Source organism: Citrobacter sp. LUTT5, assembly GCF_009905315.1.
Lineage (GTDB): Bacteria > Pseudomonadota > Gammaproteobacteria > Enterobacterales > Enterobacteriaceae > Citrobacter > Citrobacter freundii.
This window is the reverse complement of the sequence record NZ_CP047606.1, coordinates 3,786,714-3,844,384: the sequence shown is the minus strand read 5'-3', so window position 1 is coordinate 3,844,384 and position 57,671 is coordinate 3,786,714. Positions and strand designations below refer to the sequence as shown.

The 57,671-nt window shown below is 49.3% G+C and carries 49 protein-coding genes and 1 pseudogene (2 of these 50 cut by a window edge); 20 read left to right on the top strand and 30 right to left on the bottom strand.

Features of this window, described 5'->3' with window-relative positions; all coding sequences use genetic code 11:
- Together GUC46_RS18485 and GUC46_RS18480 are read right to left on the bottom strand one after the other, a co-directional pair.
- A protein-coding gene (locus GUC46_RS18485) for a hypothetical protein (RefSeq protein ID WP_032296090.1) crosses the window boundary here: on the bottom strand, positions 1-63 show its 5' end (the start). It extends 387 nt beyond the left edge of the window; the window shows 63 of its 450 coding nt (coding positions 1-63); it begins with the start codon at positions 61-63; the stop codon falls past the left edge of the window.
- Positions 64-168: 105 nt separating this feature from the next.
- Positions 169-1,508, bottom strand: a pseudogene (locus GUC46_RS18480) (tyrosine-type recombinase/integrase).
- A gap of 379 nt (positions 1,509-1,887) precedes the next feature.
- On the opposite strand from GUC46_RS18480, the gene GUC46_RS18475 reads away from it, so the two are divergent.
- Positions 1,888-3,054: an integrase arm-type DNA-binding domain-containing protein gene (locus tag GUC46_RS18475; RefSeq protein ID WP_160180599.1), complete on the top strand. Its 1,167-nt coding sequence runs from the start codon at positions 1,888-1,890 to the stop codon at positions 3,052-3,054.
- A 15-nt stretch (positions 3,055-3,069) separates the two neighbouring features.
- On the opposite strand, the gene drt4 is transcribed toward GUC46_RS18475, so the two are convergent.
- The 4 genes from drt4 to GUC46_RS18455 form a co-directional block, all read right to left on the bottom strand.
- The gene (gene drt4, locus GUC46_RS18470; RefSeq protein ID WP_236654157.1) at positions 3,070-4,692 is read right to left on the bottom strand and encodes an antiviral reverse transcriptase Drt4; all 1,623 of its coding nucleotides are present in this window, start codon (positions 4,690-4,692) and stop codon (positions 3,070-3,072) included.
- A 514-nt stretch (positions 4,693-5,206) separates the two neighbouring features.
- Positions 5,207-5,719, bottom strand: coding sequence for a phage polarity suppression protein (locus GUC46_RS18465; protein ID WP_160180597.1), 513 nt, complete (start codon positions 5,717-5,719; stop codon positions 5,207-5,209).
- Between the two features lie 15 nt (positions 5,720-5,734).
- Complete coding sequence (locus GUC46_RS18460; protein ID WP_160180595.1) at positions 5,735-5,980, bottom strand: ogr/Delta-like zinc finger family protein; 246 nt, start codon at positions 5,978-5,980, stop codon at positions 5,735-5,737.
- The gene (locus tag GUC46_RS18455) at positions 5,977-6,780 is read right to left on the bottom strand and encodes a capsid protein (protein WP_160180593.1); all 804 of its coding nucleotides are present in this window, start codon (positions 6,778-6,780) and stop codon (positions 5,977-5,979) included. The genes GUC46_RS18460 and GUC46_RS18455 overlap by 4 nt, the downstream gene beginning before the upstream one ends.
- A gap of 539 nt (positions 6,781-7,319) precedes the next feature.
- On the opposite strand from GUC46_RS18455, the gene GUC46_RS18450 reads away from it, so the two are divergent.
- The 7 genes from GUC46_RS18450 (at position 7,320) to GUC46_RS18420 (ending at position 14,118) form a co-directional block, all read left to right on the top strand.
- Positions 7,320-7,586: an AlpA family transcriptional regulator gene (locus GUC46_RS18450; RefSeq protein ID WP_160180590.1), complete on the top strand. Its 267-nt coding sequence runs from the start codon at positions 7,320-7,322 to the stop codon at positions 7,584-7,586.
- Complete coding sequence (locus GUC46_RS18445; protein ID WP_160180587.1) at positions 7,583-8,134, top strand: host cell division inhibitor Icd-like protein; 552 nt, start codon at positions 7,583-7,585, stop codon at positions 8,132-8,134. Before GUC46_RS18450 ends, GUC46_RS18445 begins: the two co-directional genes overlap by 4 nt.
- Positions 8,131-8,358: a hypothetical protein gene (locus GUC46_RS18440; protein ID WP_160180585.1), complete on the top strand. Its 228-nt coding sequence runs from the start codon at positions 8,131-8,133 to the stop codon at positions 8,356-8,358. Before GUC46_RS18445 ends, GUC46_RS18440 begins: the two co-directional genes overlap by 4 nt.
- A complete protein-coding gene (locus tag GUC46_RS18435; protein ID WP_160180583.1) occupies positions 8,355-8,675 on the top strand; it encodes a DUF5375 domain-containing protein in 321 nt (106 codons plus the stop codon). Before GUC46_RS18440 ends, GUC46_RS18435 begins: the two co-directional genes overlap by 4 nt.
- Positions 8,676-8,689: 14 nt before the next feature.
- Positions 8,690-11,023, top strand: coding sequence for a primase-helicase zinc-binding domain-containing protein (locus GUC46_RS18430; protein ID WP_160180581.1), 2,334 nt, complete (start codon positions 8,690-8,692; stop codon positions 11,021-11,023).
- A 287-nt stretch (positions 11,024-11,310) separates the two neighbouring features.
- The gene (locus GUC46_RS18425) at positions 11,311-12,045 is read left to right on the top strand and encodes a hypothetical protein (RefSeq protein ID WP_160180579.1); all 735 of its coding nucleotides are present in this window, start codon (positions 11,311-11,313) and stop codon (positions 12,043-12,045) included.
- A gap of 594 nt (positions 12,046-12,639) precedes the next feature.
- Positions 12,640-14,118 (top strand): hypothetical protein, encoded by a 1,479-nt coding sequence (locus GUC46_RS18420; protein WP_057101185.1) that lies wholly within the window; start codon positions 12,640-12,642, stop codon positions 14,116-14,118.
- Between the two features lie 164 nt (positions 14,119-14,282).
- Here the strand turns inward: GUC46_RS18420 and GUC46_RS18415 are convergent, their stop codons facing one another.
- The 4 genes from GUC46_RS18415 to GUC46_RS18400 form a co-directional block, all read right to left on the bottom strand.
- A complete protein-coding gene (locus tag GUC46_RS18415; protein ID WP_057101186.1) occupies positions 14,283-15,464 on the bottom strand; it encodes a MalY/PatB family protein in 1,182 nt (393 codons plus the stop codon).
- 12 nt (positions 15,465-15,476) lie between these two features.
- Complete coding sequence (gene nhaC, locus GUC46_RS18410) at positions 15,477-16,928, bottom strand: Na+/H+ antiporter NhaC (RefSeq protein ID WP_057101187.1); 1,452 nt, start codon at positions 16,926-16,928, stop codon at positions 15,477-15,479.
- A gap of 152 nt (positions 16,929-17,080) precedes the next feature.
- Positions 17,081-18,085, bottom strand: coding sequence for a LacI family DNA-binding transcriptional regulator (locus tag GUC46_RS18405; RefSeq protein ID WP_130714953.1), 1,005 nt, complete (start codon positions 18,083-18,085; stop codon positions 17,081-17,083).
- Between the two features lie 167 nt (positions 18,086-18,252).
- Positions 18,253-18,702: a GNAT family N-acetyltransferase gene (locus GUC46_RS18400; protein WP_003838738.1), complete on the bottom strand. Its 450-nt coding sequence runs from the start codon at positions 18,700-18,702 to the stop codon at positions 18,253-18,255.
- A 123-nt stretch (positions 18,703-18,825) separates the two neighbouring features.
- On the opposite strand from GUC46_RS18400, the gene GUC46_RS18395 reads away from it, so the two are divergent.
- Positions 18,826-20,295 (top strand): PLP-dependent aminotransferase family protein, encoded by a 1,470-nt coding sequence (locus GUC46_RS18395; RefSeq protein ID WP_160180578.1) that lies wholly within the window; start codon positions 18,826-18,828, stop codon positions 20,293-20,295.
- A 192-nt stretch (positions 20,296-20,487) separates the two neighbouring features.
- Entirely contained in the window at positions 20,488-21,201 is a 714-nt protein-coding gene (locus GUC46_RS18390; RefSeq protein WP_044699247.1) for a GNAT family N-acetyltransferase, read from the top strand.
- A gap of 52 nt (positions 21,202-21,253) precedes the next feature.
- On the opposite strand, the gene cbdX is transcribed toward GUC46_RS18390, so the two are convergent.
- From cbdX to puuD, 13 genes are all read right to left on the bottom strand, one after another.
- Positions 21,254-21,343: a cytochrome bd-II oxidase subunit CbdX gene (cbdX, locus tag GUC46_RS18385; RefSeq protein ID WP_003838732.1), complete on the bottom strand. Its 90-nt coding sequence runs from the start codon at positions 21,341-21,343 to the stop codon at positions 21,254-21,256.
- Positions 21,344-21,356: 13 nt separating this feature from the next.
- A complete protein-coding gene (appB, locus tag GUC46_RS18380) occupies positions 21,357-22,493 on the bottom strand; it encodes a cytochrome d ubiquinol oxidase subunit II (RefSeq protein WP_061549904.1) in 1,137 nt (378 codons plus the stop codon).
- A gap of 11 nt (positions 22,494-22,504) precedes the next feature.
- A complete protein-coding gene (gene appC, locus GUC46_RS18375) occupies positions 22,505-24,049 on the bottom strand; it encodes a cytochrome bd-II oxidase subunit 1 (protein WP_061549903.1) in 1,545 nt (514 codons plus the stop codon).
- 88 nt (positions 24,050-24,137) lie between these two features.
- Positions 24,138-24,995, bottom strand: a complete 858-nt coding sequence (locus GUC46_RS18370; RefSeq protein WP_160180577.1) for a hydrogenase expression/formation protein — start codon at positions 24,993-24,995, stop codon at positions 24,138-24,140.
- A complete protein-coding gene (hyaE, locus tag GUC46_RS18365; RefSeq protein ID WP_003847722.1) occupies positions 24,992-25,396 on the bottom strand; it encodes a hydrogenase-1 operon protein HyaE in 405 nt (134 codons plus the stop codon). Before hyaE ends, GUC46_RS18370 begins: the two co-directional genes overlap by 4 nt.
- A 5-nt stretch (positions 25,397-25,401) precedes the next feature.
- On the bottom strand, positions 25,402-25,983 hold the full coding sequence (hyaD, locus tag GUC46_RS18360; protein ID WP_160180576.1) for a hydrogenase 1 maturation protease: 582 nt from the start codon (positions 25,981-25,983) through the stop codon (positions 25,402-25,404).
- The gene (gene hyaC, locus GUC46_RS18355; protein ID WP_032948616.1) at positions 25,980-26,714 is read right to left on the bottom strand and encodes a Ni/Fe-hydrogenase b-type cytochrome subunit; all 735 of its coding nucleotides are present in this window, start codon (positions 26,712-26,714) and stop codon (positions 25,980-25,982) included. Before hyaC ends, hyaD begins: the two co-directional genes overlap by 4 nt.
- 18 nt (positions 26,715-26,732) lie before the next feature.
- Positions 26,733-28,526: a Ni/Fe-hydrogenase large subunit gene (hyaB, locus tag GUC46_RS18350; RefSeq protein ID WP_008321012.1), complete on the bottom strand. Its 1,794-nt coding sequence runs from the start codon at positions 28,524-28,526 to the stop codon at positions 26,733-26,735.
- Positions 28,523-29,650, bottom strand: coding sequence for a hydrogenase 1 small subunit (hyaA, locus tag GUC46_RS18345; RefSeq protein ID WP_016149649.1), 1,128 nt, complete (start codon positions 29,648-29,650; stop codon positions 28,523-28,525). Before hyaA ends, hyaB begins: the two co-directional genes overlap by 4 nt.
- A gap of 210 nt (positions 29,651-29,860) precedes the next feature.
- Entirely contained in the window at positions 29,861-31,141 is a 1,281-nt protein-coding gene (locus tag GUC46_RS18340) for an FAD-binding oxidoreductase (RefSeq protein ID WP_160180575.1), read from the bottom strand.
- A 2-nt stretch (positions 31,142-31,143) separates the two neighbouring features.
- Complete coding sequence (puuC, locus tag GUC46_RS18335) at positions 31,144-32,631, bottom strand: aldehyde dehydrogenase PuuC (protein WP_003838712.1); 1,488 nt, start codon at positions 32,629-32,631, stop codon at positions 31,144-31,146.
- 138 nt (positions 32,632-32,769) lie between these two features.
- The gene (gene puuR, locus GUC46_RS18330; RefSeq protein WP_003830877.1) at positions 32,770-33,327 is read right to left on the bottom strand and encodes an HTH-type transcriptional regulator PuuR; all 558 of its coding nucleotides are present in this window, start codon (positions 33,325-33,327) and stop codon (positions 32,770-32,772) included.
- A gap of 25 nt (positions 33,328-33,352) precedes the next feature.
- On the bottom strand, positions 33,353-34,117 hold the full coding sequence (puuD, locus tag GUC46_RS18325) for a gamma-glutamyl-gamma-aminobutyrate hydrolase (protein ID WP_043015313.1): 765 nt from the start codon (positions 34,115-34,117) through the stop codon (positions 33,353-33,355).
- Positions 34,118-34,329: 212 nt separating this feature from the next.
- Here puuD and GUC46_RS18320 point away from each other — a divergent pair, with 212 nt between their 5' ends.
- Together GUC46_RS18320 and GUC46_RS18315 are read left to right on the top strand one after the other, a co-directional pair.
- Positions 34,330-35,748, top strand: a complete 1,419-nt coding sequence (locus GUC46_RS18320) for a glutamine synthetase family protein (RefSeq protein WP_003847712.1) — start codon at positions 34,330-34,332, stop codon at positions 35,746-35,748.
- A gap of 343 nt (positions 35,749-36,091) precedes the next feature.
- Complete coding sequence (locus GUC46_RS18315; RefSeq protein WP_003838705.1) at positions 36,092-37,480, top strand: APC family permease; 1,389 nt, start codon at positions 36,092-36,094, stop codon at positions 37,478-37,480.
- 159 nt (positions 37,481-37,639) lie between these two features.
- On the opposite strand, the gene GUC46_RS18310 is transcribed toward GUC46_RS18315, so the two are convergent.
- From GUC46_RS18310 to GUC46_RS18295, 4 genes are all read right to left on the bottom strand, one after another.
- Complete coding sequence (locus tag GUC46_RS18310; protein WP_058842559.1) at positions 37,640-41,968, bottom strand: AAA family ATPase; 4,329 nt, start codon at positions 41,966-41,968, stop codon at positions 37,640-37,642.
- A gap of 6 nt (positions 41,969-41,974) precedes the next feature.
- On the bottom strand, positions 41,975-43,531 hold the full coding sequence (locus GUC46_RS18305) for a hypothetical protein (RefSeq protein WP_057101192.1): 1,557 nt from the start codon (positions 43,529-43,531) through the stop codon (positions 41,975-41,977).
- Between the two features lie 539 nt (positions 43,532-44,070).
- A complete protein-coding gene (locus GUC46_RS18300; protein WP_130714947.1) occupies positions 44,071-46,293 on the bottom strand; it encodes an EAL domain-containing protein in 2,223 nt (740 codons plus the stop codon).
- A 503-nt stretch (positions 46,294-46,796) separates the two neighbouring features.
- The gene (locus GUC46_RS18295) at positions 46,797-47,372 is read right to left on the bottom strand and encodes an agmatine deiminase family protein (RefSeq protein WP_130714946.1); all 576 of its coding nucleotides are present in this window, start codon (positions 47,370-47,372) and stop codon (positions 46,797-46,799) included.
- Between the two features lie 403 nt (positions 47,373-47,775).
- On the opposite strand from GUC46_RS18295, the gene GUC46_RS18290 reads away from it, so the two are divergent.
- Positions 47,776-48,339 (top strand): DJ-1/PfpI family protein, encoded by a 564-nt coding sequence (locus tag GUC46_RS18290; protein ID WP_130714945.1) that lies wholly within the window; start codon positions 47,776-47,778, stop codon positions 48,337-48,339.
- Between the two features lie 56 nt (positions 48,340-48,395).
- Here GUC46_RS18290 and GUC46_RS18285 read toward each other — a convergent pair whose 3' ends face one another.
- Together GUC46_RS18285 and GUC46_RS18280 are read right to left on the bottom strand one after the other, a co-directional pair.
- Positions 48,396-49,142: a cyclopropane-fatty-acyl-phospholipid synthase family protein gene (locus GUC46_RS18285; protein ID WP_044699278.1), complete on the bottom strand. Its 747-nt coding sequence runs from the start codon at positions 49,140-49,142 to the stop codon at positions 48,396-48,398.
- A gap of 10 nt (positions 49,143-49,152) precedes the next feature.
- Positions 49,153-49,410, bottom strand: coding sequence for a YjhX family toxin (locus GUC46_RS18280; RefSeq protein WP_003021255.1), 258 nt, complete (start codon positions 49,408-49,410; stop codon positions 49,153-49,155).
- A gap of 1,317 nt (positions 49,411-50,727) precedes the next feature.
- On the opposite strand from GUC46_RS18280, the gene pepT reads away from it, so the two are divergent.
- The 4 genes from pepT (at position 50,728) to GUC46_RS18260 (ending at position 54,627) form a co-directional block, all read left to right on the top strand.
- The gene (pepT, locus tag GUC46_RS18275) at positions 50,728-51,984 is read left to right on the top strand and encodes a peptidase T (protein ID WP_160180574.1); all 1,257 of its coding nucleotides are present in this window, start codon (positions 50,728-50,730) and stop codon (positions 51,982-51,984) included.
- A complete protein-coding gene (gene dcuC / locus GUC46_RS18270) occupies positions 51,981-53,342 on the top strand; it encodes a C4-dicarboxylate transporter DcuC (RefSeq protein WP_003830889.1) in 1,362 nt (453 codons plus the stop codon). The genes pepT and dcuC overlap by 4 nt, the downstream gene beginning before the upstream one ends.
- 322 nt (positions 53,343-53,664) lie before the next feature.
- Complete coding sequence (locus GUC46_RS18265) at positions 53,665-54,294, top strand: DUF2913 family protein (protein WP_032937024.1); 630 nt, start codon at positions 53,665-53,667, stop codon at positions 54,292-54,294.
- 96 nt (positions 54,295-54,390) lie between these two features.
- Positions 54,391-54,627: a hypothetical protein gene (locus GUC46_RS18260; protein ID WP_003847694.1), complete on the top strand. Its 237-nt coding sequence runs from the start codon at positions 54,391-54,393 to the stop codon at positions 54,625-54,627.
- A 101-nt stretch (positions 54,628-54,728) separates the two neighbouring features.
- Here the strand turns inward: GUC46_RS18260 and GUC46_RS18255 are convergent, their stop codons facing one another.
- Complete coding sequence (locus GUC46_RS18255) at positions 54,729-55,358, bottom strand: LysE family translocator (protein WP_130714944.1); 630 nt, start codon at positions 55,356-55,358, stop codon at positions 54,729-54,731.
- 109 nt (positions 55,359-55,467) lie between these two features.
- Between GUC46_RS18255 and GUC46_RS18250 the strand changes: the two genes are divergently transcribed.
- The 3 genes from GUC46_RS18250 to foxA all read left to right on the top strand — a co-directional run.
- Positions 55,468-56,373, top strand: coding sequence for a LysR substrate-binding domain-containing protein (locus GUC46_RS18250; RefSeq protein WP_130714943.1), 906 nt, complete (start codon positions 55,468-55,470; stop codon positions 56,371-56,373).
- 124 nt (positions 56,374-56,497) lie between these two features.
- A complete protein-coding gene (locus GUC46_RS18245) occupies positions 56,498-57,481 on the top strand; it encodes a helix-turn-helix transcriptional regulator (protein WP_044714399.1) in 984 nt (327 codons plus the stop codon).
- Between the two features lie 121 nt (positions 57,482-57,602).
- On the top strand, positions 57,603-57,671 hold the start of the coding sequence (foxA, locus tag GUC46_RS18240) for a ferrioxamine B receptor FoxA (protein ID WP_152692351.1). The gene runs 2,040 nt beyond the window's last position; only the first 69 of its 2,109 coding nucleotides appear in the window; the start codon lies at positions 57,603-57,605; the stop codon falls past the right edge of the window.

The following is a 57,671-nucleotide window of genomic DNA, read 5'->3' as shown; positions in this document are numbered from 1 at the left end:
CACGACCCGTACTATTCGAGCCTTTGAGCTGGTTTGCGCAGAACTCATCAAAGAATTAGACATAATGCTTTATCTCCTGATTTAAAAGTGGACGATGGAATTTAAACCTTAAAATACACTTATGTCAACGATGGATGTTGTTCTGTAATCTATTGATATTAAATGAAATCAACGCATATCAACGGTTATTTTTTTACAATATTTGCTTGCTGTAAGATCCACCTCTCAATTTTTTCATGCCATTTGCGCAACAGATCTAACGGACGACGGCGGTAGTGTTTTTCCGCCAGTGCACTTGGTTTGTGTCCCATAATTTGAGCAACAATACCTGTTGGCACTTCAACCCATTCAGCAAGAGTGCCAAAACTACGGCGTAAGCCGTGAAGGCTGATATGTGGTAACTCAGCTCGAGCTAACGCTCTGTTGTGTGCTGAACGCGGTTCAATAATTTTGCCACTTTTACTGTTACTTCTGAAAACCCAACCCTCCTTATTTACGTCAGAATTTGGGAATTGCGCTAGCGCACTTAACAGCTCAGAAACATAAGGAGTGAGAGGGATGATACGTTCGCCTTCGATCTTGTCTTTAATCCTCATGCTTGACCATTTGAAATCTACGTCAGACCACCGAAGTGACGCAATTTCTTCACGCCGTGCACCGGTGAGCAAAAGTACCTGGAGATAGGCCGATGCAATGGGATTATTGAGGCTACGTACGGCACTGAACCAGATTTTTAACTGTTCTTTTTGTAAGCAATCTCCCGCTTTACTCGCTGATACTGGAACCACTTTTCTCACGTTATGATCTTGTGCAATATCGCCATGGATTATTCCCTGATATTTTTTCTGGTAATTAGCCCATTTGATAAATGCACGCAACAGACGGTAGGCATGAGCAGTGACGGTAGGCCGATTTTGTCTCTCTGTACTTAGCCATGCGGCAATGTTCTCTGGTGTTAGTTCCGATAACGGTAGGTCGAGTAAGCTAGCCAATGGTCCAGCCGAGGTTGGGCCCCGGCCTCTTTTTTTACTTTCGCCTCCACGGCTGGACAAGTTAATGTGATCGGCAATGTATCGAGTAGAATATGGGCGTTTAGTTTTTGCGCTGATTCCGGCTCTCAATTCTTCAAGGTAATCTTCCCAAGCGCTTGTGAAGGTTACCTTCGTTTTACGAGATTCAGCCTGCTGTGATTCCGCTTCAGCAATTTTTTCTGCCTTAGCTATACGCGGATCTATCCCTGTATCGATTAATGTTTGCAGCCGCCTGGCTTCGGCCCTGGCATCATCAATTCTCCAATCGTTAATGTTGCCAATGGTCATGCGAAGGGTTTTTCCCGCATATACGCTTTGGAACACAAAAGCTTTTGTTCCGCGAGTTGCCCTACATGCCAGGGAAGTTACGTCCGCATCCCAAAGAAATGCCTGGGTTTTTCCTTCAGATAAAGCAAATTTTCGAATGCGCTCGAAGGTGAGTTTTTGTCTTGGAAGTGCCATTTTGGGGCTCCAGATGAGAAATGTTACATCACCATAATGTAACGGCTAGTGTAAGTAAAATGGGGGAATAAACATCAACGCGTGTCAATTTTTATCAACAGGTGTTTTTCATAACACAATGTTTTATAATGAATTGCTTGTTTTAATAGTAGGTTTTTAAAGGGGTGAAAATATAATAACATCGCATTCGTAATGCGAAGGTCGTAGGTTCGACTCCTATTATCGGCACCATCTCAACTTCCTCAAACGTCCGTATTCATCCATAAGCTCCCTGATTTATAACGATTTTACTGCTTTTTAGTCCCTCGACGTCCATAACCATCCAGTAGAATCCGATACAGAATATGTATAGGATTGTGTATATGTTCCTGTTCGGTCTTGGATTCCTATACACATGCCTTTAAACGATATGCAGATTCGCCGCGCTAAGCCTGAAGCTAAAGCCTATACACTTGGAGATGGGCAAGGGCTGTCATTGCTTATAGAACCTAATGGAAGCAAGAGCTGGCGGTTCCGTTATCGTTTTGCCGGTAAACCCAAAATGATCTCGCTTGGTGTGTATCCGACGATCACACTTGCAGATGCCCGTTCCCGTCGTGATGATGCCCGAAAACTGGTCGCCGAAGGAAAGAATCCGAGTGAGGTTCGAAAAGAGCAGAAGATTGCTTTGCAAACCGAGTCTGAAAGCGCGTTCGAAAAGATAGCCACAGAGTGGCACCAGATGAAGTCTGCCAAATGGTCGGCAGGTTATGCGTCAGACATCATGGAAGCGTTTCAGAACGACATATTCCCTTATGTAGGGGCTAGGCCAGTTGGTGAAATTAAACCGCTGGAACTGCTTAATGTGCTGCGTAAAATTGAAAAACGCGGTGCATTGGAGAAAATGCGCAAAGTTCGGCAGCGATGTTCAGAAGTTTTTCGCTATGCCATAGCCACCGGGAGAGCTGAGTTTAATCCGGCAGCGGATCTCTCTAGCGCCCTCGAAGTTCATCAATCCAATCATTTCCCGTTCTTAAAGGCTGATGAGATACCTGATTTTCTACGCGCTTTAAACGGTTACACCGGAAGTCGGCTTGTTCTGATTGCCACGAAATTACTGATGATTACGGGTGTAAGAACCATCGAATTACGTGCGGCCTTATGGTCAGAATTTGATCTAGATAACGCTATTTGGGAAATTCCCGCTGAAAGGATGAAAATGCGTAGGGCACACCTTGTGCCACTATCTACTCAAGCGTTAGATTTACTCAATGAACTCAAGATAATGACAGGGAACTATCGTTATGTTTTTCCGGGACGGAATGATCCAAACAAGCCTATGAGTGAGGCAAGTATCAACCAGGTAATCAAGCGTATCGGTTATAGTGGGAAGTTAACGGGGCATGGATTTAGACATACTTTATCTACGATATTACATGAAAGTGGATTTGAAAGTGCTTTAATTGAGATGCAGCTGGCTCATGTTGATAAAAATAGCATACGAGGAACTTACAATCATGCTCTATACATTGAGAAAAGGAGAGAAATGCTTCAATGGTATGCACGAAACTTAGGCCTCTGAAACGAGGCCTGAAAACTACGCCATATAATCGTTAAAGCTTACAATCTCATCCTCGTCTTCGAGAAATGGGTTGTTGATGACATGACAATATGACTCAGCTTTGGTATTATAATTTTCATCTGGCATAAAGTTAACGCCATAATTTTTCATGATGTCAAAGCATTTGTCATTATAAGGACTTGGGGCCTTATCATTAAGGAATCGCTGATAAAAAAGGAGCCAATATCTGTCTATGTCATATTCATAATCTAATTTAATAATATCTGCTACAAAACCATTGATTTTTTCTTCATATATCCCTGTGCTATCAAGCAAGCATAAGCTCAAGCAGTCACCGAAACTAATAATCATTTTTATAACATCATCATCTATATCAATGTTATTTTTGATGCAAAAATAAAGAGTCCAAGCCATACCGTCAGAGTATTTATTCTCTGCACACATTCTCAAAATCTCATTGAATTTATTCTTATACTCATCACCATCACCATCATCTAAATAAATATGTTCGATAAGAACGCCTAGATATGGAATAAGCATTGGATAATGCCATGATAAGTTAAGGAGGTAGTCATACACCTGAGTGATTGTATACTCATCTAGATTGTTTATTACCAGTGAAATAGCGTATTTTAGTATGCTTCCACCACCTACTTGAGTGTTCAACTGCACAGCATAATCTAGAAAATTAATTACTTCAGAAGAGCTTAGAGTATTCAGATCCTGATCTGTAAAACGTTTCTTTGTTGGTGAGTTTACATTAAGCAAAGAAACCCAGTTATCATTCAAAGTCCCTGGGAGATTAGTTATTTTAGTCTTGTGTAAATTTAGTGATAATTTATACTTAGAAAGCTCCATACCAAGTAAATGTAAAAAAGACTTCGCATCATCATGTGTTTTACAATAACATGTATAGTCATCTATATAACGTCTAAATAAAAATCCATCATCCCTCAGTTTTTTATCTACAGCGCTTAAAATAATCTCGCAAACAATACTTGAGGTTGCTGGGCCAATAGGAACACCATGTGTCTCATTCCTCTTAGCCTGACGCTGAAAATAGTCAAGCTTGTCGCTCCAGTGTTTATCTTGGCTTTTTACTTTAGTATTTAAGGCTATTTTTGCATTATTAATACCTACGACCGCCCACGGAATAGAGTGTGAGTAGATGTTGGTAAAGCAACCTGATATATCTGCGTTAACTTTAAATCGCCGTCCAAAACCATCATTCAGTTCTCTTACGGTTTTAGTTTCTGCATCCTCATAATTCATGATTATAACACGGCCATCAGTATGCATGTCTGGTTTGATCATGCTGCTTTCATTTTGTTTTATAAACCGTATTTCCTCCCAGTTATCATGTATATGCTTGGCTAATTTTGCGTACGCTTTTGGATGGATGATTGAGAGCGTTCTCGGGAAATTGTTATATCTGGTAGCGTAATACTCTATACAATCATAACCTTGTAAGCTTCTACGCCCTGATGTGTCAGATGAAACTAATTCTGCTATTTCCGGTGTGAATGTTCTGGAAGAAAAGCACGGTGGGATTTCACTTATCGAACCTTTTTGGTTGGGGAAGTAGTTATGTCTCAATAAGGCTTCATATAAATGCCGCTTTTCATCAAAAATTGCCATAAGTCCTCAGGTTAGCTAAATGATGATAAATTTCAAGAGCCATTAAATCACCATTTTCAACTAAACCCAATAAGTAAAACTCATACACACCTCACATATGCCTACTTTTACCCATTTGCTAATTTATGAATCTGATGCCACACGGTTTCACTGAAAGGTTCATATTTATTGTTTGATATTGAGTATATCTGCTCCGATGCTAAGTGGTTTTATCGAAACCCGGGAAAACTCTACGTTGAGTTGTGACCTATCCTGCAGATGGGAGTTAGTTTCAAAAAATGCTGAAAATATATCATTACACTTTGGCGCGCAATGCTCTCCCCGCCACGCCTGCCCGCTTCAGGGGGCGGTTTTAATGCAGGTGCATCAAGGGGCTCAGGCCGCGCCAGCACTGGTGCGGCGGGGTGTGAAAAAATTAGGGGAATAAATGCAAAACCATGCAGCGTATACATGCATGGTTATTTTTATTAAATAAATGGGTATTTTCGGGGCGTTTCAGGCGGATTTTTGTGGCTCAGTGTCTGGCCTGATTATCTGTCCGGGATGGCCTGTCAGGCCGGAACCCGATGGCCGTCAGAATATCCCGGTCGTCCTCCGCATAATGCACCTCAACCCCGCTGGCCAGATGAACGGATAAGGCTTCGCGGATGCTGGCGGCAGCGCGGTCGAGGGCGCATTCCCTGATTCTCTCCGGCAGTTCACTGAGGTGCATCACCTCGGGTGCCAGGGCAACGGCCAGCGCCGTGCCGTTCTCCTGCATAAAGGCGTGGAGCTGGCGACGGATGCTGATTCGCTGCACGGCCTCATGGTCGCGGATGTAACACCCGGCAGACTGGCTGACCTCCCGTTTTTTCAGGTCGGCGGCATCGCGCAGCGCCTGTATTTCTTCCGGCTCCAGGGGGCGAACGGTGAGCTCCCGCTCCCGGAGTGCCATCTCTGCCTGTACCAGCCCGGCTTTGGCGTTCAGCCAGGCAGTTTTACTTTTCTGGCAGACCTCAAAGGCCTGCTCCAGTGGTGTACGGTTCATACCTGTTCTCCTGAATCAGTGGCGCAGTGACGAGCGGGCGCAGTCCAGCACACGACGGGGTGGCACTGTGGCCACCGGAGCAGGCTCGGGCGGTGCGGTCTCTGCCGGAGGGCGTATCACCTCGTCAATGGATTCAATGGTGCGGAACGTGGCCGAGCAGAACACGTTGACACACTGGAGATAGCTCTGTTTCACGTTATCCGACAGGTAACGACTGGTGCGCACATGGGCGGCCTTTTTGCAGTACGGGCAGCGCATCATGGCTTCACCCCCTGTACTGTTCTTTTCTGTGCCAGCTCTTTGGCTACGGCCATACGGCGAGCCGGGCTTTTGTAGAGTGTCATATCGACGCCGGTGAGCGCCGGGCGGTGGAGACCAAGCTGAGAGATAACCGGCTCCTGTGCCATATCGAAGGTGTAATAGCGGCTCTGCGTCAGCACATGCTCGCCCAGCGCCTCAAAAAGAACCCTGTGCGGATGCTCTTCTCCTTTCATCTCCAGCTCACGCATACGCAGGGCGAAAGCACGTACCAGCGCGGGGCTGATATCGTTCATTGCTGCCGCCCATTCATTCTGTGCACAGACGGAGAAAGCACTGAGGTGCGCACTGACATAAGCCTGCCCGGATGAACAGGCGGACAGCATCGCGAAGGATTTATCGTCCTCCAGTTCGGCAATCAGGCCGGTAAACTCGTCAGCCAGTTCACGGCTGGCTGTGCGCTGGCTGTGCTCGGCTTTCATTTCCGGGGTCATCACTCCACGCAGCGAACGGAAACGGGCGCGCCAGCTCTGCTCTGCCTCGGCACTTTCCTCCTGGGCGGTCTGGCGCTCTTTCTCACTGCGGGTAATGGCCGCGTCGATATCGTTCAGCTTCAGCATATTCTCCGTGTGGGCGGATTTTGCCTGGCTGAATGCTGTCAGGGCGTTATTCATTGTGGCGGCGGCTTTCTGGCTGGCCGTCTCGTTCATGCTGTTCAGTGCGCCATCGATAACCGCGCGGGTGGTCGCATCCTGGGTACTGCCAAGGGTTTTCATTACTGCGGTAAGCATGTCAGCTTTCATCGTCGGGCTCTCTCTGTGTTTTCAACCTGACGCCATTCTGCCGCTCACCAGACAACAATTCGATGCATTGCGGTTGTGGCACCGGTGGCACAAACAGACCTTAAAAATCAGGCTGGCCAGAGAAAGGTCTCAGGAACCCCCTGTTTCTGTTTGTTTTTTTATATATAACTGTTCACTACTGTTCACCATAAAGAAAAAGATAAGTAATACAGTAAGTTAAAGGGTGAACAGTTGAGGGTCTGACTGTTCACCGTCTGTTCACCACTGTTCACCGGCAAATTTTATTATTATCAGCACAATTAGACTTTTTGATTATTAATATCACTTTATTAATAAATAAAAAGAATAGGTTTGATTGCATTGAATTGCAGGGAATTGCAAACATTTGCCACTGTTTGCCATTTGCATTATCGGTGAAAAGTCAATGTTTGTTTTCGCGAAAATCTAACATGACCTGAGGAAAAATATATACATAATAAGGAGCTACCTGAAGCCGGACGGACACGCCCGGCGCTGTATGGACTTTATGAGGTAGCCTGATGCACACCGCTTTTTCTTCCCCGTCTTCTGCCCCTGCCGAACCGCTCATGCCGGTTTCTGATATCACTCAGGAGCGTTTTTTACGCCTGCCCGAAGTGCTTCACCTGTGCGGCTTGTCCCGCTCAACTGTTTACGACCTCATCAGCCAGAACGCTTTTCCCCGGCAGATTTCCCTCGGTGGGAAAAATGTGGCCTGGGCACACTCCGAAATCACCGCCTGGATGGCCGACCGTATCGCCGCCCGTAACCGGGGATGTGACGCATGAGGATCCCCGTTCTGCAAAAAGTCCCTTTTTCTGGCTTGCGTCTGTTGTGTGTTTCCTGGTACAGTTTTCCCGCTGTCGCAAAATCGACAGCCGGGCGTAGGAACCCGTGTTTAACTATGGCGACACCAGACGCGCCTTGCGTCTTTTTTTGTGTCTGTGCCTTGATGCACCCATTCAATACACAGTGGCCTTTTCGCCATTGTGGGTATCTCGTAATGGTGGCTCAGGCGGGGCAGCTTTCGGGCTGGCCGGTTCTCATAGTTACCGGTATTCCTACCCCCGTCTGGGCTACCACCCATGAGTGTAGGAACTCCGGTGGTAGCTGTAACCAGCTAACTATGGAGGCAGCCGTTATGGCTACAACCCTCACCCTGCCACACCCGCAATTCGTCTTTGTTTTCGCTGCCGTTCGCCGCGCTGACCGTAAACGCCGTATCTGTATGCTCAGCACCGTCACCGGGGATGAGCGTGCCGCCCGTCTTTCCCTCGTTCGCGACTACATCCTCACGTTTGCCGGTCGTCTGCCGGTGACGGAGGTGTGCGCATGAAACACACCACACTCACCCTGAAAGATCTCGAATGCCTGGAGCACCTGCGTAACGTCGGCCAGCTCGTCACGGAGATGGCGCAGGAGCAGGAATGCACCATGCTGAAACATGCCCCGGAACAGCGCTTACAGCTCACCTCCGTGATTTACCTCATGACCGCCCAGCTCGACGGCGTGGTCGAGCGCTGCAATCAGCGCTGGCTCACCGGGGAGGCAAGCGCATGAAAAAGACCTTAACCCCCGTCCTTCGTGCCGCTCTCTATCGCCGCGCCCTGGCCTGTGCCTGGCTGACGGTGTGCGAGCGCCAGCAGCGTTATCCGCACCTCACTCTTGAAGCGCTGGAGAGCGCCATTGCCGCCGAGCTGGAGGGGTTCTACCTGCGCCAGCATGGCGAGGAGAAAGGCCGCCTGATTGCCTGCGCCCTGCTGGAAGATTTGATGGAAGCCGGCGCCCTGAAAGCTGTCCCGGCGCTGTCCTTCCTCGGGCTGGCCGTGATGGATGAACTTTGCGCCCGGTATATCACGCCGCCGGTACTGCACTGAGGGAGAGAACAGGAATGAAAATGAACGTAACGGAAACCGTGAAACAGGCCTGCGGCCACTGGCCGCACATTCTCCCGGCGTTGGGGGTGACGGTCATTAAAAACCGCCATCAGGCCTGCCCGGTATGCGGCGGGGCTGACCGCTTCCGCTTTGACGATAAAGAAGGGCGCGGGACGTGGTTCTGCAACCAGTGTGGCGCGGGTGACGGGCTGAAACTGGTTGAGAAGGTCTTAGGTCTGAGCGCCGGAGAGGCCGCGAAACAGGTCAACGCCGTGACCGGCAGCCTGTCGCCGGTTGCCCCGGCGGTCATTGCCGCAGCGGAGGCCGAAACCGATGCCAGCCGCAAAGCGGCGGCGGAGCTGGCCGCGAAACTGACGGAGAAAACCCGCCCGGCCACCGGGAACGCCTACCTGACCCGCAAGGGCTTCTCCGACCGGGAATGTCTGACGCTGACAACCAGCCACAAGACCGGTGGCGTGAGCTACCGCGCCGGGGATATGGTGGTGCCGCTGCATGATGAAAGCGGGGCGCTCGTAAACCTCCAGTTGATTAACGCTGAGGGGCTTAAACGCACCCTGAAAGGCGGCCAGGTGAAAGGGGCATGGCATACCCTCGAAGGGCAGAAACAGGCCGGAAAACGGCTGTGGATTGCCGAGGGCTATGCCACGGCGCTGACCGTGCATCACCTGACCGGGGAAACCGTCTGGGTGGCGCTGTCCTCCGTGAACCTCCTTTCTCTGGCGAGCCTCGCCCGGCAGAAATACCCGGCCTGCCAGATTGTGCTGGCCGCTGACCGCGACCTCAGTGGCGACGGCCAGACCAAAGCCACTGCCGCCGCGACAGCCTGCGAGGGACTTATCGCGTTGCCGCCGGTCTTCGGTGACTGGAATGACGCCCATACGCAGCAGGGGGAAGCGGTAACCCGTCAGGCGCTGAGGGATGCCCTGAAACCGCCGGTCGCCAGCCCGTTCGACACCATGAGCGAAGCCGAATATACGGCCATGAGCACCAGTGAAAAGGCGATGCGGGTGCATGAGCATTACGGCGAAGCGCTGGCGGTTGACCCGAACGGCCAACTGCTGTCCCGCTATGAGGCCGGTGCCTGGAAGGTTATCTCCCCGGCTGACTTCTCCCGCGACGTGGCCGCGCTCTTTCAGCGCCTGCGCGCCCCGTTCTCGTCCGGGAAAATTGCCTCCGTGGTGGAAACCCTGAAACTGATTATTCCCCGGCAGGATGCCCCGGCGCGGCGTCTGATAGGCTTCCGCAATGGTGTACTCGATACCAGCTCCGGGACGTTCAGCCCGCACAGCAAAGCGCACTGGCTGCGTACCCTGTGTGAGGTGGACTTTACCCCGCCGGTGGAAGGAGAGACGCTGGAGACCCACGCCCCGAACTTCTGGCGCTGGCTTGACCGGGCGGCCAGCAAAAATCCGGCCAAGCGCGATGTGATTCTGGCGGCGCTGTTTATGGTGCTGGCGAACCGCTACGACTGGCAGCTCTTTCTCGAGGTGACGGGGCCGGGCGGCAGCGGGAAAAGTATTCTGGCCGAAATCGCGACCCTGCTCGCCGGGGAAGATAACGCGACGTCTGCGGATATTGATACGCTGGAAGACCCCCGCAAACGTGCCTCCCTCATTGGCTTCTCGCTTATCCGTCTGCCTGACCAGGAGAAATGGAGCGGGGACGGGGCTGGCCTTAAGGCCATTACCGGCGGTGATGCGGTTTCCGTTGACCCGAAATACCAGAACCCGTACTCAACGCATATTCCGGCGGTGATTCTGGCCGTGAACAACAACCCGATGCGTTTCACCGATCGCAGCGGCGGTGTTTCCCGTCGCCGGGTGATTATCCACTTCCCGGAGCAGATTGCCCCGGAGGAGCGCGACCCGCAGCTCAGGGATAAAATTGCGTGCGAGCTGGCCGTTATCGTGCGCAAGCTTATGCAGAAGTTCAGCGACCCGATGGAAGCGCGCGCACTGCTCCAGTCGCAGCAGAACTCCGACGAGGCGCTCAGCATTAAGCGCGATGCTGACCCGACATTTGATTTTTGCGGCTATCTGGAAATGCTTCCGCAGACCAACGGGATGTTTATGGGCAATGCCAGCATCATCCCGCGTAATTACCGTAAATATCTCTATCACGCGTATCTGGCCTATATGGAGGCCAACGGATACAGAAACGTGCTGAGCCTGAAAATGTTCGGGCTGGGGCTGCCCATGATGCTGAAAGAGTACGGCCTGAATTATGAGAAGCGGCATACCAAGCAGGGGATACAAACCAACCTGTCTCTGAAAGAGGAAAGCTACGGCGATTGGCTGCCGAAGTGCGACGACCCCGCAGTAACATAACCTCACTCAGACCGGCAACAGCCGGTCTTTTTCTTTCTGACCATTATCACGGGGTGAACAATCCACTGTTCACCCTTCACCGTATATTCACCCTGTATCACCATGAAATTATTGATAAAAAGCCAGGGGTGAACAGTGTGAACAGTAAAACCTAAAAAAACTTTTTTATCATCCTCGACAGCCTGCTCACTGCCATATAATTCTGTACCGTGTTCACGGTATTCTGTTGAAAGTAATTTTTAAAATATTAAGGGCGGTCAAATCGTTCGCATTCAATGAGGTTAACAATGGCGCAGGATGCTTGGATTGTGCAATTGCAGATGCTATTAGTTCATATACCTGTTAAGGATATTATGATTAATGCAGTCGGAAGTTTTGTTGGTGGTGTAGCACTCATTTGGCTTGCAATGAGTAAGCATGGCGTTCGTTTTTTAAGGGCAAAGTTAGCAAGACCTAATGTTCGTATCGAACGACGTAGAACACCTGAAAATATATTCACAGGTATAGAGCTTGGTGCTCCATCTCGCTGGGTTGAACTGCAATTAGGTGTTCCTAACCGCATAGGCGATAAATGGTGGGGATATAGGTTTTCAGACTCATTGGTTTCTCTGACATTCGACTCAAATGATTCTATCGAAACCATCGCAGTGGCATTGATTGACCATGATACAACTTTCGAATTTCCTTCTTGGCACCTTTGCTGCCCACCGTTGGGAAAATTAACCCTAAAAGATCTTATGGAAGAGGAACACTTAACTTTGGAGTATAGGGAATCCGCAAGGCATCAAGAACTTGTCGTTTCGGGAAGAGAAGGACCGCCAGGTGCATGGAGTTATGTTGCCTTTGGGGCTTTGTCGCCTCATGCCCCTGGGCAGTTGTTACCGAGTGATTTCGAATGGGATAGTGATCGTGAAACTCTTGTGAGCAGCTCACAAGATGTAAAAATCAACTGGGCTGCAGTTACAAGCACCTCATACATCGATGTTTTTCCATGGGATTTAGGTTTAACGCTTCGACCTTGATAGCATCGATTTGGCGTAACAGCTTATGTTGATAAGTGGGGTTGATCATTGTGGAAGTGAGTAGAACTCGTGTCCAGATTTTGGCCTGAAGAGGGTGTGTGAAAAATGAACGCATTCGCCAATGTGTATAGGTGTGTGTATAGGTTTATTCTTCGATGTTGATTTATTCAATAAAATCAATTGATTGATCTTGTTTGTCGACTCCTATTATCGCACCACCTTTTCTCGTAAAATCATCAAGTTACTATTGCAGTGTTTTGCTTTGTTCAGCACTAATGTGCATTTTGCGCGTTGCGGATGTGACAAAATGGAGGCAACTGATGATCAATATATTTGTTTCAATGAGTTGAACAATGCAAAGTGGGAGTTTTGTAAGACGTGCAATCGCAGGTCCTCGCCATTCTGTGAGCGGAGATTTTAGCTCCGAATTACATGAAAACCACAATTTTACTTAGGGATGGGGTGATTTTGCATGAATAAGAACATTTACCTAGAAAAAACAAGCGACTAACATAACTTATTGGCAGAAATCCTTGTCATCTTGCGCTGTATTTTTTAATCTATCTTCAATATCTACCAGAAGATAGGCCCCTCATGAAATTCCAGGACATTGCTACTTTTTCCGGAAATATTCTCACCTTTTTGGGATTGCCAGCACTGATTTTTTTTAATTTTTCCTCTTTTTTGTTTTTTCTGAATGAATGGAAGATTCCTTTCATATGTGGTTCTGTTGTCATTCTAATAACTACATTAATTTATCATCGAAAAAAAAGACGTTATCCCAACAAGTCGAGTTGTTTCTCATTGCTTGTGTTGTTTTTTGCAATGGGTTGTGCGATTTTCTACCAACCATACCCTGAATTTGCACAGATAAGCATTTCTGGCTTCTATAATGAAAAAGATGGGGGGTGGAACAGTAGTAATACAGATGAAAATGCTTATGACATCACTAACCAGATGGAGGAGACGTGGAAAAGGGCCACATCTAAAGAGAATCCTTCATTCCAATTTGTGCCCCCGTTTGCGGTTGAGAACTGGCAATTTCCGACATTGTTTTTGACTCATCGTTCTAAACAGCAAATAATTAATTTGGCTGAAGCGAATTCTCGCTCAGTCGTAACGTTGGTAGGGTTTACACGTGATAATAAAATAGAGAAAATCCACTATAGTTTGAACGGGAAGTTGTTATCACCCAATGCGCATAGCATTAATTTAGAGAGTAGATGGTTTAATCAGATTTTTGATAAAATTATTTCGCAATCACAGTTAACTGATGCTCAAAAGCGAGAGATAATAGCTAAGATCCTCTTCATTGATATAAATGCCCGTACACTAAGTGCCCGAAAAGATGAAATGGACGCTATTGGTATGGCTAACCTGGTCGTTAAGATAAGAAGTGAGGTCATTGATTTAAAAGGAAGATATCCTTTTATAGACGATGAGCTCAACTTTTTGATGGCTGGTCTGACAGCTTCTTTCGTAGATGTTTATAGTGCAGAACTATCTGATGACGTCGCTGCTGGGTTTTTAGTGCAGGCACTCAGCTTTCATCCGTATTATCCTTATCCAGATAAGGAGAGTTTTCAACGCGCTTATGTCAAAAATAGTTATGATAAATGGAAACTAACTAATGACGCTGAAAATGATGTGACTTTATTGAGCCACCTTGCGCAGTTGACATATTTTATCGAAGATACTAAGGAAAAAGAAAAGATCATTGATGAATTTAAAAATCAGGTTTTTCTTCAAAACCAATCGCCTACGATTTTTTATTCAATGCTAGAAATGATCAAAACCAGTAATTCACTGCTTGATATACCAGTTAAACAAATTCATGAAATTAAAGAAATAGAAGATTATACGGATAATTTTCTTTATCAACATCCAGGCATGGATGATGAATTCATTGAGTTAAAAAGCGCATTGTTATACGGTGTATGCCATACCTGGTATGTTAATCATAATCGAAAAAAAGATGCTTCAAGGTTATTGGGGAAATTCACAAATATTGTGGATAATAATCCTAATGTGTTGCATTTTTTAATGAAAATGAAACAAGAAGATAGTGAATGAAAATAATAGTGCCTGAATCCTCGTTTTAGCTTGTAATGCAAAAACGCGCTTAGACGCCCCTGTATATTGGTGGCTAACAGGTACTATATCACTTGGTTTTTCATTAAAATGGCTGATAATATCGAGCGGCCCTGCGCTAGGGCCGATTCGTTTACTGAGCAGATTTAGCAAGATGTAAATGCAATACGCTTCAACCCCTCTACCGCTTTTTCGAGGTAGGCGCGTGGACATCCCATGTTCAGGCGGATAAAACCTTTTCCAGCAGGACCAAAGCTATTTCCCATTGAAGGCGCAATACCGGCAACATCAAGCATTACCCATTTGAGCTGCTCATCATCCAGTCCAAGCGCTTTGCAATCTATCCACAATAGATAAGTTGCCTGGGAAGGAACAACCCGAGCCCACGGGAGATGTTCATCAATTTGTTGAATAAACCAGCGTCGATTTTCAGCCAGATAGCCAAGTAACTCGTCTAACCATGGTGCACCATGTTGCCATGCTGCCGTACTCGCTTCGACGGATAGCGCATTGAATACATCCAGCCCATGTGCATCCAGACGGCGTAAAAAGTGTTCACGCAATGCCGGTGCCGGTATCAGAAAATTAGCAATACGCAATGTCGACAAACCAAACGTTTTACTGGCTGAAGTGGCTGAAATTACACGCGAATGCCAGCGTTCTCCCAGATGCAGAACTGAAGTAAATTGTTCTCCAGGAAGCAATAAATCTGCCCATATTTCATCAGACAGCAACGTCACATCATAGGTTTCGCACAGCGTAAGTAGCTGTTCCAGCTCTTGTACAGACCAACAACGGCCGGTTGGGTTATGCGGATTACATAAAATCATCAACGGTGGACGTTCATTCCGGAATAACATTTCCAGGTGAGTAAAATCCATTTGATAACCGGTAGCCGGGTCCTCATACAACGGATTTTCCAGCAACTGTCTGCCGTTCAAAGAGATAATTTTAGCGAATGAGCCATAATAAGGCCCCTGAACGACTACACCTTCACCAGGTTGACTCAGCATTTGTACGAGTAGCGATAATCCCGGAACAACACCTTCAATACTGCAGATCCACTCTTGCTTGATTTCCAGCTGATGCCGGGTTGAGAGCCATGAGATTAATGAATCAAAGTAGCTTTGTGGCCGTTCGCTGTAACCAAAAATACCGTGCCCGACGCGGTGAGTTAAAGCCTCCTGAACAGCGGGCGGGCAAGTAAAGTCAAAATCAGACACCCACATTGGCAACAGTTGATGTGTATCCTCGCCGAAATATCGCGCCATAAAGTCCCATTTCAGCGAGGCGGTATCGTGGCGATCGATAATCTTATTAAAATCCATTACATGCTCTCCCTATTCTGTTGCCGTAATATTTTTTTCTGTTTCTGTCACTGATGGCGCCTTCGCAATACCGATTCCCGTGAAACCGTAAATCAAGGCGAAGAAGATTGCGGCATAGCACTGAATCGCCCATGGCAATAAATCCAGTGTGCTCACTCCTAATGTTGTGGCCATATAAACTCCGGCGGCGGTCCATGGCAACAACGGCTCAATGACGGTGCCAGCGTCTTCAATTGTGCGGGACAGATTTTTGGTATCCAGTCCCATGCGGCGGTATGCGTCTTTAAATAATTCAGCTGGAACCAGAAGAGCCAGCTTGCCGTCGCTTGTCGCTCCGGTAACAAGAAGGGTGGTACCAATGGTTGCCGCAATTAACTGACCGACGCTGTGAATGACCGTCAGTAAGCGGTTAATGATAATGTTGAGTGCGCCCGTTAACGTTAAGGCACCGGCAAAAGAAAATGCGCAAAATACCAGAAGAATAGTGCTCATCATTGAGAACATTCCGCCACGGTTCAGCAGGCGCGGAACATCAGCAATAATGCCCTCACTCCCTTGCGGGAACATAGTAATGTTGAACCCATCTATAAAGGCATCCAGCCCCTGCTTGATGCTGAGTCCTTGCATGACAACGCCCAGAATCAGGGCTAATACGCATGCGCTCAGCATTAAAGGAATGACCGGCTTTTTACGAATCGCGCCCCACAACACAATAACCGGCGGCAAAATCAGAATGATATTGAAGTGGTATAGCGACTCCAGAGCGTTGACAATATCTGTAACCCGTTGCGGTGTGGCGACCTCGCCGAGCATATTGCTGTGGCCCGCAATAAGATAAACCACGGCGGCAAGCAGAAAGCTGGGAATAGTGGTCCACAATAAGTGCTGGATATGCTCGAAAAGGGTGGTATCTGCGACAATGGCCGCAAAGTTGGTGGAGTCTGACAGCGGCGATATCTTGTCACCGAAGTAAGCGCCAGAAACAACGGCACCTGCCGCTGCTGCCAATGAGACATCCAGTCCGGCGGCAACCCCCATCAGCGCTACGCCAACCGTTCCGGCGGAACCCCAGGAGGTTCCGGTACACACCGATACGATGCTGGTCAAAAAGAACGCGGCGATGAGAATGTATTCGGGGCTGATGAGTTTAAGTCCCCAGTACACCATGTAAGGGATGGTGCCGCTGAACATCCATGTACCAATCAGGCCGCCAACACAGATAAGAATCATGATAACCGGCATTGCTTTGGCGAGTTTATCCACCACCGAATTAATGATGTCTTCCCAGCAATACCCTTGCCACCAGGCCATGCCCGCGGCGACTGCAGCAGAACAAAGCAATAAAGGTTCAATACGTAGCCCCATGATGCCGTAGCCAATAATTAACAGCAGTAGCATGGCTAAAATAGGGATCACTGCCAGTCCAAATGAGAGTGCTTTTTTCTGATTTTGAGAGGCATTCATTCATGAATCTCCAGTCTGTAAGGTCGCTCAAGAGTAGAGAACACTCTTTTGTCTGACTGTGATCGTTCATTGGCCCTCATGTAAGCGATTACATGAGGGCGCTAAATTTGAAGTTGATCACAACTCAGGGGCTTGACGATTTACGCATGATTTCAGAGAGAGGGGGGAAGAACAGAATCGCGGATCACCAGCTCTGCAGTGAAACTATTCACGCTGGGACGCTGAGTTGCGCCCTTAAAAAGCTGTATCGCCAGCTGCGAAGCGCAGCGAGCCATGCGCTCAACGGGATAATGCATTGTTGTGAGTGCTGGGTAGAGATAGCGGGCCATCACCACATCATCAAATCCAACGATCGAAAGCTGTTGAGGAAGTGTAATTCCCTGCTGATGGAGGATGCGCATAATCCCGGCGGCCATCACATCATTAAATGTCACCGTTGCGGTGAAAGGAATGCCGCAATTAAGCAGCTGATGTGCAGCGCGTTCGCCACCTTCTTCATTAAAGGGTACGCTAATCACCCAATTTTTATCTGGCGTAATACCATATTCAGCCAGCGCCTGGCGATAACCTTCCAGCCGCTCACGGCGATCGATAATCGGTAAGTCACTTGTCACGCAGGCAATACAACGGTGTCCTTGCTCCAGGAGATGTAGCGTGGCTGTTTTAGCTGCTTGACTATTTTCCAGCCACACGCAGCGATTGGCCATCCCGGCAATATAGCGATTTACGACCACCATGGCAGGAAAATGAGCGGCATATCGCAACAGTTCCTTTTCAGACAGTCTACTGGCATGGACCACAATAGCTTCGCAGCCCTGGTTTATCAGGAAATCGAGTCCTGATTTCTCCATTCCTTCATCGTGACCGCCGCTGCATACCATCAGCCGAAACTGCTGCTGGCGTGATACTTCTTCCACGCCTCGTGCAAGCCTGGCAAAAAAGGGATCGGCAAGATTGCCGGTCAATAACCCGAGCATGTCACCGCTGCGTTTCGCTAATGCAATAGCGGCAGCATTGCGATGATAGTTCAGTTCGCGCATGGCTTTTTCAACACGCTCACGCGTCACGGGTTCAACCCATGCGGTTTGATTAATAACACGTGAAACTGTTGCGGTGGACACTCCCGCTGACTCTGCAACATCTTTTATCGTTGCCATGCTGGCTCTTTACCTTTTTAATACTTAAGAATTTGCTTATCGCTGGTTTTTTTCCTTATCTTATTCAGGTTGGGAGGATTTGTCACCGATACATCCTCTGAGTATATCTACTCAGAGGCTTATTTTTAGTATTTAATTATTCAATACTATCCTGAGTATTATTATACTTACATACGATATTCGATCATCCCGCTCTTTTTGGCCACCCAGTCATACAGACGTTGCCCACGGAGATTGGTTTCATGCGTATGCCAGTATAATCTTGACGCGTGATGTTTTTTGGCTTGTTGTTGGACATATTCGATAAGTTGTTTACCGATGTGTTGGCCGCGTACATCTTCGCTAACAAATAAATCTTCGAGATAGCAATAGTTTGATTCTGCCCAGGTTGAGCGGTGAAAGAGATAATGAACCAGCCCCACTATTTTCCCATCATATTTTGCAACAGCACAATAAACAGGTTCGCTCGGGGTAAAGAAACGCTCCCACGTTAATTTTGTTACTTCATCTGAAATTATAGTGCGGTAAAATGTTTGATAGTTTATCCATAAAGGAAGCCAGCTGGCGTAGTCTTTTTGTTCTGCACTTTCAATAGTAACGGCATTCATGTTAATCATATATATCCTGATATTTTATACGAGTAATGTGTTAGTATGATGATACTAAGAATTTTATAAACTCTCGTAAAGAGACACTTTCGATATATTGATAGGATCCACTTTAGTATAAAGGTTAATACAGTGAAGAAAAACAATGCGCCTTTATTTCAAGGATTTGTTTTAGGAAAAGGTGCGGTTAAGGAGCAGGTTTACCAAATCCTCCGCGATCACATCCTCGAAGGGCGATTGCCGCCAGGAACAAAAATGCCGTCAACCAGGGCGTTGTCCGAAATGATGTCAATTTCACGAAACTCAGCGATCGCCGGTTATGACCGGCTATTAGATGAAGGGTATATCCTGACTCGTAAAGGGTCTGGAACGTATGTCTCACATCATATTCCGGATCGGAGTATCAGCAATAGCTATCCAGAGATGGCGTTGGTGGACGTCGTATCGCCTGATGAGCAGGTTCACAGCCGAAATAATCCTGCTCGCGATTTATGGTCAAATGAGTATGAAGGGCGCGGCATGAACCGTCTATTTGCGGTTGGTGTCGGGTGTACGGATCTCTTCCCGCATGGGTTATGGGGAAAGCTACTGCAACGAGTCTGGAGACAATCCCGGCATCAACTGGGAGCCCACACTCATCCTTGCGGGTACCTTCCTTTGAGAAAAGCGGTTTGCCGCTACATTAAAACAACGCGTGGAGTGAACTGTAACGAAGATCAAATAATCATCGTAAATGGTATTCAGCAGGCATTGAACATTACTGCACGAGCATTGCTGTCGGCAGGAAATGAAGTTTGGCTGGACGACCCGGGTTACAAAGGCGCCCGCGGAACCTTCATGTCTGTTGGTGCTATGGTGAGGCCGGTACCGGTAGATAGCGAAGGAATGAACGTCCGCTATGGTATTGATCATTTTCCTGACGCTAAGCTGGCCTATGTCGTCCCGTCGGATCAATATCCATTAAGTGGAACGTTGAGTTTATCCCGGCGTTTTGAGTTGCTGGAATGGGCGAAGTCGAATCAGGCATGGATATTTGAAGATGATTATAATAGTGAGTTCCGTTATGCCGACCGTTCTTTACAAGCTCTGCAAGGATTAGATCAGAATCAACGCGTAATCTATGCCGGAACATTTTCTAAAATGATGTACCCGGAATTCCGTTTAGGTTTTTTAGTTGTTCCGCCGGGTTTACAAGAACAGATTATGGTGACCAAATATTATTCCGATCTCGGCACCAGCTATCTTGAACAAGCAGTGATGGCAAATTTTATTGAGGAGGGGCACTATGCCAGTCATGTGCGTCGAATTCGCAAAGCATGCTATGAAAGAAGAACTGCGTTGGTCAATGCTATTCAATACTATCTTGCTGATAAAATGATTATTCAACCTTCAGACTCTGGCGTTCATATCGTATGTTGGTTGCAAAATGGGATGACTGGGAGTGAAGTTGAAGAGAAAGCCAGATTACTAGGGATGGGAATACTATCACTAAGTCGTTATTACCAGAGCGATGTCTCACGACAGGGGATTTTGATTGGTTTTGCAAATCATCCGGTAGAGGCAATTGTTGATGGGATTCGCCGTCTGGCTCAGGTTATTTAACTTATAATTTATTCAGCTCTTAGCATTAATGCAGAAAATACGTTTCTTTTGCTACGTGTAAAAATGTTGCGCCTGTTTTTTGTACAATTAAATAGTGTGGATCTGTTAAAAACACGCATTGTGGTTCTTTTGGACTGTCCAGTTTGATCATACTCTGCGCTGGTTTAGCCCTGTTTTGTAAGAGGTATGGATATGTCGGGCATCTTTAATCAATTTCATCAACCCGTTGGTATGACTTTGTCTGACTGGAAAGGCGCACCCTTTCCACAGGCTCAGCAAATTACAGGTCGCTATTGTAAGCTTGAACGTATTAACGCCGAACGCCATGCAAAAGAGTTGTATGAAGCGTACAGCGAAGCAAGCGATTGTCGTGACTGGACATATCTGGCGGTCGGGCCTTTTGAGACCTTCGATACCTTCCTGGATTATGTAAAAAAGATGGAAGAACAGACCGATCCGATGCATTTTGCTGTGATCGATTTAACCAGTATGAAACCTGTTGGTACGTTTGCACTGATGCGGATTGATCCCTCAAATGGCGTGATCGAGGTTGGCCATGTTTCCTACTCCGTACGCATGAAACGTTCGCGAATCTCAACAGAAGTCATCTCATTGCTTTTAAAGTACGTTTTTGAGGATCTGGGCTATCGCCGTTTTGAATGGAAATGCGATGCTCTCAATGCTCCTTCCCGTGAGGCGGCGGAGCGCTTTGGCTTCAGTTTTGAAGGCATATTTCGTCAGGCTGTCGTCACGCGGGGGCGTAATCGAGATACCGCATGGTACTCAATCATTGACGGTGAGTACCCGTCACTTCGACCGGCCTACGATATGTGGCTCGATGAGCGTAATTTCGATAATCAGGGACGGCAGATTAGGCGTCTTGGCGAGCTGATGGAAAGGGGATAAAAAAGCTCCCCGAATAAACCGGGGAGCCAGAAAGCGTAGCGCCCGTGTAGAATTATCTCTGCCGCGACTCAAGCCAGACCAGCGCCAGCGTGGAGAGTCCGCACATCAGCAGAATGCCGACAAACCAAAACAGATACCACATCGTACAGTCCTCCCTAATAAAGTTCGTGGTTATGGCGCCGGATCGTTTCTACATTGATGCGCCCGAGCATTTTGTAATAACTCCACACGGTATAAAGCAGAACGATCGGTAGAAAAATCAGCACAATAACCAGCATGATACTGAGTGTCATCTGGCTGGAGGTGCTGTCCCACACCGTCAGGCTGGAGAGCGGATACGCGCTTGAAGGCATCACAAACGGAAACAGGGTGATTCCAGCGGTGAAGATCACGCAGGCCTGGCCCATTGAAGCAAACAAAAATCCCCATACGGCCCGACGCTGTCCGCAGGCATAGATCGCGAGCATCGGGAAAATCATGCCAAGCAGCGGAATAATTAACAGCAGTGGTGACTGATAAAAGTGCGCCATCCACGCGCCCGGCGAGGTAGTTACTGCTTTTAATAACGGGTTGGAAGGACCATTAGGATCCTGGCTTAGCAACACATAGCCATCGATCCCCGTCCATAGCCAGTAACCGGCTAACAGAAAGCAGAGCACGACCAGCATCGCGCTGCGGCGGGTAGCAGACAGCGCACGTTGGTGAAGAATGCCGTCGGTCTTCAACTGGAGCCACACGCCCCCTTGCAGAATAACCAGCATCAGGCTTAATGCGCCGCACAGCAGGGCAAAGGGTGAGAGTAACTGCCAGAAGGTGCCCAGGTATTGCACATGAAGCTGTGGAGTGAAGATAAAAGGCACGCCCAAAAAAAGGTTGCCGAACGCGACGCCGAAGATAACTGGAGGGACCAGACTGCCAATCACCAACCCGGTGTCCCACATGGCGCGCCAGCGTGCATTGGCTATTTTTCCACGATAATCAAAGGCCAACGGGCGAAAGAAAAGGGCGCACAGCACCAGAATCATCGCCACATAAAACCCTGAAAATGCCGCGGCATAGACCCGTGGCCAGGCCGCGAATAATGCACCGCCCGCCAGAATGAGCCACACCTGGTTACCTTCCCAGTGCGCTCCGACGCTATTGATTAGTACCCGACGCTCATCATCGTTACGCGCGATCAGCGGCAACAGGCAGCCAACCCCCATATCAAACCCGTCGGTGACCATAAATGCCACCAGGATGATGCCAATCAGCAGCCACCAGATGAGCCGCAACGTTTCATAATCCAACATGATTATCTCCTTTATCCCTGTTGTTGCGTTGGTTGTTGGTTATGCATTGCATCCGGGCCAAGGCGCGCGTATTTCTGCATCAGGTAGACTTCGGCAATTAAAAACAAGGTGTAAAGCGTGAGAATTAGCCCCATGGAGAAGGCCAGTTGGCCTGCGCTTAACGCGGAGTGGGCGTACCAGGTCGGCAAAATATCCTGAATCGCCCACGGCTGGCGGCCAAACTCCGTCATAAACCAGCCCGCTTCAATGGCAATCCACGGTAGCGGCAAGCTCCACAGCGTCATGTGCAGTACCCAGCGATGCTGGTCGATACGCCAGCGTAAGGTCTGTATCAGCGCAATCGCCATCACCAGCAGCAGAAGTGAACCGCATGCAATCATGATGCGAAAACTCCAGAATACCGGTGCTACTTGCGGGATCGCACCGCGTTGCGCGGCCTGATATTGCTCCGGAGTGACATGGTTCATATCAGGCGCGTAGTTCGCCAGCAGGATGCCGTAACCCAGATCTTTCTCCACAGCGTGAAAAGCGTTCAGTACCTGAGGCGTGCGGTTACCTTTGGCGATTTCCTGCATCAGCAGCCACGCTTCCCGACCTCGTTGCAGGCGGGGGAGAGCATCCTCCATCAGATTTTTCAGCCCCGGAACCGGCGTGTCTAAAGAGTGCGTGGCCAGGATGCCCAGCAGAGCCGGTATCTTCACAGCAAAGGCGTTACGTTCTTGCTCCTGCTGCGGCCAGGCGATGACATGAAAGGGCGCGGGTGCCGGTTCGGTTTGCCATTCGCCTTCCATTGCCGCCAGTTTTACCGGCTGGCGTTGGGCAACCTCATAGGCTGAGCTATCACCCAGTTGTAGAGTGCCGAGGATAGCCAGTGTGCCAAAAATGGAACCCACCGCGAAGGAACGCTGGGCGAACTCGCGATTGCGACCGCGCAGCAGATACCAGGCGCTGATGGACATCACAAACATGGCGCCGGTGACATAACCGGACATCACGGTATGCACAAATTTCACCTGGCTGATGGGGTTAAAGACCAGCTCGCTAAAGCTGCTCATCTCCATACGCAGGGTATCAATATTAAAGTGAGCGCCGGTTGGATATTGCATCCAGCCGTTGGCGTTGAGGATCCACAGGGCCGAGATATTGGAACCAAACGCGACCAGCCAGGTGACCATCAGGTGTTGGTATTTGGTTAAGCGCTGCCAGCCGAAGAAGAACAGACCAACAAACGTGGATTCGAGGAAGAAGGCCAGCAGGGCTTCCATTGCCAGAGGCGCGCCAAAAATATCGCCCACATAGTTAGAATAGAGCGACCAGTTAGTACCGAACTGAAACTCCATGGTCAGGCCGGTTGCCACGCCGAGCGCAAAGTTAATCCCGAATAACTTGCCCCAGAAACGCGTCATGTCGCGGTAGACTGTTTTGCCCGTCACCACATAAATGGTTTCCATGATGGCCAGCATAAAAATTAGCCCCAGCGTCAGGGGAACAAACAGAAAATGGTACAGCGCGGTCAGCGCAAACTGCCAACGCGATAAGTCAATGACGTCCCACATGCGAACTCCATCAGGCATTAGAGAGTGAATAGATAAGGAAGAAAACGCCAGACCCGCAGCATAAAAGCATGCGGGCCGGGAGAGAGGGTCAGGCCGGTGGACCGGATGCCAGCCAGCCGCAGACTTCATCCAGACGCTGGAGCGAGTCGCGAAGATCTTCCGGCGCAGCCTGCACCAGTTCCGGTAATGGACAGATCTCATAACTTTCGAGCAGAAGCCCTTTCAGGGTATCCAGACAGCGCACATGCCAGACATGGCGCAGCGCCGTGGCGTCGATTTGGCTCTCACCGTAGCCGATAGTGCGGATCTGGATGTGTCCTTCGCCACATAACCGAGCAAGAAACAGGCGATCCGCATCGCTAATCGGCAGTTGGGTGAGGTTAATGCTATGGGGTTGCAAGGCCGGATCGCGCACGTGCGCCAGCAGTTCCTGAGCCAGCGTCAGGCCATTCATTAGCCCGTCCACCGGCGGGGGCAACAGGCTGTCGTCCGGCAGTGTATTGAACGTTGCCGCCAGCCACAGTGCACGCGGTGCGCTGCCTGCTTCCAGATGCTCCTCCCACTGCCCGTTGTCATTCTGACAACGCACCCGCCAGATACCGCAGAAAATCGACTCCTGGATCTCGCTCGCTCTACCGTCAGCATGCTGGATGCGTATTGAAACTTCGCCTTCGCCGAGCAGCGTATTCAAAAACGTGAGATCGTCTGCGTTGAGCGCGGATAAATCCCATCCCAGCACGTCTTGTTTGGCGGGAGTGCGCCTCCTGAGCTGGTGGCGCACATCGGCTAACAATGCCATCACCGCCGGACTGTGCGGACAGTTTTCCAGCGACGCCATGCTCGGGTTGCTGTTGACCTGGCAGGTGAGGGGCAAAGGATTCATGTTGAAGCTGTCATCGTTCGGTTGCGTTCCCGGCCCCAGCAGATGAAAAAAAGTGTCGCTCATCGTTCAGACTCCGGCGGCGTGCGTGGTTCAACTAAGGGGCGCATCAGGTTGAGCAGATCGGCCCACGGGTGGATGCCGCTGAGAATGCCGCGCAGCTCACCTTGGGTAAATACCAGGGTAGCCGGGAAGCGGAATACGCCAAAACGATCGCCAATCGCCTCGCTATGCTCGAGATCCGCCATGGCGATGTGCCAGTCAAACTGGGGAAACTCGCGGAGCAACTCGGCAATCATCACTGGATTATCGCTGACTTCCGGTGTACGGCGGGGATCGCTACTGAGTAACACCACACCGTCGCGAACGTGGGTTATCCAGTCATCCAGTTCGGGCGCGGTTAGCGGCTGCCAGCCCCTGGCCAGCATACGTTGCCATAGAGCAGGAAAAGGATTGTCATTCAACATGTTGCTTATCTCTCCAGCGTTACGCGATACTGGCGAATATGCACGCCTTCATAGTTTTCCATCGACAGGCATTCATAGTTCAGGCAACGCGTTTCATCGTTGGTCTGTGGCACAATCCCCCACGCAGCCAGTTGCGTAAGTGCAGCCTGCTCCGCCGCCGGAAGCTGAGCACGCGCGATGTCGGTCAGGCTGCCGCCATAGTCGTCCAGCTGTACCGGTTGAAGTCCTACAAGGGCGATGTGCGGGGGCAGATGGCCGCGAATGTCCGCCAGCGCCAGCACTTCGGAGAAACTGTTCTGATGCAGACTCATTTTTTTGGCGCTGAGGTAACTGGGGACTTTTTCACCGGCGTAGGTTTGCAGGGTGCCCGGCGCGAGACCGTAGTCGATGGCGTCCAGCAGCAGCAGATGACTGGCCTGCTCAACGTAGCCCAGCAGATTCAGCCCCTGCGTGCCGCCGTCGACGATCTCAACGTATTCCGGCCAGTGATAATTGGCGTACAGGCGTTCGGCGACGCGAATACCAAAGCCTTCGTCTGCCCACAGCAGGTTGCCTAAACCCATCACGATGACGTGTGGTTCGCTCATGACGCCTCCTTGTCGTGCTGACCTTTGGGAAATTTGTGGCTGCGGTAGCCATTGACCATGGTGGAGATGACGGTATCGTCAGACATGATGTCCTCACGAATCGCCATATACACATGGCCTACGATGAAGGCGGCGATGAACCACATCCCCAACCGATGCCAGCTGTGGATATCGAGAGAGTTCCCACCGGTCCAGTAGAAAAACTCCGTCACATAGCGGAAAGGGGTAAAAATGGCGTACTGGCTATGTTCGCTGTATAAGGCAAAACCGGTGAGGATCATAAAAACGGAGAGCAGGAAATAACCGCACATCGCCGCCTGCGCGATGGGGTTATGACCGATATCATCTCCCGGTTTTTTTTCCAGAAACAGATACCAGCGCACGACCGAAAACGCGCCTCGCCACCAGCTGCGCCGCCAGACCGGCACGATAAAAAGTTCTCGTGAATAGCGGTTACCGACGAAGGCCCAGTAAATGCGCATCAGCAGGATCACCGTGAACACCATGGCGGCGGAGAAATGCACCAACCGGATGTCGCCCATATAGAACAGATAAGTGGCCTCACCGCTGACCGACGGCAGCGGTCGGCCAATGAAGTATCCGGTCACCATCAACACCAACATGCAGCCGACCGTCAGCCAGTGCCACAAGCGCACAGGCGCTTCAAACACATAGTGGCTGATAGCGGTATCACGCGCCTCCCCGACGCGTGGGGATGTTTTTCCAGTCATCGTTCCGTTCCTTAACGCTTAGCGAACCTGGACGGCGATAAGTTCGCTGCCGTCGTCGCCGAGTACGTGGGTTGAACATGCCAGGCAGGGATCGAAGCTGTGCAAGGTGCGCAGGATCTCCAGCGGTTGATCCGGTATCGCCATTTGGGTGCCCATCAGCGCCGCCTCGTAAGCGCCAATTTGTCCCTTCGGATCGCGCGGGCTGGCATTCCAGGTGGTCGGCACCACACACTGATAGAGATCGATTTTCCCGTCGCGAATCGATGCCCAGTGACCTAAAGCGCCGCGCGGTGCTTCGGTAAAACCGATCCCGCGGCACTGCTGCGGCCAGCTTTCTGGCTCCCATTTTTCTGTGTTTGCGGTCGCCAGATTGCCGTTTTTCAGGTTGGTCATTAGCTTGTCGAAGAAATATTGCAGTTTGCTCACGGCCCACTGGGCTTCGTGCGCGCGGCACAGAATACGCCCCAGCGTCGACTGCATACCCGAAAGCGGCAGCTTGAGGGCAGACATCATGCGATCGACGGATTCAATCGTGGCGGCATCCCCTTTGTGATAGGCAATCAGCGTGCGCGCCAGTGGTCCAACTTCCATGGCGTGTCCGCGCCAACGCGGGGCTTTAATCCACGAATAGCGTTCCTGTTCGTTGAGCTGTTTGATATCAATATCGCTGCCTTTGACATCGCCCGGGTTATACCAGGGTTCAGTAATCCCTTCGAACGGGTGACGACCTAATTGATCGTCCGGATAACGGTACCAGGCATGATCGACAAACTCCTGAATTTGTTGCTGATCGGCTAGATCCACTGGCAGCACGTTTTTAAAATCACCGTTAATCACCGCACCGCCTGGCATCAACAGGCTCTTCGCGCTGAAGTCATTGGCGATATCCGGGAACGCGCCGTAGCTCAGGACGCACTTATCAGAAAGCCCGGTACCAATCTGGCTCCAGGACTTATTGAACTGGCCGATAGCCAGCGCGTCAGGCACCATGACGTTGTTGATGAAATCAGCGGTGCGGGTGATGATCGACTGCACCAGGTTCAGGCGTTCCATATCGACTGCGCCAACCGCGCCGCGCTGATCGATATTAATCGCGCACGGCATACCGCCGACAATCCAGTTAGGATGCGGGTTCTTACCGCCAAACACCGTATGGATTTTGATGATCTCGCGCTGAAAATCGAGTGCTTCCAGATAATGGGCAAAGCCCATCAGGTTAGCCTCAGGCGACAGTTTGTACTGCGGGTGACCCCAATAACCGTTGCGGAAAATCCCCAGTTGACCGCCGTCGACAAATTTCTTCAGGCGATTTTGGACGTCAAAAAAGTAGCCAGGGGAGGACTTCGGCCAGGCAGAAAGGCTTTGCGCCAGCTGTGATGTGGCGCGCGGATCTGCTTTCAGGGCATTCAGCACGTCAATCCAATCCATTCCGGCTAACTGGTAAAAGTGCACCAGATGGTCGTGGCACCACAGTGTCGCCAGCATAATATTGCGAATGATGTTGGCGTTGTCGGGCACCTTGATGCCAATGGCATCTTCAATGGCATACACCGATGCCAGGGCATGTACGCCGGTGCATACTCCGCAAATCCGTTCGACAAAGGCCCAGGCATCGCGCGGGTCGCGACCTTGTAGGATGATCTCCAGCCCGCGGAACATGGTGCCGCAGGAAACCGCGTTGGTGATGATGTTCTGCTCATCAATGTTCACTTCACAACGCATATGGCCTTCAATGCGGGTTATGGGGTCCACAACCAGGCGGCGACCCGCATTGTTTAACGTATATCCCTGGGTTTGATACGAGTTGCTCATGCCTGGTTATCCTCTTTGTCCGGCTGCGGTTGTTCGGCTTCTGTTAACTGCTGTTTGTGGCGGTTATGTTGATTGACGGCGCTGGCGACTGCGTGGACGCCGACACCAGCCGCCACTACGCCGAGCGCGGTGAGGCCCACGGTGTCAGCGGTAGAATGCGTTCCCATCTGTGGAATATCGACCACACGGCTGTAGAACGAACCGCGATCCCAGAAGCCGTTCTCCGAACATCCCAGACAACCGTGGCCGGACTGGATGGGGAAGGAAACGCCACCATTCCAGCGGGTGGTGGAACAGGCGTTATAGGTGGTTGGCCCCTTGCAGCCCATTTTGTACAGGCAATAGCCTTTGCGGGCAGCGTCATCGTCCCAACTTTCAACGAACTCCCCGGCGTCAAAGTGGGCGCGGCGGTAGCATTTGTCATGAATACGCTGACCATAAAACATCAGCGGACGCCCCAGACGATCGAGTTCCGGCAGCCTGTCAAAAGTCACCATGTAGGTAATGATGGCGCTCATGACGTCTGGAATCGGCGGGCAACCGGGCACTTTCACGATCGGCTTATCGGTAATCACTTTATCGATCGGTGTTGCCTGAGTTGGGTTAGGCCGGGCAGCCTGCACGCAGCCCCAGGAGGCGCAGGTGCCCCAGGCGATAATCGCGCTGGCACCGGCGGCGGCTCTTTTAAGCTTTTCAATAAACGGTCGCCCGCCGCTAATGCAGAACATCCCTTGTTCTCCCAGCGGAGGATTACCTTCGACGGCCAGAATGTATCGGCCGTGGTAGCGGCTTAGAATGTCTTCAAAGACCTCTTCGGCCTGTGTTCCGGCGGCGGCCATCAGTGTGTCGTCGTAATCAAGGGAAATCAGAGAGAGGATGACGTCTTTGGCGAGTGGGTGAGAGGAGCGGATAAATGATTCGGTACAGCAGGTGCATTCCAGACCGTGGATCCAGACGACCGGGATCCGGGGTTTGTTTTCCAGCGCCCAGGCGATTCTGGGCGTCATTCCGGCTCCCAACCCTAGCGATGTTGCCGCGAGGCTACAATATTTAAGAAAACTGCGCCTGCTCACGCCCTTACGGCGCATCGCCTGATAAAAGGTCTCCTCGTTATTCGTATTCATAACACGCGTTTCTTCCCCCGTTGAGTTCTGGCGCACGCCGCCAGCGATAATCTAAAAAAGCCTATCCGATTAGCGGGGAGAAACAATGCAAAGTGTGTGGTTATGTCCTATTGCGATATTTTCGTGCCTGTTATCTGTTTTTCGCTTATTCGGCAATAAAAAAACGCACAGGGGGGACCGCCCTGTGCGTCGGGTTTATCGCGGAAGAACTTAAACCCCAAGGCGATCGCGTAAGCTGTAATAGGCCGCGCCCATGGCGGTAAACGGAATGCGCAGGCTGCGGCCTCCCGGGAACGGGTAATGCGGCAGTTTGGCGAACGCGTCAAAACGCTCGGCATCCCCGCGCAGCAGTTCCGAAATCAGCCGTCCTGCCAGGTGGGTACAAGTCACGCCGTGGCCGCTGTAGCCCTGCATATAGTAAATGTTGGTATCAAGACGGCCGAACTGCGGCATGCGCGACAGCGTTAACAGGAAATTACCGGTCCAGCGGTAATCAATTTTTATCCCCTGCAATTGCGGGAAGGTCTTCAGCAGTTTCGGCATCACCAGACGCTCAATATCGTCCGGATCGCGAGCGCCGTAGACTACACCGCCGCCGTACAGCAGGCGGTTATCGCCGGTCAGACGGTAGTAATCCAGCAGGTAGTTACAATCTTCAACGCAGTAGTTTTTCGGGATCAGCGAGCGCGCCATCTCCGCCGACAGCGGTTCGGTGGTTAACACCTGCGTGCCACACGGCATGCTGCTTTTTGCCAGCGCAGGTTCCAGTTTGTCGCCGAGGTAGGCGTTGCCCGCGACAATCACAAAACGTGCCGTAACCTGACCTTTTTCGGTGCTGACCACTGCCGGGCTGGTGTGCTGAATACGGGTGACTGGCGACTGTTCGAACACGCGCCCGCCGTTCAGACGAATGGCGTTAGCCTCGCCAATCGCCAGGTTTAGCGGATGAATATGACCACCGCTGTGGTCGAGTAGCGCGCCGACATAACGATCGCTGCTGACTTCGCGGCGAATTTCGCTGCTATCCAACAGTTCAAGCTGCGTATTGCCGTAGCGTTCCCAGTTCGATTTCTGCTCCTCCAGCGTTTCCATCTGTTTGTGGTTCAGGGCCACAAACAGCCCGCCAGGACGATAGTCGCAGTCGATCTGATAACGTTTGATACGTTCGCGAATGATATTGCCGCCTTCAAACATCATACTGCCAAGCATTTTAGCGGCGTCCGGGCCGTAGGTGCGTTCAATGACGTCGATATCGCGACTGTAGGAGTTCACCAACTGGCCACCGTTGCGCCCGCTGGCTCCGAAGCCAATTCGTGCGGATTCCAGTAGCACCACGTCGTAACCCATCTCTGATAAATGCAGGGCGGAGGAGAGTCCGGTATAACCACCGCCCACGACGCAAACATCACAGCTTACCGATTCGCTAAGGGTCGGGAACGGTTCGTATTGATTGGCGCTTGCGGCGTAATAACTGCTGGTATGTTCAGTCATGATTAAGACTCCAGGGAGATCCAGATGGTTTTTAATTCGCTAAATTTTTCCAGCGCATGCAGGGATTTATCGCGTCCATTACCGCTTTGTTTATAGCCGCCGAATGGCACGGTCATATCACCGTCGTTGTAGTTATTCACGAAGACCGAACCGGCCTTCAGGCGGCGACTCATGCGGTGCGCGCGCGACAAATCGCGGGTCCAGACCGCGGCGCCCAGACCGTAGTCGCTGTCGTTGGCCAGCGCCAGAGCTTCGGCTTCACTGCTAAAACGAGTGATGACCAGTACCGGACCGAAGATCTCATCGCGGCTGACGTGGGCTTGCGGCGCGGTGTCGACAAAAATAGTCGGGCCGATGGCCGCCGGGTGTACGTGGCTGCGGCCATCCAGCGCCAGCGTGCCTTGCGCTTCACCGTCGCGAATAAAACTGTGAACGGTGTCGGCATGCGTGTTGTCGATAAGCGTGCCCATCGTGGTTTCCGGATCCAGCGGGTTGCCCGGCTGCCAGTTTTTCGCCTGCTCTTTTAAAAGCGCGATAAACTCGTCGGCAATACTTTCTTCCAGCAGCAGACGTGTACCGGCGATACAAACCTGGCCCTGGTTATAGAAAATACCTGCCGCTGCATTAGCGGCGGCTTTCGGCAGATCCGGGCAGTCGGCAAATACGATGTTGGCACTTTTACCGCCGGCCTCCAGCCAGACGCGTTTCATGTTGCTGTCGCCAGCATCTTTGAGCAGTTGCTTGCCGGTGCGGGTCGAGCCGGTAAAGGTGATCACATCAACATCCGGATGCAGCGACAGTGCCTGGCCCGCTTCGTGACCGTACCCGCTCACAACGCTGAGCACGCCATCGGGCAAACCTGCTTTTTTAGCCAGTGCGGCCAGGCGAATCGCGGTCAGCGGTGATTTTTCGGAAGGCTTGAGGATCACGCTGTTACCCGCAGCCAGAGCCGGGCCGAGCTTCCAGCATGCCAGCAGCAGGGGAAAATTCCATGGCACGATGGCCGCAATCACGCCCACCGGTTCGCGGACAATCAGCGCTAAATCGTTCACCGAGGTAGTGGCAACTTCACCATAGACTTTATCTATCGCCTCGGCGTACCAACGGATGGCGCGTGCCGCGCCGGGAATATCATCACGCAGGCTATGGCGAATCGGTTTACCGGTGTCGAGCGTTTCCAGTAGCGCCAGTTCCTCGTGATGCTGCTCCATTAAATCGGCGAGTTTGTGCAGCACCGCTTTGCGCTCTGCGGGTGATGCCTGCGACCAGTCCCCGCGTTCAAACACGGTGCGGGCTGCGGTGACCGCGCGGTCAACATCCGCTTTTTTGCCGCGGGCGACTTTGGCGAGCGGGCGTTGTCCTGCCGGATCCTGGGTAATAAAGGTTTCGTTATCGGCGGCGGCACAATATTCGCCGTTAATAAATAAACGGGTTTCCGGTGAATAATGGCTGGCTTTCTCACGCCAATATTTAAGATTCTGAAAGTTCATAGCTACTCCTTTTATATCAATAAGATAAAGTTCGTTGCTGATCTTTTTCAGGCAAAATCAGGCTGCACGATACCCCAGGGATGTACCCTGTTAATGCGCGTTATTTAAGAAGGCCTGAGAAACTCAGGCCGTTACTGATTAGAACGTGGTGGGAGTGTGGGCACTGATGATGCGGCAGATCCCCGCCGAGGTGTTGCTGAAGCTGTGTGGTATGCCGGTGTTAATGGCATAGCTTTGCCCTGCAACAAGAGGATACGTTTGACCGTTGATGGTCAGTATCACTTCACCTTCCAGTATTGTGCCAATCTCTTCACCCTGATGTTTAATTCTCTCCCCGGTTGTCGTGCCTGGCTGATAGGTTTCAAACATCATTGCCAGCGTACGATTCGGATTTCCGTTGTGTACCAGCTTCATGGATACTCCCTGACTCCCGATCTCAATCAAATCATCCTGATTGATAACCACCTGCGGTTCGTCAGGCTTTTCCGGTTCCGCGAAGAACTCGGAGAGCGACAGCCCATATACTTTCAATAGCTTTTGCAGCGTACTGATGGCAGGACTGACTTTATCCTGCTCTATGGTGCTGATGGCGCTATGCGTTAACCCAGACAGTTCGGCGGCACGACGCTGCGAAAGACCCAATTGCTGGCGGATCTCTGACAAACGTTTACCCGGCGCCAGGCCGTCATCGCTCATAATTGCATTTCCTTAACTGTAGTGGTCAGAGTCGCTGTTTTTCAGCGAGGTGGTTCTGACAAGCGGTGATAAAACCTTCAAGTAACAAACGCGACAGGGCGTATTCGCTACTGTTCCATTCCGGGTGCCACTGCACGCCGAGCGCGAAAGGATGGTCATGGACGCTGGCAGCTTCCACTAATCCATCCTGCGAGCGTGCTTCCACGCGCAGCTGCGGGCCAAGGGTTTTTGCTCCCTGACCATGCAAGGAGTTAACCCAAAACGTGCTGCAACCTGGTATTAACTGAGATAGCAATCCTCCCTGTTGAACCTGGACTTCATGAGATGGTGCATATTGCTGCTCCACCGGGAGTTCCGCATCTTCACGATGTTCCAGGAACTGTGAGTGATCGCACAGGCGACGATACAGAGTCCCGCCAGTGGCGACAACTAATTCCTGTAAGCCCCGGCAGATGGCGAAAATGGGAATGCGCCTTTCGAGCCCGGCGGTAATTAGCGCCATGCTCAGAAGATCACGCCCGGGATCGGCGTCAGACTCATCGCCATTTTCACCATAGAGGTGCGGCTGCACATTGCTTGGGCTTCCTGGCAGGAAGATACCATCCAGTTTCGGTAACAGCGCGTTCAGCAATTCGGGTTCCGCGAGCGCATGGGGCAGCGCTATCGGTAATCCACCGGCATTTAATACCGCATTCAGGTACTTTTCTTGCAGAGTCTGGGTCTGGTGACCCTTAAGCCTGTTCCTACACATCACTACACCAATAACTGGCTTGTCAAATATATTGCCCATGATCGACCTCACGTTTTGGAATAAATTATTGCCAAACGGTTCCTTGTTGTGCAATTCCGTTCATTATTTTCTCAATCTAGCAGCGGAATAACCTTCTAGCAAACTTAATTTAACATTTGAAAAACATTTTGTTTGCATCCAGAGTCGAATGGTGGACATTATATTTAACATTCAAATCACAGAGCAGCTTACCAGGCCAACGGCGGTGAATCATGGAAACCAATATCGTAGAAGTTGAGAATTTTGTTCAGCATTCTGAAGAGAGACGAAGTAGCGCGTTTGCGCGCGAAGTTAAGCAGTATCTGGAACGCTATCCTAATACGCAGTATGTGGATGTGCTGTTAACCGACCTTAATGGTTGTTTTCGCGGTAAGCGCCTTCCGGTTGCTGGATTGCATAAATTAGAGAAAGGCTGCTATTTCCCGGCATCTGTTTTCGCGATGGATATTCTTGGCAATGTGGTCGAAGAGGCGGGATTAGGCCAGGAGCTTGGCGAACCGGATCGGACTTGTGTACCGGTGGCAGGCACGTTAACCCCTTCGGCCGCCGATCCTGAATTTATTGCACAGATGATGCTGACGATGCTGGATGAAGATGGCGCTCCCTTTGACGTTGAGCCGCGGAACGTACTGAACCGACTCTGGCAGAAACTTCGCCAGCGCGGTCTGTTCCCCGTCGTAGCGGTAGAGCTGGAGTTCTATTTACTCGATCGTAAGCGCGATCCCGAAGGTTATCTGCAGCCGCCGTGCGCGCCGGGTACGGACGATCGCAATACCCAAAGTCAGGTTTACTCGGTTGATAACCTGAACCATTTTGCTGATGTGTTAAACGATATCGATGAACTGGCCCGTTTACAGCTGATCCCGGCTGACGGCGCAGTGGCTGAAGCCTCCCCTGGGCAGTTTGAAATCAACCTCTACCATACCGATAACGTGCTCGACGCCTGCGACGACGCGCTGGCGTTGAAACGTCTGGTACGGCTGGTGGCGGAGAAACATAAGATGCATGCCACGTTTATGGCAAAGCCTTATGAGGAACACGCAGGGAGCGGGATGCATATCCACATCAGCATTATGAATAATAAAGGTGAGAACGTGCTGGCCGATGCGAATGGCGATGATTCCATGTTACTTAAGCGTGCGCTTGCCGGGATGATTGATCTGATGCCCGCATCAATGGCGCTGCTGGCGCCGAATGTGAACTCTTATCGCCGCTTCCAGCCGGGTATGTATGTGCCGACTCAGGCTTCCTGGGGGCATAACAACCGTACGGTGGCGCTGCGTATTCCCTGCGGCGATCGTGATAACCATCGGGTTGAATATCGCGTGGCGGGGGCGGATGCCAACCCATATCTGGTGATGTCGACCATCCTGGCGGGGATCCTTCACGGTCTGGATAACGAGCTACCGTTGCAGGAAGAGGTGGAAGGCAACGGACTGGAGCAGGAAGGGCTACCGTTTCCTATCCGCCAGAGCGATGCGCTGTGGGAGTTTATGCAAAACGACAGTCTGCGTGAATTATTGGGTGAGCGTTTTAGCCACGTGTATCACGCCTGTAAAAACGATGAATTAATCCAGTTTGAACGTCTTATCACCGACACTGAAATTGAGTGGATGTTGAAAAACGCCTGACAGTCGTACAGGTCATTTAAAAAGAAGTCGCATCATGCGGGCTGAGCGGAGCCAGCCCGTCAAAATTGCAGGAATACCTGCCATTTCCCGGATGTCGCGTAATGGAGCGCGGGCGACAACGGGTCTTCAGATAACCGACAGAGTTTGTGACGAGGAAATGTGATGATGCCAATGTTTAAAAACCAGCCCCGCGTGAGCATCCATGGCTCCCGCAGTAAGTACGGACCGCATCTGTGCCGTGCAACATTGACGCCTTTCTTATGGCTTTCTACCCCGATACGACCCAGGTCTGCTGTTCCCACATTTCGAACGCAGATCTGGGCTCGTCGCGGGGAGGAAAGCTATGTCGACTAATTCTTCTGTGGATCTTGCAGCCCAGCCGGGCAAAGCACAGCTGCGTAAATCTCTCAAGCTGTGGCAGGTAGTGGTGATGGGGCTGGCCTATCTCACGCCGATGACGGTGTTTGACACCTTTGGCATTGTTTCGGGTATCAGCAATGGCCATGTTCCGGCCTCCTATCTGCTGGCCCTGGCGGGCGTACTGTTTACCGCCATCAGTTACGGAAAACTGGTGCGCCAGTTTCCGCAGGCCGGTTCGGCCTATACCTATGCGCAAAAAGCGATTAATCCGCATGTGGGGTTTATGGTCGGCTGGTCGTCACTGCTTGACTACCTTTTCCTGCCGATGATTAACGTACTATTGGCGAAAATTTACCTTTCCGCGTTATTCCCGGGGGTTGCGCCATGGATTTGGGTGGTGCTGTTTGTGGCGATCCTTACCGCGGCCAATTTGAAAAGCGTTAACCTGGTGGCGAACTTCAATGCCCTGTTTGTCCTGGTGCAGGTGGCGATCATCGTGGTGTTTATTTTCCTCGTGGTGCAGGGGCTGCACAAAGGCGAAGGGGTCGGGACCGTCTGGTCGTTGCAACCGTTTATTAGTCAGAATGCGCATTTGATTCCGATTATCACCGGGGCGACCATTGTCTGCTTCTCGTTTCTCGGCTTTGATGCGGTAACGACTCTCTCTGAAGAGACGCCAGATGCTGCGCGCACCATTCCAAAAGCCATTTTTCTTACCGCGCTGTACGGTGGACTGATCTTCATTGCCGCCTCGTTCTTTATGCAACTGTTCTTCCCGGACATTAGCCGATTCAAAGACCCGGATGCGGCGCTGCCGGAGATTGCGCTGTACGTCGGCGGCAAGTTGTTCCAGTCTATTTTTCTGTGCACCACCTTTGTGAATACGCTGGCGTCAGGTCTGGCGTCGCATGCCAGCGTTTCTCGCCTGCTGTATGTGATGGGCCGCGATAACGTCTTCCCGGAGAAGTACTTTGGTTATGTCCATCCCAAATGGCGTACTCCCGCGTTGAACGTCATCATGGTCGGGATTGTGGCGCTGTCGGCCCTGTTTTTTGATCTGGTGACCGCTACGGCGCTGATTAACTTTGGCGCGCTGGTGGCCTTTACCTTCGTTAATCTGTCCGTGTTTAACCACTTCTGGCGTCGTGAAGGACGTAAGCATACCTGGCAGGAAAAGTTGCACTATCTGGTATTGCCAATGGTCGGTGCCGCCACGGTAGCCGTACTATGGGTGAATCTGGAAGTGACATCGCTGACGCTGGGACTGGTATGGGCCGGCGTCGGGCTGGTGTATCTCGCGTACCTGACCGGACGCTTTCGTAAACCGCCGCCGCAGTTTGACGCCGCGAAATCTGAGCGCGCATGGGAGTGATGGAAACGGAATCGGCAGAGATCTGGTAATGACGATTAATATTTAGCAGTGGCCAGATTTACACCATCGGATGTGAAAGTCGGCCGTAGCTTTCGGCTAGTCAAATGAAAACGGTATGCCACGGTGGAAAGTCGTGGCATACCTGCTTAGCGGTGTTGTTTACTGAACCGCAAGTCGATTTTTTTCCCTGATGCGATTGATCAATTCCATTTGCTCGTGGGTTGCCCTTACCAACAAACCGTCCAGAACGGCATCGTTATATTGTTCACTTGAATAGGTTAATTCAAATAACCCCATCTTAATGATAATATCGCGAACCGCTTCATTTGGATCGTTAGCAAGTCTCAGTCGGATTTTCTGGCTGCTTCGTGGAGCAAGGAGCCCACTAAACAGGCACCGAGCCAAATCGCTTCGAATCGTGACATCAGGATCATTTGCCAGTTGCTCTTGCACCAGAAGAGAGAGCGGATTCATGCGATCTGATTCTTCAATCAACTTTCTTTTAACGCTGTTATCTATATCCTTTGCTAACAATATCTGGACCTCTGGCGTTAACCTTTTATTTTTCGCCAATGCGAGCCTTATTCTGAGATCGTTATCTTTTATCAACCGATGCTGCACTTCTTCACTCAGTGGCGAATTGAAGAGTCCTTCCGAACCTTTAGCCAGTGCTTCCCTAACACAGATGGCATCATCTTCTACCAGTATGAGTTGTGCCGACGGATGAAGTTTAGGATAAGAGGCCATTTTCTGGCGAATTGACAGATCGCTATCTCTGGCAAGAAGGGTTTGTGTTAGAGGATTCAGTGTAAAGAGATAGTTTTCCTCCTCTGGTATCAGGTGGGCACGTACTCTTTGGTCTCTATCGTTTGCCAATTTCACCTGAACTGCTTTTCCTGGGCTTTGTGAGGCCGCAACTGCGCAGCGTACTTTGACCGATTTATCGTTCGCCAGTTGCCATTCGATCTCGCGATCTGTCCACCAATCACGTAACAGGGCGATGCGAACCTTGTCTTCATCATCAAGGAGCAGCTCGTGGAGAATCTTAGTATTCGTATTTTGGTTGGCCGCCAGTTTCTGACGCACATTGGCCTCTTTGTGCGTAACCAACTCTTCTTGCCCATCCCTACTCAACGCCGGGTTACTGGCTAACGCTTCGAGTATCTCTACGCTGCAGTTCTCCAGATTCAGGATTTTATTCTGTAGGGCTTCCGATAGCGCGGAATTACCAGCCAGCGCTAGCGCGATTTTTGTCACACTCTTCGTTGATGGTAAACCTGAGTTTGCCCTCATGCTGGCTAAAATCGACTGTACGCTTTCCATCGCCGTGGCCAGATTGTTTACCGCCAATTCTGTTTTATAGATGCGTTCCATTAACGGTTCGCCGATTTGTGGGTTGCCCGCTAGATTCTCGCGTATCGCAGCTGAGCCCGAGTCGTAAAGCTGCGTATAGTACTCTTCATTGAGATGCTGATTTAGTGCAAGCGCCAGTTGTACTTCCTCTTCATCCTTTATTAATTTACCAATGATTGGAGCAGTAAGGGCATTGTTCCTGGCCAGTTGAACACGGATTTCGCTATCATGCATTTCAGCGAGCTGCGCCATGATTGGACCCGTCAGGTTGCGATTACCTGCTAACGCGTAATGCACTTCCTGGTTACCGTTATCCAGTAATTGCTGTTGAGTTAATGCACTTATAGTGGCGTTACTTGCCAGCTCTTTTTGAACATCGTAGATATCATTGGCTAGTCGCTGCTGTACTTCACTCGGTAGATTTTCAGTGTAAGCCAACGATTTTCGAACCTGATGGTTTTGATCCATCGCGAGATGATGTATAGCTTTCTCTGGCAGCGAATTGCGCCAGTGTACCAGGCGTGTACGAACATCATCATCGCTATCATCCATTAAGGTACAGATCGTGTCGTCCGCAATGTTAGCATTGCCAGCTAATGTCTCACGTACTTCTGTGCAGCTGTCTTTGGTCAGTTGTTCCTGAACCTCAGGGTGAAGAGCGTAATTGCTGGCAAGGGCAATACGAATTTTTTCTGACGGATGCTGGCTCAAATTGTTTTGCAACAGGGCGCTATCAAAGTGTTTGCTACCGGCGAGTTCTCTAAGAACTTCATCTGTGTCCTGGAGCAAAGAGTTTAATGCGGGATTGGATAGATTAGGGTGTTCGGCAAGCTTGCGACGAACCGAGACACGCGTATCCTGAGTCAGCCGTATCTGTGCAGTTGCAGTCAGGTTGGGGTTAGACGCTAATGACTCCCTAACTTCCGTACATTCATCTTTTGCTAACTCTAGTTGTACAGCTTCCGCGAGTAATCCTTCACGGCGGCGTTTAGCCAGTGTTTCACGCACGTCCTGATCGCTGTCCAGCGTCAGGATCTGTTGTACCTTTTCGCTAAGCCCATCAAGATCTGCTAGATCTTCACGCACGGTAAAATCGCGGTCCCTTGCCAGTATTTCCTGCGCCTCAGGGTGAAGATTGCTATTGCGCGCCAAACGTCGGCGAATAGAGACCCTGGAATCCTTCGCAAGTTGTAATTGCATTAATTTACTGAGATTTTTATTGGTAATCAGCATCTCGCAAACGTCTAATTCTGGATCACGCATTAAATGTTGAAGCAATGTACTATCTGTGCTGTTGCTGGCGAGCTGGAGTCGATGTTGAATAGTGAGCTGAAGCCGTTCGAATTGTGTTGCCATCAGATCATGCGGTGCATTTGCATGTATACAGGCCAGATGTAAAAGATCGATGTCAAACTCAGGCTGGTCATTAACAATGTTAATACGTTGGGTGAGTATCTGCTCAGGACAGTTCGGGTTACGATATACTGCTTTGCGTACGTTCAGGTCTGCATCTGCCGCCAGTTTTTCCAGTAAATCATCCGGACAATCTTCGCTATTAGCGACCTCTGCGCGGCGCAACGAGTTTGCACTATCCGCCATCTGAATCATCTGCGCTACGCTAAGACCATCGCTGGTGGAAGCTGGTTTGAGCTTGAGTTTCTCAAACAACTCTTCGTATTGGGCAACCTGTTCACGCAGGGTCTCACGTAACGGAACTGTAAGCTGGATAGCAGCTTCCAGATCTTTCAGCTCCAACTGGCGGTTTTCAAGGAATGCTATTTCTCGAGCTTCGTTGATAGCATTCTGAATATCTGCACCTGCATAATCACGGCACTGTGTTACCAGCTTATTGCGTTCATTCTGGGTCAGTTCAAGCGACTCACCTTTCAGATGGATGTCCAGAATAGCTGCTCGCTCTACGCCGTTGGGAAATCCGACGTAAAACACCTCATCGAACCGTCCTTTACGCAGCAACTCTGGAGGGAGCACGGTAATATTGTTAGCAGTGGCAATGACAAATACCGCACCGGTTTTTTCTTGCATCCAGGTCAAAAAATAGCCGAAAAGTCGTGAGGAAACCTCCGAACCACTGCCACTGTTCATGCCGACAAAGGCTTTTTCCAGTTCGTCGATCCACAAAATACAGGGGCTAATTGATTCTGCCATTGTTAGCGCCCGACGCATATTATGTTCACTTTCTCCGACGTACTTACCCAATAATGAGCCGATATCAAGACGTAGGAGTGGCAACTGGAATAAACCGGACGCTGCTTTGGCTGCAAGAGACTTCCCACAACCGGGCATACCGGCGATAAGTACACCTTTAGGCGCCTGTACGCGTGAATCGCGAGCTTCACTCAGGCGGCGGAAAATCTGGGCGCGGCGAGTGAGCCAGGTTTTAAGGTTCTCAAGACCGCCGATGTCAGTTGCATTTTCGATTACGTGCAGCATCTCAAGCACGCCACTTTTTGCGATAATCTGCTCTTTCCCATGCTGGATAAGAGCCAACGCCTCGTCATTAATTTGTTCATGCTGTTGACGAACTACTGCTAATACTGATCGGATCTCTTCCTGGTTCAGTCCGCAACACGCAGTATGCAGACGCTGATGCATATTTTCCGGGACAAACAGATCAAGCATCTGGCAAAAACTGCTGAGCTGCTGGTTAATTTCCTCACCCTGGGGCAGGGACAGGGGGAGCAAGGTGATTTGCGACTCGATTTGTACTGGGATGTGCAAAGTTTCTGAAACAAGTACTACAGCTGTTTTGCTCCGGTGGTGGCGCTGAATGCGGTTGAGCAATTGCTTTAACCGTGCAACGGCGAGTGGCTGGTTTTCCAGTGCACTGCGGGCATCTTTAATGATGAGGAGTTTTCCGTCCAAATCGTCATCGAGCAGCGAAGGTAAACTTTCTGCTAGTTCGGTGGCCTGACTCTGCGTGTTCCGAGGCTGCTTGTTATGGAAATCAACCCAGCCATATCCAAGGTTCCACTCTTTGGGAGACAGTGTCAGTTCTGTACTTATTTCCTGCAATAGCGTATCAACTCGGCTTTCTTCGCCGGAGTGGATGTAAAGCCCTGGATATCCAGCGAGGATATGGGATTTTATCTTGGTCTTAAGTTCGAGCAGATTCATCAGTATTTACCAGAATGAGAAAAGGTTTGAGGCAAAGTTACTGATACCCCGGCTAAAGGACTTAATGACATGACTCGCATTTTCAGTAACACTGGCAATGACTTTGGCAGCTGTTTTGGCAACAACCTTGCCCGCGTTATAGACTATTTCACCAATTTGCCCACCCGCTATACCACCTGCGACACCGCCAACAAACCCTCCAACGGCTGTACCGACTGGACCAAATACGGTACCAATCGCTGCGCCCAACGTGGCCCCCTCCGTTGCACCAGCAATAGCCATTGTCGTGGTTATAGTGGTGTTACCGATGGCATCGAGCGCTTCCTCTCCAGTCAGTTCACCTTTGCCCAGTTTATAAAGTACCTTTGCATTCTGTATGCCCACGCAGACGATATTGGTAATTAGGCCCGCAGGTGTACTGCGTAAGGCTGCGCCAAGAAAGCCGTTCTTGACAGCGACTACGACCGCTCCGGAAACAGCAACCTGTATAGCTGTTTGCGTACCGGTACGCAGCGAGCTTTCGAAAAAATCGTTGAGGTCTTCACTGGTGGATGGATTTTCACGACCGTTCAGGCGATTCCAGGCGCGCCTTGCAAGGATTCTGGTTCCCTGCATACCCACCGCAATACAGGCACCGAGCACAGCCTGTTTACCAATTTGCTTGGCAATATCAATACGATTAGTGTCATTCCAGTCGTACTGACGTGCTTCGGCATCTTGTTGAGCTTTTTTCTGTAATTCTTTTGCTTTCTCTTTAGAAAGTGGCTGAGAAGACACTCCGTCAGCTTCAATAACCTCTGTGCTGTTGACCACATCTGCGCCTTGCCCCTCGGGAACTAGCGCTTGTTGATCGTTATAGTCGCCCCGATTGAGCTGTGTATTTGTGGCGTTTGAGTCAGCACCATATTTCGACTGATATTTGCAGACCACATTGCCGTTGCCGTCAACAATCTCAATATCAACGGAGTTTAGCTCCTGTGAACCAACAACCCGTGCACGATACGGACTGCCTTTGGTGGTTGCATCGATATTAAATGTATCGACGTGATGCTGTTCCGCAACAAGACCATCTAGATTGGGGTTTTGGTTGATATTCCCGGCCAGCGTGGTGATTGTTTTGCGCGCATTTTCGTTAGCGTCTACCAAGGCGCTATCGATAAGGCTGGCGTATTGGCCTACGTGTACCGAACCGGAAACTGCTGCATTTTTTTCTATCTCGCCAGCCAACCAGGAGGCACGGCTACGACCTTTATCCATATGCTGCTGTAATGAGTCGCGAGACTGATTAAAGGCTTCCGTAGACCGTATTATCTGCCGACGAGTGTTTAGTAACTCTTCTTCGTTTTTCCAGATCTGTGGATATTTACGAAATTCATCATCCAACCATTGCCCCAATGGCTGATCGCCGCGAGCCTGGCAGGAGGTTACGAAAGAGCTAATAATGGATGCGGTCTGCTCGGGAGCATTAATCTCCTCTACAACTTGCAATTCTACCTGTGTGATGGAGGAAAATTCATCATCGTTAATATTCTGAGCGAGATTATTATTTTGTTGTGTCATCATTTTTACCGTTAAATCTGCTGTGTGATATATCATCAAATGACTATGATAATTGACGCAAATGATATTAGCCGTAATGCTAAATGCAGACTAGCGCAGCGATCACTAATATTGATTATGAACTCTATGACTGAGGTAGCCAAAATCTTCAGGTTGCCACCCGATTTAAAGCTTCTTGGTCAGTTTCTCATTAGGGATTAATTTCGGGGAAATGCCACGTTTTTAAGGCTAAACCAGCCTATCATGCAGGAAAATCCTTCTCGCCGTTTTTTTTGCACAATACAAAACCTCCATATGGAGGAGCGTTAATCTCCATATAAATTTCAAAGATTCTCTAAAAAAACTCTTATTTTTAGGAGGGGGGGAGGCTCTACAACTCATGGCTGTATGGCAATATCTGTAGACTGATTGGTAGCAACAACACGATGTTATGACGTTAAGTTGTATGGTGTTTTGCTTAATTAATATGCAGTTTTAGTTAAGGGAATAAAAAAACCGGCACGGGAGCCGGTAAGTGGAACAATGTAGGAATATAATTATTATTATAATTCAGCCAACTCAATAGGAACGGGTTTCCCTATATGGTATCCCTGTAACCAACCAATACCCATGGTAATTAGCATCTTTTCAATTTCCTCATTTTCAACAAACTCAGCTACCACTTCCATATTTTTGAGTTTTGCTACTTCGCAGAAGGATCTGACGGCGCATCGACTAAATTCATCGGTCAGTATATTACGGATGAAGGAGCCATCAATCTTCAGAATATCTGCGTCTAATGTTCTGAGTCGTGAATAGCTTGACGCCCCTGTGCCAAAATCATCAATAGCAATTTTAGAACCGGCTTTACGTAATGCTCTCAGAACATCAGTGACATTAGCGTTGTCAATGATATCTGATTCAATGACTTCAAAAATTATACGTTTAGGTGCGATGGAATATTTTCTAAACAATGTGAAAACATTATCAAGAAAATCAATTTTATTAAGCGAGTCAGGTGTCAGATTAATGGAGAAATGACTGTTCGGGTCAGATTTCTGCCGTGACTGTATAAAACGAAATGTTTGCTCAATAACAGTGATATCCAGTGCAGGAAGTAATCCTGCCTCGCGAGCAACCGGTAGGATGGTGTCTGGAAAGATTAACTTACCATCAACCATTTTTATCCGAATAAGTATCTCGTGATAACGTGTCAGTCCCGTAGTTGAAACGATAGGCTGAACAACCAGCATCGTTGATACGATGGGTTGAGCCATAAGCTCAAACGATTTTCTGTCAATTGCTTTTTGCAACATATGACGAATGACAGCCTGACTGACAATTTTATCACCTGGCACCTGCGGGCTGAGTAACAACGGTTGCCCCTGCATTAACGAGATGTAGCTTTGGGTATTAAGATGTTTAATTGCTTGTGATAAATTTTTAATCAGGTTTTTCTCGGTGGTATATGCCACACCACAAGATAGTCCCAATTGGTAATCCTTCCAGATAAAACGAAAAGAGTTTAGGTCTTTGTAAAGAGTAGGAATGTCAGGGACAGTATTAAGGCGAAGAATTATTCCATGACCAGGTGCGTAATAAATGTTACCTGTATCCTTAATCAATTTACGTACATATGAGCTTAGCGCTTTTACAAATTCAAAACGGAATTCTATTCCATGAGTTTGCTCCAGCGTATTCAACTCTGTACAACGGATGTAACACAAGCACTCTGTTGCGTGTTTACGGATGTCCATTTGCAGGGCCTGAAAGTTAGGCAGTCCGGTATTAGGCTCTGATCTAAAAAGTTGTTTGAGGCGGCGGAGATATTTTCGGTTGCGGACCACAAGTACACCGGTAACAACAATCGTAAGAGAAAAGACAAACACTATCGTGGAGGAAATCACGAGACGATGTAAATAATTATTATAGTTATCCGGCGAAATATAACTGTTTATGTAATATCCCAACAGGATGAGCATTGTTACCCATACAGGGGATATAAAAGCATGGCCAATGCAGATCACTCCCCACAGCATTACTGGAAGTAACCACAGTAATGAATAGTCTGTAAATATAAGAATATCTTCTCTGATGACGATCAAAGCGGACATAATGCAGAGTAACAGCACCAGCCATAATACTTGATACAGAATAGGAGGGCCGGATTTTATCAGCGTCTTCACTTGTCTGATGTATAAAATGCACCATGCAGGGTTTTGAACGCTTCTAAGCAACAGATAACAAAAAGGGATGCCAGTCAGGCAAGAGTTCATCAACCACTGTAAGTTAATTAGTGTTTGTAGTGTAAAAAGGTTTGTGATCGGTGCTGAGGCAGTGTTCGACTGGAGCCAGTGATCAATCGAGATGAATAGTAAGGCGTTGCAACACACGAGCCAGACAATACGCAGGGTTGTAAGCTGGCTACGACCAAAGCTAACCGCGCCTCGTTTACCTGTCGAGAAAAAGTAGAGTGTCTGGCTAATGAGAGCAGCCAGCAGCTGTGCCGTTAGCGTGAATACCGAAGATAAAGAGTAAGAATAAAGGGCATACAAGAAAAAGGTACCCAAAATTGGTAGCGCCTTTTGCCGGTATAAAACCAGCAGTGCAGAAATAAGAGGTAAAGTGAGATCGTAAAAATGCAGTGTTATACCCGCAACATCCTCTTGCTTACTGAGATGACCAGCGACCAGCTGTAATGCAAAAAACGCGATGCCTACACAAAAATAGCCTCTAAATGTATTAATGAAATTTATATTTTCAGTTTTTCTTAGCAATATCATCATTCGCAATTTTCAGTGAGTTATCACCGTTCTCGATTTAAGTCATCTACTTAAAAAAGGTTAGACTGGAGGTTTGAAATGTGTATTTTTGGATGTTTTCGCTAATTGAAAACTATTCTAAAATATGTTATGTAAATTTTTTAAAGGTAACCTCGATAATTTCCGTGTGTTTCACAACGCAGGGAAGAACAATCTTTGTGACTGTACTGATAATAAAAATTCCGTCAGTAGCCATTATTTAAGACAGAATAGACGATCGATAAAAACGATCAATATAAATCTTTTGATAGATTTTATCGATAGGTTTGGCAGATCATAAATACCACGAAAGATCGATAAAAGCTATTAAAATGTTATTTTTTAAAGGTATTTATTTCATAAATGTTAATTGAGCACTTTGTTTATTAAAAATTAACCTATGCAGGCATCCTTCTAAAGGAATTATTATGATATTGGCAGGAAAGTGAGTTTCCCCACCTTCCCACAATACACTCAATTGTTAATCATTAACGAGATTGCTGCTGTGTCGCGCAGTGAATGCCGCCGCCAGCTGCAATGCCATCAATATTCAGTTGTATAATTTCACGATCGATAAACTGCTCCTGCAAAATAGCATGGGCATCACGTTCGTGCTCTTGCTTATTGCCCCAGCCGTTGAAATTAAATCCCACACCGCCGAGCGCACCGCTGGCGCTTTTCACAAACACCGGCCCGGTGTCGCGGATCCACAAATCGTCTATCGGGTGAACCAGAAGATTGACCGACGGTCCGCACAGACGCGCGGCGAGTTCGCTGTCTTCTTCGCGTACCAACATATTTACGGGTTCAAATGCGGCGATGGTTTTAGCAACTAGCGCCAGGTTTTCCTGCACCGCCGGTAGCAGATGAGGCTCCCAGATCTCGGCACTGGCACCAAACGCCATCCAGGTTGCCGCATGCGGTGCGCCTTCATCCGGCATTTGCCAGCAGCGGTCCTCTGTTGCGCGGGCAAATTGGCTAAAACTGATGCCTGTCATACCGGCGAGTAGCATACTCGTTGAAGTCACCAGACCTTGCCAGACGAACGAACGTCTTGTCACCATAGGATTAACCTTTGCGTATATTTATCTGATATTGGATGAATAAAATAATAATAGATAATTAATGTTCTGCGTATTTTAAATATTGAATAATAAATAAATTGATTGCGGGTAAGTTTCATGCGGAATATAGCACAGGAGATATTCGTTGCAATCTCTTCGTTTTATATTATGAGTGAGGTTGACTACTATTAAAATTTATCAACTATATATTTATATATAATTTATATTTATCAGCATGAACATGTGCCACGCCGTAGGCTCTGAAGCCTCGTCTGACGGGCCTTGCCGCGGATTGTGATCTGGCCGATTGTTCTGTTGTATTTATTAATGCCATGAACCGTGTGGACTATAGTAAAGATGGCCGTTATTTCTCATCATTAATAACCGTGAGTGGGGGATGTGAATGAAGAAGATACTGATGCTGGTCGGAGATTATGTCGAAGATTATGAAACGATGGTGCCTTTTCAGGCTTTGCAAATGCTTGGGCATCGTGTGGATGCCGTCTGTCCGGAGAAAAGTCAGGGTGACTACGTTCAAACCGCCATTCACGATTTTGATGGGGCGCAGACATACAGTGAAAAGCCGGGACATCGCTTTACGTTGAATGCGAATTTTGCCGAGGCGCGAGCCGCCGATTACGACGCACTGTTGATCCCCGGCGGGCGTGCTCCGGAATATCTTCGACTGAATCCAGATGTCATTAAGCTGGTGCAAGATTTCAACACTGCCGGTAAGCCTATCGCTGCGGTTTGTCATGGGCCCCAACTATTAGCGGCGGCGGGAGTGTTAGAAAACCGGACCTGTAGCGCTTATCCGGCCTGTGCGCCTGAGGTTCGTCTGAGCGGTGGACATTATGCCGATATTGGCATTGATCAGGCCCACGTTGATGGCAATCTGGTGACGGCACCAGCATGGCCTGCGCATCCGCAATGGTTAGCTAAATTTGTTGAAGTATTAATGAAGTAAGCGACGATGAGATGAAAAAGTCGGTATAACCAGCCTGGCTATACCGACAGGAGATATTACCTCCGCATGAGTGCGAACACGCCCCACCCGATATATTCCCGGGTGAAGGTAACGTGGCGTGCTGGTGAACTTCTCAGTTGCTCTCTGACTTCGACGGCAAACTCATCGTCCGGATTTGCCTCCAGCCACCGGCGCATCGTCAACCATTTTGCCGCCTCGTATCTGTCCCAACCCTCCTGGTCCGCCAGTACCATTTCGACCACGTCATAACCGAGCTGGTCGAAAGACGAAACGCGTTCTGGCAGAGAGAGAAAATCAGTCACTGAAGTCGCGCCGCAAGACTTAGCGATCTCCTCCGTTGCGGGTATCTGGCGCCAGTACGGTTCGCCGATGAGCAGGATCCCGCCTGATTTGAGACTTTGTTCCAGCTGTTTGACCGTTCCGGCAACGCCGCCGGCAATCCAGGTTGCACCAATGCAGGCGGCAATATCGAATTTTTCTTCGGCGATATAACCTGTTGCATCGGCATGAATAAAACGCACGTGCTCAGTGACGCCCAATTCACTTGCCCGCAGGGTGGCTTGCTCGCTGAATAACTGGCTCATATCGATACCAACGCCGGAAATTCCATGATCGCGTGCCCAGGTGCACAACATCTCGCCAGAGCCGCTGCCGAGATCCAGGATGCGGGTTCCTGGGGCCATCCGTAAAACCTGACCTAACGTTGCATATTTCTGCGCGGTGAACGGATTATGAATGCGATGTGCGCTTTCGCTGATTGTAAAAATCTTCGGGATATCCATCTCTCTCTCCTTAGCGATTATCCAGTTGGGCGCGAACGTTGTTCAGCCCAGTGGTATTGATGCGGTAGGGCTGACCATTGACGGATTTGATCAGTTTTTTCGTTCTGAGCTTTTTGAATACATCGAGCGTGCAGTCGCAGAGCAGTAACCCTTCGCGGCTATAGCATTCGACGGAAGTGACACGGCCTGATGCATCACGGACGTGAGCAATACGGCCACCTTTGGCGAGTACGTGTAAGGTACGTTGTTCCTGACGGGATAAATTCATACTGGAAAACCTGTTTAATCATCATGTGCAAAACGTGCAAACACACAGCGGTGTCCGCATTCGATTTCGGCGCATTGATAACCAGTCCGGCCTGAAAAGGTCGGTAAGCTGATTATCTGATGATTACATTCTCCAGCATCAAAGCCTCGGGTTGAGTTGATAGATATTTACCTGCTAAATCATACCAGCCTGGACGAGTAGGGGAATCGTCCTGTCGGGAAAATGTGATCTATGACGAAAAATTGCGTTTAGCTTATTTTATAATTTTTTAACTCTCAGCTAGCTGAGCGGTGTATGAATGTATTAAATTTATTGAATTTTCAGACATTGTCAGTAGCGGTATTGGTCGTAATGATGTGTAGTTGGTCTCACTTGCGTCACACTATAGATTAGTGATATTTAATCTTTTCTTATCTTAATTTTGTTTTATTTGATAAACAGGTCTTTATTATAAAAAGAATTTTTAATGGTGTTTGTGTTTAATTCTATTTAGGAATTTTCTTAACGTCATGAAGTGTGTATACTCAATCCTGCAAGAAGCTCTTCTGTTATCATCAAAACTATAAAAATGTCCTTAACACCCGTATTACCTCTGCCCTGTATCTCTTCTCAGGGGAGAGGTTTTTTTTCTGTATATTATTTTGATAGTCGTCATAAATAGATAATTTAATATTATTGTTCTTGTTGCTTTACATTAGTGATGACGACAGATTTTTTTCTGTGAACCATACGGTACTATTGAAATAGTATCGCTATGAATCTATTTTATAGTGAATAGTGTAATTTTGTATTTATTTATAATGGTATTATATAGTTTTTCTTATAACTGCCTGTTTTTCAGCGTTATGTTAATTCTCGCTTTTGAAATAATTGTGATTTTGCTCACGGATTTTAGTGCGTTAAGTGGCTATTTGTAGAGAGGTGCAAACGGTTGCATTTTGCTGTTACAGCATTCGTTCATTAAAAAATATAGCGATGGTATATCTTGTGTCGGTATTGGGTGCAAGAATCTAAATGATTTTTATTATCTCTTGGATATACGAATACCGTTTATGACTTCTGTTAGCTTAACACCATGGAAAATGCAGTAAAAACAGACAGGGAATATGATTTTATCAATCAGAACGGAGCTTTTAATTACTGGCATAATTACTGGCTTTTTATCTTCCTTTTTATAAATCGTTGTCGTAATGCCCATAAAATCAGCATTCTGGGATGAATGCTGATTTTATTTTGTTCTCAGATTATTCAACCCACGCTGTATGCAGGTCTTCTCTTGCAGTACCTCGTAAATGATACATTAAAGGATCTCCTGGAATGGATATTGTTGAACGCTTTATTAACTACACGAAAATCAATACCACGACCTCAAGGGAAAATGGTGCTAATGGGATAATGCCTTCTTCACCTGGTCAAATGGAACTGGCAAAACTGCTGGCAGTAGAACTTGAAGCATTAGGAATGGAAAACATTGAGGTCAGGGATACCGCTATTGTGACAGCGACATTACCTGCAAATACGGACGACGCGATCCCTGTCGTTTCCTTTTTTGGTCATCTCGATACCAGTGCGGAACAGACTGCGGACACAAAAGCACAACGTCTTCACTACAGCGGTGGGGATTTGTGTCTGAACCAGGAGCTAAAAATTTATCTGCGCGAAAGTGAATTTCCAGAACTGAAAAATTATATCGGTGATGACCTGCTGGTGACGGATGGTACCAGTCTGTTGGGGGCAGATGATAAAGCCGCCATCGCCGCGATTATGAATGCCCTGGAGTACCTTGTCGCACATCCGGAGATTAAGCATGGGCCAGTGAAGGTCGGTTTTGTTCCTGATGAAGAGCAGGGATTACGAGGTGCAAAAGCATTTGATGTTGCGGCGTTTGGGGCTGATTTTGGCTATACCCTGGACTGCTGCGGCATTGGCGAATTTGTCTATGAGAACTGGAACGCGGGTGATGCGGAAATCATCTTTACCGGCCAGTCCGCACACCCTATGTCGGCCAAAGGTAAGCTGAGGAACTCTCTGCTGATGGCGCATAAGTTTATTGCGATGCTGCCCGGAGGAGAGGCGCCTGAGTATACGGAAGGACGCGAAGGGTATTACTGGGTGAAACAACTTCAGGGTAACAGCGCCCGTACGGTACTTAAGCTGGATATCCGGGATTTTACCGAAGAGGGGTATAAGGCGCGTATGGCATATATCCGCCAGCTGGCCGTCAGCACCTGCGCGCTGTGGGGAGAAAACAGCGTGGTCTGCCATTTAACCGATCGCTATGCCAATGTGTTCAATAGCTTGCAGGGCGATGCTCACTACCCGATTGATATTGCGTTACGCGCGTATCAGAAGTGTGGCATTACCCCGCAACCTGTCGCCATGCGTGGTGGATATGATGGCGCAGTGTTATCGCAGAAAGGACTACCTTGCCCGAATATTTTTACCGGTGCCCATAACTTTCATTCGATTTATGAATACCTGCCGGTGCGTTCACTGCGGGCCGCCAGCGATGTCGTGGTAGCGGTCATTGAGGAAACCTTTTCTGAGTTCGCGCAGGGGAGAGCTCAGTCATGATTCAGGTGTTAATTGCCCTACTGGTTATCGTAGTGGTCGCGCGTCTTATCCTGAAAGGTTATCGCGCTGAACCCGTGTTGTTCATTGCTGGCCTGGTGTTGATGATTTGTACGGCGTTAACCGGATGGGGTTCTGTATTACCGAAGGGCGTTGCCAGTACGGGGATTTCATTTCTCGATCCTTTCGAGGTGATGCGCGATCTCTTTAGTACGCGTGCCGCCGATCTCGGCTTGATGATCATGGCGCTCATGGGATTTGCGCATTACATGGATCATATCGGGGCAAATGAAGCGGTTGTGCGGGTTGTGACGAAACCTTTGCGTGCGCTGCGTTCGCCCTATGTGCTTCTATTTTTCTCCTATCTGCTCGCCAGCCTCCTGCAGTTGGCCATTCCATCCGCCACCGGGCTAGCCGTGTTGCTGATGGGGACGATGTTCCCCATTATGCTGGGGTTAGGGCTTTCTGCGGCCTCAGCCGCTGGGGTTATTGCCACCTCGCTTGGTGTGGCATATACCCCGACGGCCATCGATGCTATCAGGGGATCTAAAGCGGTCAATATGGATGTGGTGGAATACGTTGTTTACCACCAGGGACCCGCAGCGCTGGCAACCGTGCTGGTCGTCGGCGTCTGCCATTTCTTCTGGCAGCGGCATTGCGACCGTAAAGCGGGGACGCTTCCACGAGAAATCGGTAGCGCTGAGGTGACTGACTCAGGAAAAGCCCCGGCTTTTTATGCGCTGCTCCCGATGCTTCCGATACTGATGGCGGTGGGATCATCGGAAATGTTTGTCAGTGGTATTAACCTGAATATTATCACCATTGTGCTCATTTCGATGGCTGTCTGTATGTTGATTGAATGGCTGCGGGTGCGTGATTTAAAGTCAGTATGCGAAGGATTCAGCCATTTCCTTAAAGGCATGGGCACTGCCTTTACCGGGGTAGTTGGGCTGCTGGTTGCGGCAGGTGTTTTTGCCCACGGGATTAAAGTTATTGGTGCCATTGATCAATTAATCCTGATGGCGGAGCACGTGGGATTACCCCCATTTGCTATGGCGGTGGTGTTTGCGCTGGTGACGCTGGCGGCAGCAATTATTATGGGGTCGGGTAATGCGCCATTCCTTGCTTTCGTTGAGCTGATCCCGCAAATCGCGGCAAGTATGGGCGCTAACGCTGTTGCCATGATCCTGCCGATGCAGCAGGCATCACATATGGGGCGGGCAATTTCACCGGTTTCCGGCGTGGTGATTGCCGTTTCCAGTGGGGCGAAAATAACGCCATTTGATGTGGTTAAACGTACCGCCGTACCGCTGATTGTGGGCTTTGTAACTCATACCCTGATCATCGGTATTTTCTATTAACTTCGTTTGTAACAAGCAAACTTCCGGCTTGCTAAATGCCCGGTAGTTTGCTTTTTCTGATTACAGCTCTTATCACCGCAGATGATATTGATTACTGGTGATTATTATTAACTTTTATCTTTATCGCATTATTCTTATTGGACATTGTTGAGCTATTCTGGATTAATGATTAATAAGTATGATGTATTGTATTTGCACGTTTATTACATAGGGATAAGTTAATCTGGATCATATTTTGGCGATTTTAGTTGTAGTAGTTTTTTAATAGAGTAATACAAGAATAACGTGGAATAACAATGACGATTTATTTGGGCAGGTTTAAGTGGTAAGGGATTCTGGAAGAGTTAGTACGTTACGACATCATTATCAGGATGATCTGGAAACATTTACCTGGAGTGCGTTAGTTGCAATTGGTATCGCAATAAAGGATCATAAGATCTACTCTAAAATGTCAGAGCATCTATTCATTATGCATTGGCTGGCTATTGCCAAAAAAAGGAAAATATTTTCGAAGAGCATTGTCAGTGAGCTTCAGTGGCTAATTGATGAGGGGAAGAAAAAAAGCATCAATGCACAACTTAAATTTAAAATAGAATATTTGTACGCCACATCGAGTGGTGACGTGACAATGCAAAACGACTATTTTAAATTTACTCATACGATTGAAGTATTGAGAAATAATGGATGGGAGAGCTTTCTGCTCACTCCAGAGAAATGGCAAGGACTTCATGAAAGTATTAAGGTCAGAAAAGGTGACTTTATCTTTATGGATGATGCCCGGCTTCAGGAGTGCTTTGGCGTGCAGGGCGAGATTGTCAAACCTTTCTGTATTCGAGTGTACGGCGATGTTGAGTTTGCAAAGTTAACGTTCATCAAACATAACCTGCCGGTTGAATTTGTGAAACACATTTCGAATGAGTTTCATTATTTCAATTTTCTTTCTGTTAAGTAATGCTTAACTGATATAGAGGAAAAATTTCTATTTGTTCAAAGAGTAGTGATCTACTTGTGAAAGTATCAGATATATACTACGCGCAAAGGATAGCGAATGTTTACTCGAAAGTTAGTGATTACAACCGAATGGATAAAGTTGTCGGATACGTCGGACAATATGTCCATTTCTTTTCGGGGCGTTCTTGAGATCGGTGAAAGCACGGTTGTGCCAGATGACAATACACCTCTACTTCGTTTAGAAAATGACATGGCACCTATCGCCGTTGATGCGTTATCATGGGTGAGGGTGCCAGTTGAACGCCATGAAAATGTTATCGTCTATATTTTCTGAATCCGGGTTTATTAATCCATTAATAATATTAATGTCGATTTGTTCTTATTTTATCCTTCCCGGTGCAAGATGAGATGTCTGGCTGAACAATTTGTTGAGGATCACAGCGCGGGTGAGAGCATTTGTAGTGCGTGTACATTATAAATAATGCCAAACACCGCCACCGCGAGCAGAAAAAGAGAGGAGATAAAACCGCTGCATCTGGCAAAGCGCTCTGGTATCCAGCGTTTGAAAACCACGATGTAAAAAGACAGCACCGTCAGATCAAAAATAACCCACACCAGCGTTAGCGTCAGAATGCTGGTGGTGAAATCTTGCGTAATGGCAATGAACTGGGGGAAAAACGCTACGAAAAACAAAATGTCTTTTGGGTTGGCGACCCCGGTCAGAAATCCGTGGATAAGCCCGCTGTTATCGCGTTTTCGCGCACCCAGCCCGGGGTTTGAGGCCCTGGCCCGCAGGCCGTTAATCGCCATCACTCCGATATACAACGATCCCACAAGACCCAGTACGCCAAGCCATATCGCAGAGATTGAAACCATGCCAGCTAGCATCAGTGCAGCCAGAGCAATCAGTACTAAAGAAGCGCCGTTAGTGCCAATCAGCGTGAGAAAAGCCCGGCGATAGCCGTGCTGCGCCGCGGTGGTGGTAATCAGCGCCACGACAGGACCCGGCGTTAACAGCAGGGTTACTACGCTGAGGCTATAGGCAGCCAGTAAAGTGAAATTCATACCTGATTATCCTGATGATATTTTCCACCAGTATTCCGTTTACGTAGCGCATTGAAAAACGAATAAAACTGCGCTCTACTGTGAGTAAAACTCAACATAGAAACTCACGATGACGCTACCTCCGTTGTATGCCCTGAGGGCTTTTGAAGCCGCAGCCCGTCTGGGAACGTTCAGCAAAGCCGCTATTCAACTTAACGTGACGCCGGGCGCGGTAAGCCGTCATATTCGCACGCTGGAGGCATGGTTTGGCTGTGAGCTATTTATCCGCAGCGGCCCGCGTATCGAGATAACACCTTCTGGCCAAGGGTTAGCGCAGCAGTTGACGGCTGGGTTTCAGAGTCTGGAACACGCGTGTCATGCCTTTCGCAGCAGCAGTCATGAGCTACGGCTGAAAGCGCCGTCTACGTTGACAATGCGCTGGCTTCTGGATGTGCTGCGTCTTTTCCGTGAAGCGCATCCGACCCCGGTGATCGAAATTTCCAGCGTCTGGATGGATACCGATTCGGTATCCTTCAGTCGTGAACCGTATGACTGTGCGATCCTGTTAGGGAATGGCCATTTTGGTGACGATACCGACAGCCGGTTGCTGTTTCAGGAGTGGCTTATCCCGGTGTGTTCACCCGCACTGCTGGTGCAGGCGCAGCGCGATCTTTCTGCCTGTGAACTGATTCATCCCTCAGCGGATCGCCGCGACTGGCGTCGGTGGCTGCAACGCACTGGGAAGTTTCCGGCGTTGAATCTTGCGCGAGGCAAAGTGTTCGACACCCTGGAGCAGGGTAGTCTTGCCGCGATGAGTGGTCATGGCGTGTCTGTTGCCGACCTGCTGTTAAGCCTGGCGGCCATTCAGGCAGGGATGTTGGCGTTACCGTTTAAAGATGCAGTGGCGACTGGCGAGGGGTATTACCTTGTCTGGCCAAAGGCTTCAACACGGCTCAGAAATATTGAGCTGCTGTATCGCTGGTTAAAAGAGGCTGCGCCGTGTGCCTCCTCGGCAGATCTAAACTGGCTGGATTAAGCTGTTAATTTTGCTGATTACCCATATTGATAATGGTTCTCATTATTATTGTCGTATTGTGCAGGTAATGGTAATGTTGCTTCAGTTATAAACCGTTAATCCCATTTCCTGTGCAGAAGACAGCATGAACAACACCACCGCCCTGAATGCCTCCGGACGCGTCGCTCGCACTTTCTCTGTCAGCGAGTTTATGGATTTTGGTGAGCGCTACGGGATCGATTACCGCTTTCCCCTGTTGGCACAAAGACCGGATTTGCCGTCTGGCAGCCCTGTTCTGCAAGGTGAAATTGAGGAGATGACTCTCCCCTGCGGGATGTGCGTGACGCACTCCGACGTACAGGTATTGCAACCCTACGAAACCACTTCTCGCCACGACAGTCCTCTGTATATGCTGGTGGTACTGGAAGGCTGCGTGATCCTGACGCTTAACGGACAGGAGCATGTGGTGCGCTCCGGCATGGCGTTTAGCTCGCGCCTGAGTGAGCATCAGACGATGCGTGCCCGTCATCATGCTGATTGTAAACTCCGGACATTATCGCTCGGTTTATATCCCGACGGCGCGTATCGCACGGGGTTGCTTGAATCGTTGATGCGCGAGTGGGAAAGATGCCAGACGCCGACGCTTATCTGGCAGGTGCCGGGGTTTTTACTCAGCGGGCTGCAGTACGCGCAGCAGAGTACGATTAGCCATGTTTCTCGTCAGCTGATGCTGGAAGGGCTGATATTACAACTGTTCGGTCATGGTCTCAGCATGTGTCAGGTCGAGAGCGGTAAACGTCTTGCGGCGAGCGGTGAGCAGCAGCGGCTGGAGGTCGTTCGCCGACTGCTGGAGGAGAGTCCCGAAAATGACTACACCCTTAATGAACTGGCCCAACGCGCGGCGATGAGCCCCAGCAGTCTGCGCAGTAAGTTCCGTGCAGCCTATGGCTGTTCGGTATTCGACTACCTGCGCGATTGCCGTCTGGAACATGCGCGCGGCTATCTACTGGAAGGATATAGCGTACAGCAGGCGGCCTGGATGTCGGGTTATCAGCACGCCACCAACTTTTCTACCGCTTTTCGTCGTCGTTACGGCTTTTCGCCCGGCGATTTGCTCAAACCTTGCTAATCCATATTTGCGTTTTACGCACGTGATTTCCTGACAATTTGGCACTGCGCATAGGCAACCTGGCATCCGGCATAGCTATCTCCGTCAGCAAAAAGGTAATAATTCTCACTTACAATTAGACATGCCTTTGGAGATATTCATGTTCGCGAAGACTCGCTTGGCGCTGCTGGTGGGATGGGTGACCGGCAGC

Excerpts from the sequence above, each read along its gene's own strand:
- GUC46_RS18475 (WP_160180599.1), top strand. The coding sequence starts at position 1,888 with ATGCCTTTAAACGATATGCAGATTCGCCGCGCTAAGCCTGAAGCTAAA.
- drt4 (WP_236654157.1), bottom strand. The coding sequence starts at position 4,692 with ATGGCAATTTTTGATGAAAAGCGGCATTTATATGAAGCCTTATTGAGA.
- GUC46_RS18465 (WP_160180597.1), bottom strand. The coding sequence starts at position 5,719 with ATGAACCGTACACCACTGGAGCAGGCCTTTGAGGTCTGCCAGAAAAGT.
- GUC46_RS18460 (WP_160180595.1), bottom strand. The coding sequence starts at position 5,980 with ATGATGCGCTGCCCGTACTGCAAAAAGGCCGCCCATGTGCGCACCAGT.
- GUC46_RS18455 (WP_160180593.1), bottom strand. The coding sequence starts at position 6,780 with ATGAAAGCTGACATGCTTACCGCAGTAATGAAAACCCTTGGCAGTACC.
- GUC46_RS18450 (WP_160180590.1), top strand. The coding sequence starts at position 7,320 with ATGCACACCGCTTTTTCTTCCCCGTCTTCTGCCCCTGCCGAACCGCTC.
- GUC46_RS18445 (WP_160180587.1), top strand. The coding sequence starts at position 7,583 with ATGAGGATCCCCGTTCTGCAAAAAGTCCCTTTTTCTGGCTTGCGTCTG.
- GUC46_RS18440 (WP_160180585.1), top strand. The coding sequence starts at position 8,131 with ATGAAACACACCACACTCACCCTGAAAGATCTCGAATGCCTGGAGCAC.
- GUC46_RS18435 (WP_160180583.1), top strand. The coding sequence starts at position 8,355 with ATGAAAAAGACCTTAACCCCCGTCCTTCGTGCCGCTCTCTATCGCCGC.
- GUC46_RS18430 (WP_160180581.1), top strand. The coding sequence starts at position 8,690 with ATGAAAATGAACGTAACGGAAACCGTGAAACAGGCCTGCGGCCACTGG.
- GUC46_RS18425 (WP_160180579.1), top strand. The coding sequence starts at position 11,311 with ATGGCGCAGGATGCTTGGATTGTGCAATTGCAGATGCTATTAGTTCAT.
- GUC46_RS18420 (WP_057101185.1), top strand. The coding sequence starts at position 12,640 with ATGAAATTCCAGGACATTGCTACTTTTTCCGGAAATATTCTCACCTTT.
- GUC46_RS18415 (WP_057101186.1), bottom strand. The coding sequence starts at position 15,464 with ATGGATTTTAATAAGATTATCGATCGCCACGATACCGCCTCGCTGAAA.
- nhaC (WP_057101187.1), bottom strand. The coding sequence starts at position 16,928 with ATGAATGCCTCTCAAAATCAGAAAAAAGCACTCTCATTTGGACTGGCA.
- GUC46_RS18405 (WP_130714953.1), bottom strand. The coding sequence starts at position 18,085 with ATGGCAACGATAAAAGATGTTGCAGAGTCAGCGGGAGTGTCCACCGCA.
- GUC46_RS18400 (WP_003838738.1), bottom strand. The coding sequence starts at position 18,702 with ATGATTAACATGAATGCCGTTACTATTGAAAGTGCAGAACAAAAAGAC.
- GUC46_RS18390 (WP_044699247.1), top strand. The coding sequence starts at position 20,488 with ATGTCGGGCATCTTTAATCAATTTCATCAACCCGTTGGTATGACTTTG.
- cbdX (WP_003838732.1), bottom strand. The coding sequence starts at position 21,343 with ATGTGGTATCTGTTTTGGTTTGTCGGCATTCTGCTGATGTGCGGACTC.
- appB (WP_061549904.1), bottom strand. The coding sequence starts at position 22,493 with ATGTTGGATTATGAAACGTTGCGGCTCATCTGGTGGCTGCTGATTGGC.
- appC (WP_061549903.1), bottom strand. The coding sequence starts at position 24,049 with ATGTGGGACGTCATTGACTTATCGCGTTGGCAGTTTGCGCTGACCGCG.
- GUC46_RS18370 (WP_160180577.1), bottom strand. The coding sequence starts at position 24,995 with ATGAGCGACACTTTTTTTCATCTGCTGGGGCCGGGAACGCAACCGAAC.
- hyaE (WP_003847722.1), bottom strand. The coding sequence starts at position 25,396 with ATGTTGAATGACAATCCTTTTCCTGCTCTATGGCAACGTATGCTGGCC.
- hyaD (WP_160180576.1), bottom strand. The coding sequence starts at position 25,983 with ATGAGCGAACCACACGTCATCGTGATGGGTTTAGGCAACCTGCTGTGG.
- hyaC (WP_032948616.1), bottom strand. The coding sequence starts at position 26,714 with ATGACTGGAAAAACATCCCCACGCGTCGGGGAGGCGCGTGATACCGCT.
- hyaB (WP_008321012.1), bottom strand. The coding sequence starts at position 28,526 with ATGAGCAACTCGTATCAAACCCAGGGATATACGTTAAACAATGCGGGT.
- hyaA (WP_016149649.1), bottom strand. The coding sequence starts at position 29,650 with ATGAATACGAATAACGAGGAGACCTTTTATCAGGCGATGCGCCGTAAG.
- GUC46_RS18340 (WP_160180575.1), bottom strand. The coding sequence starts at position 31,141 with ATGACTGAACATACCAGCAGTTATTACGCCGCAAGCGCCAATCAATAC.
- puuC (WP_003838712.1), bottom strand. The coding sequence starts at position 32,631 with ATGAACTTTCAGAATCTTAAATATTGGCGTGAGAAAGCCAGCCATTAT.
- puuR (WP_003830877.1), bottom strand. The coding sequence starts at position 33,327 with ATGAGCGATGACGGCCTGGCGCCGGGTAAACGTTTGTCAGAGATCCGC.
- puuD (WP_043015313.1), bottom strand. The coding sequence starts at position 34,117 with ATGGGCAATATATTTGACAAGCCAGTTATTGGTGTAGTGATGTGTAGG.
- GUC46_RS18320 (WP_003847712.1), top strand. The coding sequence starts at position 34,330 with ATGGAAACCAATATCGTAGAAGTTGAGAATTTTGTTCAGCATTCTGAA.
- GUC46_RS18315 (WP_003838705.1), top strand. The coding sequence starts at position 36,092 with ATGTCGACTAATTCTTCTGTGGATCTTGCAGCCCAGCCGGGCAAAGCA.
- GUC46_RS18310 (WP_058842559.1), bottom strand. The coding sequence starts at position 41,968 with ATGAATCTGCTCGAACTTAAGACCAAGATAAAATCCCATATCCTCGCT.
- GUC46_RS18305 (WP_057101192.1), bottom strand. The coding sequence starts at position 43,531 with ATGATGACACAACAAAATAATAATCTCGCTCAGAATATTAACGATGAT.
- GUC46_RS18300 (WP_130714947.1), bottom strand. The coding sequence starts at position 46,293 with ATGATGATATTGCTAAGAAAAACTGAAAATATAAATTTCATTAATACA.
- GUC46_RS18295 (WP_130714946.1), bottom strand. The coding sequence starts at position 47,372 with ATGGTGACAAGACGTTCGTTCGTCTGGCAAGGTCTGGTGACTTCAACG.
- GUC46_RS18290 (WP_130714945.1), top strand. The coding sequence starts at position 47,776 with ATGAAGAAGATACTGATGCTGGTCGGAGATTATGTCGAAGATTATGAA.
- GUC46_RS18285 (WP_044699278.1), bottom strand. The coding sequence starts at position 49,142 with ATGGATATCCCGAAGATTTTTACAATCAGCGAAAGCGCACATCGCATT.
- GUC46_RS18280 (WP_003021255.1), bottom strand. The coding sequence starts at position 49,410 with ATGAATTTATCCCGTCAGGAACAACGTACCTTACACGTACTCGCCAAA.
- pepT (WP_160180574.1), top strand. The coding sequence starts at position 50,728 with ATGGATATTGTTGAACGCTTTATTAACTACACGAAAATCAATACCACG.
- dcuC (WP_003830889.1), top strand. The coding sequence starts at position 51,981 with ATGATTCAGGTGTTAATTGCCCTACTGGTTATCGTAGTGGTCGCGCGT.
- GUC46_RS18260 (WP_003847694.1), top strand. The coding sequence starts at position 54,391 with ATGTTTACTCGAAAGTTAGTGATTACAACCGAATGGATAAAGTTGTCG.
- GUC46_RS18255 (WP_130714944.1), bottom strand. The coding sequence starts at position 55,358 with ATGAATTTCACTTTACTGGCTGCCTATAGCCTCAGCGTAGTAACCCTG.
- GUC46_RS18250 (WP_130714943.1), top strand. The coding sequence starts at position 55,468 with ATGACGCTACCTCCGTTGTATGCCCTGAGGGCTTTTGAAGCCGCAGCC.
- GUC46_RS18245 (WP_044714399.1), top strand. The coding sequence starts at position 56,498 with ATGAACAACACCACCGCCCTGAATGCCTCCGGACGCGTCGCTCGCACT.